This window comes from Nonomuraea sp. NPDC049158, from assembly GCF_040648335.1.
Lineage (GTDB): Bacteria > Actinomycetota > Actinomycetes > Streptosporangiales > Streptosporangiaceae > Nonomuraea.
Map to the genome: position 1 here is coordinate 112,458 of NZ_JBEZDM010000015.1, position 57,106 is coordinate 169,563.

The 57,106-nt window shown below is 69.7% G+C and carries 50 protein-coding genes and 1 tRNA gene (1 of these 51 running past the window's edge); 17 read left to right on the forward strand and 34 right to left on the reverse strand.

Translation table 11 applies throughout. From position 1 onward, the window contains the following. Positions 1-230: 230 nt before the first annotated feature. Positions 231-2,921 carry a DNA polymerase I gene (polA, locus tag AB0B61_RS30180; RefSeq protein WP_358438754.1) on the reverse strand — a complete coding sequence of 897 codons (2,691 nt, stop codon included), beginning with the start codon at positions 2,919-2,921 and terminating at the stop codon, positions 231-233. Positions 2,922-3,052: 131 nt separating this feature from the next. On the opposite strand from polA, the gene AB0B61_RS30185 reads away from it, so the two are divergent. The 6 genes from AB0B61_RS30185 to AB0B61_RS30210 all read left to right on the forward strand — a co-directional run bounded on the left by AB0B61_RS30185 (position 3,053) and on the right by AB0B61_RS30210 (position 8,372). Further along, complete coding sequence (locus AB0B61_RS30185; protein ID WP_225291836.1) at positions 3,053-3,397, forward strand: hotdog fold thioesterase; 345 nt, start codon at positions 3,053-3,055, stop codon at positions 3,395-3,397. 477 nt (positions 3,398-3,874) lie between these two features. Next, entirely contained in the window at positions 3,875-5,164 is a 1,290-nt protein-coding gene (locus tag AB0B61_RS30190; protein ID WP_358438757.1) for a branched-chain amino acid ABC transporter permease, read from the forward strand. 13 nt (positions 5,165-5,177) lie between these two features. After that, a complete protein-coding gene (locus tag AB0B61_RS30195; RefSeq protein WP_358438760.1) occupies positions 5,178-6,164 on the forward strand; it encodes a branched-chain amino acid ABC transporter permease in 987 nt (328 codons plus the stop codon). After that, positions 6,154-7,104 (forward strand): ABC transporter ATP-binding protein, encoded by a 951-nt coding sequence (locus AB0B61_RS30200; protein ID WP_358438763.1) that lies wholly within the window; start codon positions 6,154-6,156, stop codon positions 7,102-7,104. Before AB0B61_RS30195 ends, AB0B61_RS30200 begins: the two co-directional genes overlap by 11 nt. 50 nt (positions 7,105-7,154) lie before the next feature. Then, positions 7,155-7,910 carry an ABC transporter ATP-binding protein gene (locus AB0B61_RS30205; RefSeq protein ID WP_358438978.1) on the forward strand — a complete coding sequence of 252 codons (756 nt, stop codon included), beginning with the start codon at positions 7,155-7,157 and terminating at the stop codon, positions 7,908-7,910. 60 nt (positions 7,911-7,970) lie between these two features. Beyond that, on the forward strand, positions 7,971-8,372 hold the full coding sequence (locus AB0B61_RS30210) for a hypothetical protein (protein ID WP_358438766.1): 402 nt from the start codon (positions 7,971-7,973) through the stop codon (positions 8,370-8,372). 130 nt (positions 8,373-8,502) lie between these two features. Here AB0B61_RS30210 and AB0B61_RS30215 read toward each other — a convergent pair whose 3' ends face one another. Next, positions 8,503-9,795, reverse strand: a complete 1,293-nt coding sequence (locus tag AB0B61_RS30215) for an ABC transporter substrate-binding protein (protein ID WP_358438769.1) — start codon at positions 9,793-9,795, stop codon at positions 8,503-8,505. 188 nt (positions 9,796-9,983) lie between these two features. Between AB0B61_RS30215 and AB0B61_RS30220 the strand changes: the two genes are divergently transcribed. After that, positions 9,984-10,844, forward strand: a complete 861-nt coding sequence (locus AB0B61_RS30220; protein WP_358438772.1) for a hypothetical protein — start codon at positions 9,984-9,986, stop codon at positions 10,842-10,844. Positions 10,845-10,847: 3 nt separating this feature from the next. Here the strand turns inward: AB0B61_RS30220 and AB0B61_RS30225 are convergent, their stop codons facing one another. The 3 genes from AB0B61_RS30225 to AB0B61_RS30235 all read right to left on the reverse strand — a co-directional run bounded on the left by AB0B61_RS30225 (position 10,848) and on the right by AB0B61_RS30235 (position 14,362). After that, on the reverse strand, positions 10,848-12,131 hold the full coding sequence (locus AB0B61_RS30225; protein ID WP_358438775.1) for an ABC transporter substrate-binding protein: 1,284 nt from the start codon (positions 12,129-12,131) through the stop codon (positions 10,848-10,850). Positions 12,132-12,332: 201 nt separating this feature from the next. Beyond that, positions 12,333-13,628 (reverse strand): ABC transporter substrate-binding protein, encoded by a 1,296-nt coding sequence (locus AB0B61_RS30230; RefSeq protein ID WP_358438777.1) that lies wholly within the window; start codon positions 13,626-13,628, stop codon positions 12,333-12,335. Positions 13,629-13,777: 149 nt separating this feature from the next. Continuing rightward, positions 13,778-14,362, reverse strand: coding sequence for a response regulator (locus AB0B61_RS30235; RefSeq protein ID WP_357945566.1), 585 nt, complete (start codon positions 14,360-14,362; stop codon positions 13,778-13,780). Between the two features lie 116 nt (positions 14,363-14,478). Between AB0B61_RS30235 and AB0B61_RS30240 the strand changes: the two genes are divergently transcribed. After that, positions 14,479-14,552, forward strand: a tRNA-Leu gene (locus AB0B61_RS30240). A gap of 135 nt (positions 14,553-14,687) precedes the next feature. Continuing rightward, positions 14,688-15,518 carry a hypothetical protein gene (locus tag AB0B61_RS30245; RefSeq protein ID WP_358438780.1) on the forward strand — a complete coding sequence of 277 codons (831 nt, stop codon included), beginning with the start codon at positions 14,688-14,690 and terminating at the stop codon, positions 15,516-15,518. Here the strand turns inward: AB0B61_RS30245 and AB0B61_RS30250 are convergent. From AB0B61_RS30250 to AB0B61_RS30260, 3 genes are read right to left on the reverse strand one after another with little or no spacing between them, the layout of a single operon-like run. Continuing rightward, the gene (locus AB0B61_RS30250; protein ID WP_358438783.1) at positions 15,497-15,727 is read right to left on the reverse strand and encodes a hypothetical protein; all 231 of its coding nucleotides are present in this window, start codon (positions 15,725-15,727) and stop codon (positions 15,497-15,499) included. The two genes, AB0B61_RS30245 and AB0B61_RS30250, sit on opposite strands and share 22 nt — an antisense overlap. A 44-nt stretch (positions 15,728-15,771) precedes the next feature. Beyond that, the gene (locus tag AB0B61_RS30255) at positions 15,772-16,368 is read right to left on the reverse strand and encodes a TIGR03086 family metal-binding protein (protein WP_358438786.1); all 597 of its coding nucleotides are present in this window, start codon (positions 16,366-16,368) and stop codon (positions 15,772-15,774) included. Beyond that, positions 16,362-17,345 carry an SDR family NAD(P)-dependent oxidoreductase gene (locus tag AB0B61_RS30260; protein WP_358438789.1) on the reverse strand — a complete coding sequence of 328 codons (984 nt, stop codon included), beginning with the start codon at positions 17,343-17,345 and terminating at the stop codon, positions 16,362-16,364. The genes AB0B61_RS30255 and AB0B61_RS30260 overlap by 7 nt, the downstream gene beginning before the upstream one ends. A gap of 70 nt (positions 17,346-17,415) precedes the next feature. On the opposite strand from AB0B61_RS30260, the gene AB0B61_RS30265 reads away from it, so the two are divergent. Both AB0B61_RS30265 and dapD read left to right on the forward strand, forming a co-directional pair. Continuing rightward, positions 17,416-18,681 carry a LysR family transcriptional regulator gene (locus tag AB0B61_RS30265; RefSeq protein WP_358438792.1) on the forward strand — a complete coding sequence of 422 codons (1,266 nt, stop codon included), beginning with the start codon at positions 17,416-17,418 and terminating at the stop codon, positions 18,679-18,681. A gap of 55 nt (positions 18,682-18,736) precedes the next feature. Next, positions 18,737-19,699 carry a 2,3,4,5-tetrahydropyridine-2,6-dicarboxylate N-succinyltransferase gene (dapD, locus tag AB0B61_RS30270; protein WP_358438795.1) on the forward strand — a complete coding sequence of 321 codons (963 nt, stop codon included), beginning with the start codon at positions 18,737-18,739 and terminating at the stop codon, positions 19,697-19,699. 494 nt (positions 19,700-20,193) lie between these two features. Here the strand turns inward: dapD and pyk are convergent, their stop codons facing one another. From pyk to gltB, 5 genes are all read right to left on the reverse strand, one after another. Continuing rightward, the gene (gene pyk / locus AB0B61_RS30275) at positions 20,194-21,621 is read right to left on the reverse strand and encodes a pyruvate kinase (protein WP_358438798.1); all 1,428 of its coding nucleotides are present in this window, start codon (positions 21,619-21,621) and stop codon (positions 20,194-20,196) included. Between the two features lie 35 nt (positions 21,622-21,656). Beyond that, positions 21,657-22,007: a DUF2784 domain-containing protein gene (locus AB0B61_RS30280; protein ID WP_358438801.1), complete on the reverse strand. Its 351-nt coding sequence runs from the start codon at positions 22,005-22,007 to the stop codon at positions 21,657-21,659. 60 nt (positions 22,008-22,067) lie between these two features. Next, positions 22,068-23,747: a S8 family serine peptidase gene (locus tag AB0B61_RS30285; protein WP_358438804.1), complete on the reverse strand. Its 1,680-nt coding sequence runs from the start codon at positions 23,745-23,747 to the stop codon at positions 22,068-22,070. A 435-nt stretch (positions 23,748-24,182) separates the two neighbouring features. Next, positions 24,183-25,661: a glutamate synthase subunit beta gene (locus AB0B61_RS30290; protein ID WP_358438807.1), complete on the reverse strand. Its 1,479-nt coding sequence runs from the start codon at positions 25,659-25,661 to the stop codon at positions 24,183-24,185. A gap of 14 nt (positions 25,662-25,675) precedes the next feature. After that, positions 25,676-30,184 carry a glutamate synthase large subunit gene (gltB, locus tag AB0B61_RS30295; RefSeq protein ID WP_358438810.1) on the reverse strand — a complete coding sequence of 1,503 codons (4,509 nt, stop codon included), beginning with the start codon at positions 30,182-30,184 and terminating at the stop codon, positions 25,676-25,678. Between the two features lie 211 nt (positions 30,185-30,395). Here gltB and AB0B61_RS30300 point away from each other — a divergent pair, with 211 nt between their 5' ends. After that, positions 30,396-31,931 carry a bis-aminopropyl spermidine synthase family protein gene (locus AB0B61_RS30300; protein WP_358438812.1) on the forward strand — a complete coding sequence of 512 codons (1,536 nt, stop codon included), beginning with the start codon at positions 30,396-30,398 and terminating at the stop codon, positions 31,929-31,931. Positions 31,932-32,095: 164 nt separating this feature from the next. On the opposite strand, the gene AB0B61_RS30305 is transcribed toward AB0B61_RS30300, so the two are convergent. The 16 genes from AB0B61_RS30305 to AB0B61_RS30380 all read right to left on the reverse strand — a co-directional run bounded on the left by AB0B61_RS30305 (position 32,096) and on the right by AB0B61_RS30380 (position 48,012). Next, entirely contained in the window at positions 32,096-32,692 is a 597-nt protein-coding gene (locus tag AB0B61_RS30305; RefSeq protein ID WP_358438814.1) for a hypothetical protein, read from the reverse strand. After that, positions 32,689-33,507, reverse strand: a complete 819-nt coding sequence (locus AB0B61_RS30310; protein WP_358438816.1) for a hypothetical protein — start codon at positions 33,505-33,507, stop codon at positions 32,689-32,691. Before AB0B61_RS30310 ends, AB0B61_RS30305 begins: the two co-directional genes overlap by 4 nt. Continuing rightward, positions 33,504-34,208: a VIT1/CCC1 transporter family protein gene (locus tag AB0B61_RS30315; protein WP_358438818.1), complete on the reverse strand. Its 705-nt coding sequence runs from the start codon at positions 34,206-34,208 to the stop codon at positions 33,504-33,506. The genes AB0B61_RS30310 and AB0B61_RS30315 overlap by 4 nt, the downstream gene beginning before the upstream one ends. Beyond that, positions 34,205-35,398: a prolipoprotein diacylglyceryl transferase gene (gene lgt, locus AB0B61_RS30320; RefSeq protein ID WP_358438820.1), complete on the reverse strand. Its 1,194-nt coding sequence runs from the start codon at positions 35,396-35,398 to the stop codon at positions 34,205-34,207. Before lgt ends, AB0B61_RS30315 begins: the two co-directional genes overlap by 4 nt. Before the next feature lie 26 nt (positions 35,399-35,424). After that, positions 35,425-36,177 carry a thioredoxin domain-containing protein gene (locus AB0B61_RS30325; protein WP_358438821.1) on the reverse strand — a complete coding sequence of 251 codons (753 nt, stop codon included), beginning with the start codon at positions 36,175-36,177 and terminating at the stop codon, positions 35,425-35,427. Continuing rightward, on the reverse strand, positions 36,177-36,659 hold the full coding sequence (locus AB0B61_RS30330) for a MauE/DoxX family redox-associated membrane protein (protein ID WP_358438823.1): 483 nt from the start codon (positions 36,657-36,659) through the stop codon (positions 36,177-36,179). Before AB0B61_RS30330 ends, AB0B61_RS30325 begins: the two co-directional genes overlap by 1 nt. Before the next feature lie 230 nt (positions 36,660-36,889). Then, positions 36,890-40,675: an endo-alpha-N-acetylgalactosaminidase family protein gene (locus AB0B61_RS30335; protein ID WP_358438825.1), complete on the reverse strand. Its 3,786-nt coding sequence runs from the start codon at positions 40,673-40,675 to the stop codon at positions 36,890-36,892. A gap of 240 nt (positions 40,676-40,915) precedes the next feature. Continuing rightward, a complete protein-coding gene (trpA, locus tag AB0B61_RS30340; protein WP_358438827.1) occupies positions 40,916-41,716 on the reverse strand; it encodes a tryptophan synthase subunit alpha in 801 nt (266 codons plus the stop codon). Positions 41,717-41,828: 112 nt separating this feature from the next. Next, on the reverse strand, positions 41,829-43,034 hold the full coding sequence (gene trpB / locus AB0B61_RS30345; protein WP_358438981.1) for a tryptophan synthase subunit beta: 1,206 nt from the start codon (positions 43,032-43,034) through the stop codon (positions 41,829-41,831). Between the two features lie 38 nt (positions 43,035-43,072). Further along, positions 43,073-43,912 (reverse strand): indole-3-glycerol phosphate synthase TrpC, encoded by an 840-nt coding sequence (trpC, locus tag AB0B61_RS30350; RefSeq protein ID WP_225291735.1) that lies wholly within the window; start codon positions 43,910-43,912, stop codon positions 43,073-43,075. A 119-nt stretch (positions 43,913-44,031) separates the two neighbouring features. Beyond that, the gene (locus AB0B61_RS30355; RefSeq protein ID WP_357945515.1) at positions 44,032-44,463 is read right to left on the reverse strand and encodes a DUF2752 domain-containing protein; all 432 of its coding nucleotides are present in this window, start codon (positions 44,461-44,463) and stop codon (positions 44,032-44,034) included. Beyond that, complete coding sequence (locus AB0B61_RS30360; protein WP_358438829.1) at positions 44,463-45,056, reverse strand: CD225/dispanin family protein; 594 nt, start codon at positions 45,054-45,056, stop codon at positions 44,463-44,465. The genes AB0B61_RS30355 and AB0B61_RS30360 overlap by 1 nt, the downstream gene beginning before the upstream one ends. A 117-nt stretch (positions 45,057-45,173) precedes the next feature. Further along, on the reverse strand, positions 45,174-45,728 hold the full coding sequence (locus tag AB0B61_RS30365) for a DUF4190 domain-containing protein (protein WP_358438831.1): 555 nt from the start codon (positions 45,726-45,728) through the stop codon (positions 45,174-45,176). 130 nt (positions 45,729-45,858) lie between these two features. Further along, entirely contained in the window at positions 45,859-46,482 is a 624-nt protein-coding gene (locus AB0B61_RS30370) for a Trp biosynthesis-associated membrane protein (RefSeq protein WP_358438833.1), read from the reverse strand. A 344-nt stretch (positions 46,483-46,826) separates the two neighbouring features. Further along, a complete protein-coding gene (gene hisI, locus AB0B61_RS30375) occupies positions 46,827-47,177 on the reverse strand; it encodes a phosphoribosyl-AMP cyclohydrolase (protein WP_358438836.1) in 351 nt (116 codons plus the stop codon). Between the two features lie 499 nt (positions 47,178-47,676). Then, a complete protein-coding gene (locus AB0B61_RS30380) occupies positions 47,677-48,012 on the reverse strand; it encodes an STAS domain-containing protein (protein WP_225291741.1) in 336 nt (111 codons plus the stop codon). 163 nt (positions 48,013-48,175) lie between these two features. Here AB0B61_RS30380 and AB0B61_RS30385 point away from each other — a divergent pair, with 163 nt between their 5' ends. Both AB0B61_RS30385 and AB0B61_RS30390 read left to right on the forward strand, forming a co-directional pair. Continuing rightward, positions 48,176-48,985: an MEDS domain-containing protein gene (locus AB0B61_RS30385; protein WP_358438839.1), complete on the forward strand. Its 810-nt coding sequence runs from the start codon at positions 48,176-48,178 to the stop codon at positions 48,983-48,985. After that, positions 48,978-49,367 carry an ATP-binding protein gene (locus tag AB0B61_RS30390; protein WP_358438842.1) on the forward strand — a complete coding sequence of 130 codons (390 nt, stop codon included), beginning with the start codon at positions 48,978-48,980 and terminating at the stop codon, positions 49,365-49,367. Before AB0B61_RS30385 ends, AB0B61_RS30390 begins: the two co-directional genes overlap by 8 nt. An 11-nt stretch (positions 49,368-49,378) precedes the next feature. On the opposite strand, the gene AB0B61_RS30395 is transcribed toward AB0B61_RS30390, so the two are convergent. Next, positions 49,379-51,163: an ABC transporter ATP-binding protein gene (locus tag AB0B61_RS30395; protein WP_358438845.1), complete on the reverse strand. Its 1,785-nt coding sequence runs from the start codon at positions 51,161-51,163 to the stop codon at positions 49,379-49,381. Positions 51,164-51,209: 46 nt separating this feature from the next. After that, positions 51,210-53,006: an ABC transporter ATP-binding protein gene (locus AB0B61_RS30400; RefSeq protein ID WP_358438984.1), complete on the reverse strand. Its 1,797-nt coding sequence runs from the start codon at positions 53,004-53,006 to the stop codon at positions 51,210-51,212. A gap of 114 nt (positions 53,007-53,120) precedes the next feature. On the opposite strand from AB0B61_RS30400, the gene AB0B61_RS30405 reads away from it, so the two are divergent. From AB0B61_RS30405 to AB0B61_RS30415, 3 genes are all read left to right on the forward strand, one after another. Continuing rightward, positions 53,121-53,750, forward strand: a complete 630-nt coding sequence (locus AB0B61_RS30405; RefSeq protein WP_358438848.1) for a TIGR03085 family metal-binding protein — start codon at positions 53,121-53,123, stop codon at positions 53,748-53,750. A gap of 170 nt (positions 53,751-53,920) precedes the next feature. Then, positions 53,921-54,082, forward strand: coding sequence for a hypothetical protein (locus AB0B61_RS30410; protein ID WP_358438850.1), 162 nt, complete (start codon positions 53,921-53,923; stop codon positions 54,080-54,082). Between the two features lie 61 nt (positions 54,083-54,143). Then, positions 54,144-55,505 carry a glutamine synthetase family protein gene (locus AB0B61_RS30415; RefSeq protein WP_358438853.1) on the forward strand — a complete coding sequence of 454 codons (1,362 nt, stop codon included), beginning with the start codon at positions 54,144-54,146 and terminating at the stop codon, positions 55,503-55,505. Positions 55,506-55,535: 30 nt separating this feature from the next. On the opposite strand, the gene hisF is transcribed toward AB0B61_RS30415, so the two are convergent. The 3 genes in view from hisF to priA are tightly spaced (at most 28 nt apart) and all read right to left on the reverse strand, a layout consistent with a single transcriptional unit that may run on beyond the window. Beyond that, entirely contained in the window at positions 55,536-56,297 is a 762-nt protein-coding gene (gene hisF, locus AB0B61_RS30420) for an imidazole glycerol phosphate synthase subunit HisF (protein ID WP_358438856.1), read from the reverse strand. Then, positions 56,294-56,689 carry a Rid family hydrolase gene (locus AB0B61_RS30425; RefSeq protein WP_358438859.1) on the reverse strand — a complete coding sequence of 132 codons (396 nt, stop codon included), beginning with the start codon at positions 56,687-56,689 and terminating at the stop codon, positions 56,294-56,296. Before AB0B61_RS30425 ends, hisF begins: the two co-directional genes overlap by 4 nt. Positions 56,690-56,717: 28 nt before the next feature. Next, positions 56,718-57,106, reverse strand: partial view of a bifunctional 1-(5-phosphoribosyl)-5-((5-phosphoribosylamino)methylideneamino)imidazole-4-carboxamide isomerase/phosphoribosylanthranilate isomerase PriA gene (gene priA, locus AB0B61_RS30430; protein ID WP_358438862.1) — the 3' portion only. Its footprint extends 334 nt past the window's final position; 389 of the gene's 723 nt are visible here — the last part of the coding sequence; its start codon lies off the right edge, out of view; it ends in the stop codon at positions 56,718-56,720.

Here is a 57,106-nt window from a genome sequence, read left to right on the forward strand (position 1 = left end):
CGCCCTGCTTCACGGTGTGGGAGCGCCGCCGCTCAGCGCCAGGCGGTCCCACCGGACAAAGATCGACTTGCCCCACCGTACGGGGATAAACGTCCGATACGGCGAAGTCGGCCGCGCGACCCTCCGCGAGCGTCAAGGGCCGGTCGGCGGGATCGGTCGCGCGGCCGGTCCCGCCAACGGTCGCGCGGCCGGTCCCGCCGACGCTCGCCGTCGCGAGGGTCGGCGGGCGGTCAGTGGCCCGCGTCCTCCCACGTGCGGCCGACGCCCACGGAGACCTCCAGCGGGACCCGCAGGTGGTAGGCCGCGTTCATCTGGTCGCACACGAGAGTGCGCAGCCGGTCGAGCTCGCCGGGGGCCACCTCGAACACCAGCTCGTCGTGGACCTGCAGCAGCATCCGGGAGCCCAGCCCCTCCGTGCTCATCGCCTGGGAGACGTTGAGCATGGCCACCTTGATGATGTCGGCCGCCGAGCCCTGGATGGGCGCGTTGAGCGCCATGCGCTCGGCCATCTCGCGGCGCTGCCGGTTGTCGCTGGTCAGGTCGGGCAGGTAGCGGCGGCGCCCCATGATGGTCTCGGTGTAGCCGTCGCTGCGCGCCTGCTGGACGATGGCGTGCAGGAAGTCGCGGACGCCGCCGAACTCCTGGAAGTATTCCTCCTTGAGCGCCCGCGCCTCGGCCACCGGGATGTTGAGCTGCCCCGACAGCCCGAAGTCGGACAGGCCGTAGGCGAGGCCGTAGTTCATCGCCTTGATGCGCGCCCGCAGCTCGCCGTCGATCTGCTCGGGCGGCAGGTCGAAGACCCGGGCCGCGGTCGCCTGGTGGAAGTCGTGGCCCGATTCGAAGGAGGCGATCAGCGCCTCGTCGCCCGACAGGTGGGCCATGATGCGCAGCTCGATCTGGCTGTAGTCGGCCGTGAGCAGCGTCTCGTAGCCCTCGCCGACCACGAAGCCCTGCCGGATGCGGCGGCCCTCGGAGGTGCGGATCGGGATGTTCTGGAGATTGGGCTTTTCCGATGACAGGCGGCCCGTGGCCGCGATGATCTGGTTGAACGTGGTGTGGATCCGCCCGTCGTCGGAGACCTCCTTGATCAGGCCCTCGACGGTGGTGCGCAGCTTGGTCTGGTCGCGGTGGCGCAGCATGATGATCGGCAGCTCGTGCTCGGTCTGCGTGGCGAGCCAGGCGAGCTGGTCGGCGTCGGTGCTGTAACCGGTCTTGATCTTCTTCGTCTTGGGCAGGTTGAGCTTGGTGAAGAGGATCTCCTGCAGCTGCTTGGGCGAGCCCAGGTTGAACTGCTCGCCGACGGCCGCGTGCGCCTCCTCGACCGCGTGCTTGACCGCGGCGCCGAACTCGGCCTCCAGACCGGCGAAGTATTCGCTGTCGACGGCGATGCCCGCGCGCTCGATCTCCGCCAGCACGCTCAGCAGCGGGAGCTCCACGTCGGTCAGCAGCTGGGTGCCGCCACGGCCCGTCAGGAAGGCCTCCAGCGCCTCGGCCAGCTGGCGCACGGCATGGGCGCGCAGCGCCAGGTCCTTGGCGGGGGCGTCCTCGTCGTCGCCGAACAGCGCGGCCTGCCCGCTGGACTCCTCCTCGGCGCGCAGGTCGCGGTTGAGGTAACGGCGGGCCAGGTCTTCGAGGGCGAAGGTGCGCTGGCCGGGCATCGCCAGGTAGGCCGCCAGGGCCGTGTCGCAGGTCAGGCCCTTGAGGCTCATGCCCTGCGCCCAGAGCGCGAGGATCGGGCCCTTGGCGTCGTGGACGGCCTTGGGCCGGTCGGCGTCGGCCAGCCAGGCCCGCAGCGCGACCTCGTCGGACTCGGTGAGCTTGACCGGGTCGATGAAGGCGGCCGTGCCGTCGGGCGAGGCGATCGCGAGGGCGTCGATGCGCCCGGTGCCGCTGCCGTAGGCGCCCTTGACGGCCAGGCCCGCCCGGCCGGCGGGCAGCGCGGCCAGCCAGCCCGCGACCCGGTCGGGGCCGAGGATGATGGTCTCCACCTCGAAGCCCTGGTCGGGCTCCTGCTCACCGGTGCCGAGCACCTTGAAGACGCGCTCACGCAGCTCGCCGCGGATCTGCAGGGTGTCGAAGAGCTTGTTGACCTCTTCGCGCTCCCAGACGCCCTGCTTGAGCTCGCCCAGGTCGACCTCCATCGGGACGTCGCGGAGCAACTCGGTGAGGCGGCGGTTCATCAGGACCTGGGCGACGTGCTCGCGCAGCTTGTCGCCGACCTTGCCCTTGACCTCGTCGACCCGGTCGACCAGCGCGGTCAGCGAGCCGAACTCGCGAACCCACTTGGCGGCGGTCTTCTCGCCCACGCTGGGGATGCTGAGCAGGTTGTCGCTGGGGTCGCCGCGCAGCGCCGCGAAGTCGGGGTATTGGACCGGGGTCAGGCCGTATTTCTCCTCGACGGCCTCGGGGGTGAACCTGGTCATGTCACTGATGCCGCGGCGCGTCATCAGGACCGTGACGTGCTCGTCGACCAGCTGGAGCGCGTCGCGGTCGCCGGTGACGATCAGCACGTTCATGCCCTCGGCGCTGGCCCGGGTGGCGAGCGTGGCGATGAGGTCGTCGGCCTCGAACCCGGCCTTGGACAGGTGCGGGACGCGCAGCGTGTCGAGGAGCTCGTAGATGAGCTGCATCTGGCCCCGGAAGTCTTCGGGGGTCTCGCTCCTGTTGGCCTTGTAGTCGGCGTACTCCTCGTGCCGGAACGTCGGCTCCGACCGGTCGAACGCGACGGCCACGTGCGACGGCTGCTCGTCGCGCAGGATGTTGGTCAGCATCGAGGTGAACCCGTAGACCGCCTCGGTGTGCTGACCGTCGGTGGTCATGAGGTTGGCGTCCTTGAGCGCGTAGAACGCGCGATAGGCCAGGGAATGCCCGTCGAGCAGCAACAGGCACGGGCGGCTGGGGGTCACTTCACTCTTCGGCACACAAGCAGCCTAGTCTCCATCTCCGACAGAAAACCTGAGCTCGGAAGACTGGAGGACTCCCCTTGACGCGGATCGACCCGGTGGATTTCCAGACGTTGAACGCCGTCCACGAAGGCACGCTCCCCGACCGGATGGGCATCGAGTTCGTCGAGGCCAGCGCGGAGCGGGTCGTGGGCCGGATGCCGGTCGCGGGCAACACCCAGCCGTACGGCCTGCTGCACGGCGGGGCGTCCGTGGTGCTCGCCGAGACGCTGGGCTCGACCGGCGCGGCCATCCACGCGGGCGCGGACCGCATCGCCGTCGGCATCGAGATCAACGCCACCCACCACCGCTCGGCCACCTCCGGCTTCGTCACCGGCGTGGCGACCCGGCTGCACGGCGGGCGTTCGCTGGCCACGTACGAGATCGAGATCACCGACGAGCAGGGGCGGCGCGTGTGCACCTCCCGGCTGACCTGCATGCTGCGCGACCGCTGACGTATGACGTACATGCGGCACGATCGGTGACCCGCGTGCCGCGCGATCCCTGAGGTCGCGACTGGTCACGACTGAACGCCACGCGACTTTCCGGCTCTCTTTGCACACGAGCCCCGTGGGTCGCTACGGTTGTCCAAGCGGAGCCCGCGGGGAGGCCGAGTAGATAACGTGTGAGGCCGGGGAAGCCCTACATGGTCCCAAAGGTCCTCTTCCGCGGGCTCGTTCACGTTCTGCAGTGATGGTTATGCATTAGCGCCCTCGAAGCGCCAGGCGTCTAGCGGGATTTAGCCCCTGACCTGGCGTCTTGGTTCCTCACATGAGCGACACGCACGTGTCACTAATTGGTGACGAACGATACTGAACCGGGCGCGACCAGAATAAGCTCCCGCCACAGCATCCAGTTTTGTTGTGCCTGCGATGCCCACGTGTCGAGATGGAGGGGCACAACCCCGCCTTGACCTATTTGAGGGAGCACCATTGCGCAGAGCCGTGATCGCGTTCACGGCCTTCCTGGGTGGACTCATCTTCCTGCTCGCGGTCCCCGCCCAGGCGGCGGCCCCGGATCAGGGTCTGAGGGGAACACTCAAACTCCAAGGCCAACCAGTGAACGGCGTGAAAATCGTCGTGACCACCGAAGGCGGACAACCCGTCAAGGAGGTTACAAGCAACGCCCAGGGCGCTTGGGAAGTCCCGGTTGATAAACCGGGCAAGTACAAGGTCACGCTGGATGTCAAGACGCTCCCTCCCACCGCGGTGATCCGGGGCGGCAACGCCGTCCGCACCCCGACCGTCTTCTCCGGCAACGTGTCCACCGTCCTGTTCGCCCTGCAGCCCAAGGGCGCCGCGGGCCAACCGGCCGCGGACGAGGGCGCTGAGACCAGCCCCTTCTTGGACCAGGCGGCGCAGCTCACCTTCGAGGGCCTGAACCTCGGCCTGATCATCGCGCTGGCCGCGCTCGGCCTCTCGCTGATCTACGGCACCACGGGCCTGACCAACTTCGCCCACGGTGAGCTCGTCACGATGGGCGCGCTGCTCGCCTATATGTTCAACGTGGGCTTCGGCCTGCATCTGATCCCCGCGGCCGTGATCGCGGTGATCGCCGGGGGCGCGCTCGGCTACCTTCAGGACCGCTTGTTCTGGGGGCAGCTGCGCAGGCGCGGCACCGGCACCATCGCCATGATGATCATCTCGATCGGTGTGGCGCTCTTCCTGCGCTATGTCTTCCTGATCCTGTTCGGCGGGCAGAACGAGTCGTTCGCCCAGTACACCGCGCAGCCGGGCATCGAGATCGGCCCGATCTCCGCGGCTCCGAAGAACTTCGTCGCGATGGGCATCGAGCTGGCGGTCCTCATCATCGTCGGCGTGGCGCTGCTGCGCACCCGCACCGGCAAGGCGGCCCGCGCGGTCGCCGACAACCCGGCGCTGGCCGCTTCCTCCGGCATCAACGTCGACCGGGTCATCCGCATCATCTGGACCACGGGCGGCGCCATCGCCGCGCTGGCCGGCATCATGCTCGGCCTGTCTCAAAACCTGAAATACACCATGGGCCAGGACATCCTGCTGCTCATCTTCGCCGGCGTCACGCTCGGCGGGCTCGGCACCGCGTTCGGCGCCCTGGTGGGCTCGCTCGTGGTCGGCCTGTTCATCCAGGTCTCCACGCTGTGGGTGCCGCCGGAGCTCAAGAGCGTCGGCGCGCTGGCCGTACTCATCATCGTGCTCCTCTTCCGGCCACAGGGCATCCTGGGCCGCCGAGAGCGGATCGGCTGACGGGGGGAGTCACATGGACTGGATCACGATCATCAGCACCACCGTCAAGTCCGCCATCGGCGTCGAGACGGTGCTCTACGCGCTCGCCGCGATCGGCATCAACATCCACTTCGGCTACACGGGCCTGCTCAACTTCGGGCAGGCGGCGTTCATGGGCGTCGCCGGCTACGGCCTGGCCGTCACGGTCACCGTCCTGAACCTGCCCTTCTGGATCGGCATCGCGGTCGGCCTCATCGCCGCGGTGCTCCTGGCGCTGCTCCTGGGCGCGCCGACGCTGCGCCTGCGGGCCGACTATCTGGCCATCGTCACCATCGCGGCCGCCGAGATCGTCAGGCTCGTCTTCCGTTCGGTGAAGTTCAAGGAGGTCTTCGGCGGCTCCGACGGCCAGCGCGGCTTCTCCGACGGCTTCTACGCGCTCAACCCCTTCCCCGAGGGCGAGTACGGCATCGGCTGGTTCACCTTCAACCACCGGATCCTGTGGATCATGCTCGTCGGCTGGGTGCTGGTCGCCCTCTCCTGCGGCATCGTCTACCTGCTCATGCGCAGCCCGTGGGGCCGCGTGCTCAAGGCCATCCGCGAGGACGAGGACGCCGTACGCAGCCTCGGCAAGAACGTCTTCTCCTACAAGATGCAGTCGCTCATCCTCGGCGGCGTCATCGGCAGCCTGGGCGGCTTCGTGTACGGCCTGGCCTACGCCTCGGTGCAGCCCGACGTCTTCGGCACCGAGACCACCTTCTTCGCCTACACGATCGTGATCCTCGGTGGCGCGGCCCGCGTGCTCGGCCCCGTCGTCGGATCCATGATCTTCTGGGTGCTGCTGGTCCTGGTCAACGGCGTGCTCAGTGAAGCGGTTCAGGCGGGGTACATCCCGTTCATGACCTCGATCCAGGTCGGCCCGGTGCGCTACATCCTGGTTGGACTCGGGTTGATCCTGTTGCTCATCTTCCGGCCACAGGGCATCTTCGGTGACAAGAGGGAGATAGCTTTCGATGTCCGCTGAAACAACCGCCGCCACCACGATCTCCGAGCGCAAGGCCGCGGCCCTGGCCGCCTTCAAGGACCTGGCCCGCGATCCCGGTGTGCCCAAGCCCGACCCGATCCTCGTGGTCGACGGCGTCGTGCGCCGCTTCGGCGGTCTGACCGCCGTCGAGGTGGACCACGTCGAGATCCAGCGCGGCTCCATCACCGCCCTGATCGGCCCCAACGGCGCCGGCAAGACGACGTTCTTCAACCAGCTCACCGGCTTCGACACCGCTGACGCCGGCAAGTGGACGTTCAACGGCAACAACATGAGCGGCGTGCCCGCCCACCGGGTGGCCCGCGCCGGCATGGTCCGTACCTTCCAGCTCACCAAGGCCCTGTCCAGGCTGACGGTGATGGAGAACATGCGGCTCGGCGCCCAGAAGCAGCGCGGCGAGAACTTCTGGCGGGCGCTGGTGCCCGGCTCCTGGCGGGCCCAGGAGGAGGCGATCACCGAGCAGGCCGAGGATCTGCTGACCAGGTTCAAGCTCGACGCCAAGCGCGACGACTTCGCCGGATCGCTGTCCGGCGGCCAGCGCAAGCTGCTGGAGATGGCCCGCGCGCTCATGGTCAAGCCCGAGCTGGTCATGCTCGACGAGCCGATGGCGGGCGTCAACCCGGCGCTGACCCAGTCACTGCTCGGCCACGTCAAGGACCTGCGCGATCAGGGCATGAGCGTGCTGTTCGTCGAACACGACATGGACATGGTCCGCGACATCAGCGACTGGGTGATCGTCATGGCCCAGGGCGCCATCATCGCCGAGGGGCCACCGGACACGATCATGTCCGACTCCCGCGTCATCGACGCCTACCTGGGCGCCCACCACGACGCGCCGCTGTCCGACAGCGAGCTCGAGGAGCAACTGCACCAGGCGGAGGCGGCGCTGGAGGCCGAGATCGAAGAGGAGACGCAGAAGTGAACGCCGTCCCCGAGTCCGCACCGGGCTCCGAGCCCGAGTCGAAGGCGGCCATCACCGACCGCGGCGCCCACCTGGAGGGTGCCGCGAACGCCGTACTGCGGTGCGACGAGCTCATCGCCGGCTACCTGCCGGGCGTCAACATCCTCAACGGCTCCGACCTCTACGTCGGCGAGGGTGAGCTGATCGGCATCATCGGCCCCAACGGCGCCGGTAAGTCGACGCTGCTCAAGGCCATGTTCGGGCTCGTCAACATCCGCAGCGGCACGGTGGTGCTGAAGGGTGAGGACATCACGAACATGAAGGCGCACTCGCTGGTCGCCCGCGGGGTCGGCTACGTCCCGCAGACCAACAACGTCTTCCCCAGCCTGACCATCGAGGAGAACCTCGAGATGGGCGCCTTCCAGGTGCCCGGCAAGTTCAAGGAGCGCTTCGAGTTCGTCGCCGAGCTGTTCCCCGCGCTCAAGGAACGGCGCAAGCAGCGGGCCGGCTCGCTGTCGGGCGGCGAGCGGCAGATGGTGGCGATGGCCAGGGCGCTCATGACCGAGCCGTCGGTGCTGCTGCTGGACGAGCCGTCGGCGGGCCTGTCGCCGATGCTGCAGGACCTGGTGTTCATCCAGGCCCAGCAGATCAACAAGGCGGGCGTGACGGTCATCATGGTCGAGCAGAACGCCCGGCGCTGCCTGCAGATCTGCCACCGCGGCTACGTGCTCGACCAGGGCCGTAACGCCTACACCGGCACCGGCCGCCAGCTGGCCAACGACCCCAAGGTGATCGAGCTCTACCTCGGCACCCTGGCCAAGGCCTAGAAGATCTCAAAACGGCGAAGGGGCTCCCCAGGAGCCCCTTCGCCGTTTTTAATGAGCGCTGTGAGACGAATTGCGACAATCGCGCTCCTGCTGCCCATCCTCGTCGCCTGTCAGAACGGCGCCGCCTCGGCCGGCAAGTACAGCACCGGCGGCGATCCCACGGACGACCCCTGCGCGCGCGTGGTCTCCGCGATCGGCTACGTCGGCCTCATGCTGAAGCCGAAGGGCCAGGAGAACACCCAGAACTTCGAGGACGCGCTGCTCGGCCGCCTCGCGGAGGTGCGCGGCATCACGCTGCAGTTCGGTCCGCGCCTGCCCGAGTCGCTGGGTACGGCCGTGCGCACGGTCGAGTCCACGACGGCCGGCCTGTCCAGGGCCGACGTTCCGCGTGAGCGGCAGGTGGCGCTGCTCACGCGGTACCGGATCGCCGCGGACGAGATCGTGGCGGGCTGCGGCCAATAGCCGGGGACATCCCGCGGCCGGGGAACAGCTCGCGGCGGATAGCCGGGAGACAACTTGCGGCGAACAGCCCGGGGACAGCCGAAAGGCCCGGTCCAGTGGACCGAGCCTTTCAGGGTGTGCGGCGTACGGACTAGCCGGCGATGTTGCCGGTGCGGTACTCGAGCGCCTTGGTCGGGTACTTGTTGTCGGCGCCGTACTCGTAGATGCCGATCGTGGCGACCGCCGGGTCACCGGCCTCGTTGAACTCGACCTGACCGCTCACGCCGTCGTAGTCGATGTCCTTGCCGGCCTTGAGCAGGTCGACGCACGACTTGAAGTTGTTGCACTTCTCGCCGCCCTTGCTGACCTCGGCCAGCTTGGCGCCGATGTCGACACCCGCGTCGCTCTTGGCGGCCTCGGCGGCCAGCGCGATCAGGTTCATGGCGTCGTAGGACTCAGGCGCGTAGCTGAAGTCCTCGAGCTTGGGGTTGACCGCCATGAGCTTGCCCTTGAAGTCCTCCGGAGCGGCGGCACCGGGGATGGTGCCCTTGACGCCCTTCAGAGTGCCCTTGGGCATCTTGACGTAGTTGGTGTTGGAGGTGTTGCCGTCCACCATGTACCACTTGTGCTTGCTGGCCGGCAGACCCTGCTTGACCAGCTCCTGGATGACCTTGGCGGTCTCCTCGAAGCCGATCAGCACGATGGCCTTCGGGTTCTTCGCCTTGATCTTCGCGACGTCGGCGGAGAAGTCGGCGGCCTTCGGGTCGTAGTCCACGCGCTCGACGACCTCGGCGCCACCGTCGGTGACGGTCTTGGCCACCTGGTCGGCCAGGCCGGTGCCGTAGGAGTCCTGCATGGCCAGGATGCCGACCGTGTCACTGCCGTCGGCGATGATCAGGTCGCCCAGCACGCGGCCCTGCAGCTTGTCCGGCGGAGCCGTACGGAAGTACAGGCCGTTGTCCTTGATCGTGGTGAACTTGTCAGAGGTGTTGGCGGGCGAGAAGTGCACCACGCCGGCACCCGTGATCTTGTCGACCACGGACTCCGACACCGAGGAGGACGCGGCGCCGATGATGGCGTCGGCCTTCTGCGCGAGCAGCTTGTCCACCGACTGCGACGCGATGTTCGTGGTGGTGTCACCGGAGTCGGTGTCATATTTGGTCACCGGCTTGCCAAGCACGCCACCGGCTTCGTTGATTTCCTTGATCGCGGCGTCCACACCGGCGAACTCGGGCGGGCCGAGGAAGGCAAGCGAACCCGTCTGCGGCAGCAGAGTGCCAACAGTCAAGGTCCCGTCGCCCTTGGCCGCGGCGGCCGCACTGGATGGCGCGGCCGAGGACGAGGCCGGCGCAGCGGTGTTACCGCCACCACCGCAGGCTGTCAGGGCCAGGCTCGTGGCAGCCACGACAGCCAGCGCCCGTCCCGCGGGAGCAATGCGGATCATGAAGTGTCTCCTTCATCTCCAGGCCGGGTGAGGTCAGCACCGCCGACGTTCCCGAATCGAATGACGGAAAGCTATAGAACGTAAGGCCAGTTCAACAGATGAAAGGGAGAACTGTCGGTACTTGGATGCGGAGTCGTAATCACTCCTCAACTTACGGGAGCCCGAGGATCACGCCTAATGTTCGACTGGTGAAGCGCACAGCGGCCTTCCTCGCTATGGCGATCCTGCCCTTTGGCCTTCTGGCGGGCTGTGGTGCCTCTGAGGCGCCCGCCGCGCCTCCTGCCGACCCTCCCAAAGGGGTGTCGGTCTCGCTGGCCCAGTGGCGCTCTGACGAGCCCGTACACGCCATCGAGGTGGCCGTGACCAACGCGACGGACACGCCGGTCTATTTCTCCGACGTTCAGCTTGTCACACCGTCGTTCAAGACACTGCCTCCGGAACGCGCCGACGCGCTCTTGAAGCGGACGCCGCGCACTGATCTCCGCATTCCGTACGGCGCGGCCAACTGCTCGCCCAAGGGCCTGCCGTCGTTGCGGCCGGCCACGGTCGTGGCCCACCTCCGCACCGGGTCCGAGGCGCTGCGCAGGGTGGTCTTCAAGGTGCCGCACCCGGACCCGCTGCTGACCAGGCTGCTGCGCGACGAGTGCTCCGCGTTCCTGATCAAGGAGGCGGCCGACATCGAGTTCGGCGACGACTGGACGCGGGTCGGCAAGGTGATGCGCGGCAGCCTCGTCCTGACCCGCCGCGGCACGGGCGTGGTGGCCGTACAGGATGTCGGCGGCACCACCCACTACATCGCCACCCCCGTCAAGAAGAGCAGGCCGCTGGCGACCCTGGACGCCGGGGCGCAGCGGGCGCAGCTCGCCCTCGAGCTCACGCCCGGCCGCTGCGACCCGCACGCGTTCGCCGAGGGCAAGAAGGCGTTCCTGTTCCCCGTGCGGGCCACCATCGACGGCGGCGAGGAACGCGTGGTCATCGTCGTGCCGCCCAAACCGCTCCAGGAGCGGCTGACCGCTTACGCGCTCAAGACGTGCGGGCTGGGCGGCTGAGTCTCAGCTCTCGATCTTGCCGGTGCGATATTCCAGCGCCTTCGTGGCGTCGTACTCGTTGTTCTCGCCGTACTGGTAGACGCCGATCGTGGCGACCGACGGGTCCCCGGCGGCGTTGAACTCGACCGGCCCGCTCACGCCGTCGTAGTCGATGTCCTTGCCGGTCTTGAGCAGGTCGACGCACGACTTGAAGGTCTTGCACTTCTCGCCGCCCTCGCTCACCTCGGGCAGCTTGGCCGCGATCGACCGGCCGCTGTCGTCCTTGGCCGCCTCGGCGGCCAGCGCGATGAGGATCGTGGCGTCGTACGACTCCGCGGCGTAGGTGTAGCTGGTCAGCTTGGGGTTGATCGCCTGCAGCTTCTTCCGGAACTCGGTCGGCGCCGCGGCGCCGGGGATGGTGCCCTTGACGCCCGCCAGCGTGCCCTTGGGCATCTTCAGGTAGTTGCTGTTGGACATGTTGCCGTCGACCATGTACCACTTGACCTTGTCGGCCGTCAGGCCCTGCTTGACCAGCTCCGCGACGACCTTGGCGCTCTCCTCGAAGCCGATCAGCACGACCGCCTTCGGGTTCGCCGCCTTGATCTTCGCGACGTCGGCGGAGAAGTCGGCCGCCTTCGGGTCGTAGTCCACCCGCTCCACCACCGAGGCCCCGGCCGCCTGCGCGGTCTTCGTGACCTGGTCGGCCAGGCCGGTGCCGTAGGAGTCCTGCATGGCCAGGATGCCGACCGTGTCGTTGCCGTCGGCCACGATGAGGTCGCCCAGCACGCGGCCCTGCAGCTTGTCCGGCGGAGCGGTACGGAAGTACAGGCCGTTGTCGTTGATCGTGGTGAACTTGTCGGAGGTGTTGGCCGGCGAGAACTGGACCACCCCGGCGCCTGTGATCTTGTCGATCACCGACTCCGACACCGAGGAGGACGCGGCGCCGATGATGGCGTCGGCCTTCTGCGCGAGCAGCTTGTCCACCGACTGCGAGGCGATGTTCGTCGTCGTGTCGCCCGAGTCCGTATCGATCTTGGTGACCGGCTTGCCGAGCACCCCGCCCGCGTCGTTGATCTCCTTGATCGCGGCGTCCACACCGGCGAACTCGGGCGGGCCGAGGAAGGCCAGCGACCCCGTCTGCGGCAGCAGGGTGCCGATCGTCAACGTGCCGTCGCCCTTGGCCGCGGCGGCGGAGGTCGGAGCGGCCGACGTCGCCTCCTTGGCCCCCGTGTCCGCGCCGCCGCCGCCACCACAGGCCGTCAATGCCAGGCTCGAGACCGCCGCTGCCGCCAGCAGTTTGCGCATCATGTGACTCCCCTCTATGTCAGCGAAGGGAACGATCTACCTCGCCACGTTTCCCAAGCTCAGCATGCCTGTTTGGGGAGGAGGCGTGGAGTTCTTACTGCCTTTTTATACCCATTTGTAATGTCTCTGTCAGTGGCGGACGGCCCTGATCCTCGGATCGGGGCCGTCGCTTCGCTGCGGGGCCGTCGCTTCGCCGCGGGGACGTCAGCCGGAGATGTCGCCCTTGCGATATTCGAGCGCCTTGGCGGCGTTGTACTTGTTGTCGGCGCCGTACTGGTAGACCCCGATCGTCGCGACGGACGGATCGCCCGCGTCGTTGAAGTCGACCGGCCCGCTCACGCCGTCGTAGTCGATGTCCTTGCCGGCCTTGAGCAGTTCGTCGCAGGACTTGAAGTCCTCACACTTCTCGCCGCCCTTGCTGACGTCCACGAGCTTGGCCGCGATCGCCGGGCCCGCGTCGTCCTTGGCCGCCTCGGCGGCCAGCGCGATGAGGTTCGCCGCGTCGTACGACTCCGCGGCGTAGGTGTAGTTGGTCAGCTTCGGGTTGATGCCCAGGAGCCGCTTCTGGAAAGCCTCGGGTGCCGCCGCGCCGGGGATGGCGCCCTTGACGCCCTTCAGCGTGCCCTTGGGCATCTTCAGGAAGTTGGTGTTCGACATGTTGCCGTCGACCATGTACCACTTGTACTTGTCCGTCGTCAGGCCCTGCTTGACGAGCTCCGCCACGACCTTGGCGGTCTCGTCGAAGCCGATGAGCACGATGCCCTTCGGGTTCGCCGCCTTGATCTTCGCCACGTCGGCGGAGAACTCGGGCGCCTTGGGGTCGTAGTCCACCCGCTCGACCACCTTGGCGCCGCCCGCCTCGGCGGTCTGCGTGACCTGGTCGGCCAGGCCGGTGCCATAGGAGTCCTGCATGGCCAGGATGCCGACGGTGTCGTTGCCGTCGGACACCACCAGGTCGCCCAGGACCCGCCCCTGAAGTTTGTCCGGCGGGGCCGTACGGAAGTAGAGGCCGTCGTCCTTGATCGTGGTGAACTTGTCGGAGGTGTTGGCCGGCGAGAACTCCACGACGCCCGCCCGCGTGATCTTGTCGATGATCGACTCCGATACCGACGAGGACGCGGCGCCGATGATGGCGTCGGCCTTCTGCGCGAGCAGTTTGTCGACCGACTGCGAGGCGATGTTCGTGGTGGTGTCGCCCGAGTCGGTATGGATTTTGGTGACCGGCTTGCCGAGCACCCCGCCGGCGTCGTTGATCTCCTTGATGGCCAGGTCGACGCCGGCGTACTCGGGCGGGCCGAGATAGGCCAGCGACCCCGTCTGCGGCAGCACCGAGCCGATGGTCAGGGTGCCGTCGCCCTTGGCCGCGCTCCCAGTCGCCGTCGCCTGGGCGGTGGCCGTATTCGCGGAGGTCGGCGCGGTGGTGGTGCCTCCCGTGGAACAGGCCGCCAGTGCCATGGCCGCCGCGGTGGCGACGGCCATGGTCCGGGAAATGCGGATCATCGAAGCGTCTCCGTCCAGGTGAGCGGATCTTCTGTCCGCCCATCAGCATGCGACCGGGACGCCTCAGGCGAAGGAAACCGAGGCCGGTTGGATGCCCACTCGTAATCGCGCCACAACCCGAGGGGACAAATCCGGTGATATATGGCCCCTCAGGCACGCTCCGCCGTGTCGTCTATAACGATCTGGGCAACCTCGCGCATGCTCAGTCGGCGATCCATCGACGCCTTCTGGATCCACCGGAACGCCTGCGGCTCGCTCCAGCCGTGCGCGGACATCAGCTGCCCCTTCGCCCGCTCCACCAGCTTCCTGGTCTCCAGCCTGTCGGACAGGCTCGACACCTCGGCGGCCAGCGCCACCATCTCCTCGTGCCTGCTGACCGCCATCTCGATCGCCGGCACCAGGTCGGCCTTGGTGAACGGCTTGACCAGATAGGCCATGGCCCCCGCGTCCCTGGCCCGCTCGACCAGGTCGCGCTGGGAGAAGGCGGTCAGGATGAGGCACGGGGCGATCCGCTCCGCCACGATCCGCTCGGCCGCCGAGATGCCGTCGAGGACGGGCATCTTGACGTCGAGAATCACCAGGTCCGGCCTCAGCTCGGTGGCCAGCTGGATCGCCCGCTCGCCGTCACCGGCCTCGCCTGCGACGATGTAGCCGTCTTCCTCGAGCATCTCCTTGAGATCGAGGCGGATCAGGGCCTCGTCTTCCGCGATCACCACTCGCCGCTGCGTACTCACGAGCAAGAGAGTACCGATGTCCGCTAGATTAGAGCGACGCCGGTGGTGGGTGGCAGCGAATTTCGGCTACCCTTTCGCCGTGCGATAAGGACGGATCCGGATATTTCCGGATCCTTGCCTCGGTATCCCAATTGGCAGAGGAAGCGGATTCAAAACCCGCACAGTGTGGGTTCGAGTCCCACCCGGGGCACCTCGATCAGTCGCCCGGCCACTTCGGCCGGGCGCTGTTCCTTGTCCGGGCGCTGTTTCCGGGACGGGCGCTGGTTCTGGGACGGGCGCTGGTTCTGGGACGGGCGCTGGTTCTGGGACAGGCCGTGGAGGCGTCGTGTTCGATCTGCTCTCAGGGCCGCGAGGACGTTACCGGCAGGGCTGGATCGGCCAGGGAGAGCTGAGCGACGAGCCGTTCCCCATGCCGGAGCCGTCCGCCGAGGTGACCCTCGACGGGGCGCGGTTCAACAGGGTCGACTTCTCCGGGCTCCGCTTCGCCTCGTTCAACTCGGTCGGCAGCCTGTTCGAAGGCTGCGACTTCTCCGGTGCCGCCTTCGACGAGCTTTTCCTGGGCAGCGGGCGATCCAAGACCGCGTGGCCGCAGTCGGTCTTCCGCGACTGCCTGTTCCGGCGGACCCGGCTGGCGAGCCGTACGTTCTTCGGCAACGTCCGGTTCGAGCGGTGCGTGTTCGACCGGGCTCGGACGCACGACCATGTCCACACGTTCCAGGCGGAGTTCGTCGACTGCACGTTCCTCGGCCGGGTCCGGGCGGTCAACTTCTGGGGCAGCCTCAGGGAGGACCAGGACTTACTCGGACGCGACCGCAACGAGTTCGCCGGCAACGACTTCACCGGAGCCGAGGTCTCCTGGGTCGCCTTCAACGGGATCGATCTCCTCGCGCAGCGATTCCCCGGGCCGCCTGATCACGCCCTGCTCGACCGGGTGAGCGTCCGTGCCGCCGCGGCGGCGGCCGTGGTGGACGGCTGGCCGGATCCGGCGCATCGCGACGAAGGCCGGTTCGACCTCGAATTCCTCGCCTCGAACGCCCTGGGGAGCAGCGGCGGCCGGGTGCTGCTCCACCGGTCAGAGCTCGGGACGAGGCTCCCGCCCGAGCTCCGCGACCAGCTCTTCGACGCCCTCGCCGCTCAGACACACAACCAGCAGTAGACGTCCGCCTTGCGCTCGACCGCTTCACGCGCCAGGTCGCGCAGCTTCCGCTGACGGTCGATCTCGTGATCGTCGAGCAGTTCGTCGTCCGCGTAGCCGGTCAGGCGCTCATCGTCCACCGAGGCGAGCGCCGCGACCACCTCGGTGTCCACCTGGTAGAGGCCCGGCCCGTCATACTCCATGCTGTCCTCGAAGAGCGCCTTCGGCATCGCGAACTCGCTCCTGTCCCGGCCGGTCAGCTTAGTGAGGCACTTCAGCCCGCCGTCCATCCCGGTGAGCGGCCGAGTAGCGCCACCACCCGGTCCAGAACCGGGGCGTCGTCCGCTGCCGCCACCCCCGCCACGAACGCCCTGCCCTCCCCGCGCGTCTCAGGTGTGTCAGGCACCTGGGCGGCCACCGGCAGCGCGGCCTCGGCCAGATCCTCGTCCACGTTCGCGGGGACGCCCAGCGCCTTGGCGAAATCCCAGTCGTGGACCACGCAGTCGACGAAATGGAACCCGATCGCGAGCTTCGCGGGGAACGGACCACCGTCGCGGATCTCCGGCAGGTAGAACCTCCGATCAAGCACGCCGTCCACCGCGAAGGCGTCCATCACCGCCCGCGCCGACGCCGCGTACTCCTCCACCGGGTCATCGCCCACCGGACTCGGCTCCCACCTGTCCAGATCGGACCGCGCGCCGGAGGCGGCGAAGGCGAAGCCGTGGTTCTGCACGATCTGGTGGGCGAGCAGGTCGCGCACCGCCCAGCCGGCGCACGGGGTCGGCCGGTCCAGGTCGCCGGGCTTGATGGTCGCCACCAGGTCCACGGTCGCCCGCACGGACCGGCGGTTGAGCTCAATGATGTCTACCAAGGCACTGTCCCGTCATCGTCGAAGAATCCGCCCGTCGGCCCGTCGGGGCCGAGGGTGGCCAATCTGACGATAACGGCCGCTCCGTCGGCCGCTGTGCGGGTGATGGGCAACCCGAGGTCCTTGGTGAAGTCCGTGGCACAGCCTCCGGGCGCTGCGGCGTTGACCAGGATGCCGTCCTCGCGGAGCTCCTTGGCGTACTGGATCGTCAGCGCGTTGAGCGCGGTCTTGGACGGCGGATACACCGCCGACGCCAGCAGTCCCGACAGATAGTGATCCGGGTTGGTGTGATGGGTCAGGGAGCCCACGCCGCTGGAGACGTTCACGATGCGGGCGGCGGGCGAGCGCCTGAGCAGAGGCAGGAACGCGTTCGTCACCATGAGCACGCCGACGACGTTCGTCTCGAACACCTGACGCACCAGCTCGGGCCGGGTGGTGCTCGGCACCTCACCTGCGTGGTGGCCGGAGATGCCGGCGTTGTTCACGAGTACGTCCAGACGGCCGTAGCGGTCTGACAGGTGGGCGGCGGCCGCCTGGATGGTGGCGGGGTCGGTGACATCGAGAACGATCGGATGGACATCGACGCCAGCGGCCTTGTGCCTTCTGCCGGAACCGACCCTGGACGTTCCGCCGAAACCGGGCTCCTCCACTGCGCCGAACCCTGATCTGTCCACCTCGCTGAACCCTGATCTGTCCACCTCGCTGAACCCTGATCTGTCCACCTCGCTGAACCCTGGCCCGTCCGCTCCCCCGAACCCTGGCCCGTCCATGGTGGCCAAGCCAGGCCGGTCCATAGTGGCGGAGTGTGGCGTGGCCGCGTCTGCCGCGGTCGCGCGTAGCCTGGCGGCTGCCGCCTCACCGCGGCGTGCGTCGCGGGCGGCGAGCAGCACCGTCATGCCCCTGGCGGCCAACTGCGCGGCGACCTCGAAACCTATGCCCTTGTTCGCCCCGGTCACCAGGGCGATCGTCGATGCGGTCATTTCCCGAGCACACCACCGTTGATCGTGGCCGGGCCAACACCAGCTGGGTCAGGATCGATACCCTGCGGGTATGGAGACGCGTGAGCTGGCCTACTTCGCCGCCGTCGCCGAGGAGCTGCACTTCGGCCGGGCGGCCGCGCGGCTGGGGATCGCCCAGCCACCGCTGTCGAGGGCGATCCAGAAGCTCGAACGACGGCTCGGGGTGACCCTCTTCGACCGCTCGGGCCGCCGGGTAGCGCTCACACCGGCAGGCGAGGTCCTGGCCAGGGAGGCCGCCAAGGCCCTGGACGCGGTGGCCGCGGCCGAACACCGCACCCGCAGGGCGGGGCGCACCGAGCCGCGGCTCGTGGTCGCTCTGAAGCCGGGCGGCGACGGCGCGCTGCTCCCGGACATCCTGGCCGCCTACCAGTCATGCCCGGACGCCCTGCCTGTGGAGGTGGTGCTGTGCGGGGTGGCGGAACGGGCTCAGCTGTTGCGTGATGGTACGGCGGACGTGGCCTTCCTGCACCACCCCTGGGAGGACATGACGGGATTCGACACCGAGCCGCTGCTGGTGGAGGGCGGTGTGGCCGTCGTACCTGCCCGGCACCCGCTAGCGGCACGACCGTTCGTCCACCTCGCCGACCTGGACGCCGACCCGACCCCACGCTGGCCCGATCCCCGCACGCCCAATCCTGGCGCCTCCAGGCGACATGCCTCCGAACCGCACGCCTCCGGACCGCACGGCTCCGGACCGCACGGCTCCGGACCGCAGGCCGCGTCCACGTCGCGAGGCGGCTCCGAGTCGCATGTCGCGGCCGGGCTGCGGGCGGGTGATGCCGCTCAGATCATGCAGTTGGTCGCGCTCGGCAGGCTGATCGCCGTCGTCCCCGAATCGGCCAAGGAGCAGGTACGGCGCGATCTGGTCTGCGTCCCGGTCGTCGACGCCGCCCCCACCACGGTCGTTCTGGCCTGGCCCGAGCAGACCCGCTCCTCCGCCCTGGCCGCCTTCGTCCGCACCGCCGCAGACATCGCGACCGCGAGCATCGCGGGTGCGGGTGCCGCCGTCGCGGGTACGGACATCGCGGGTACGGACGTCCCGGGCTCGGGTGCCACGGGCGCGGACGTCGTAACTGCCGCCGTCGCCGACGCGGGTGTCGCGGGTGCGGTTGTCATGGATGCAGACGTCGCGACTGCTGCCGTCGCGGCTGAGGTCGTGGCGGTCGGAGACGTGGCACGCAGGACCGTGGTTGAGCCGGGTGACCGGGTGATCGACCATGGACTGAGCCCGGTGAGCGGTGATCGGCCATGGGCGTGCGTGACCCGTGGAATGCCGTCCGGTGGGTCGGCGAGGTGATGACACGGGAGACACCGGGCGCTGGGACCGGACCGGATGACGATAGTTTGTGCCAGTGACAGCTATCGATCCCACCGTGACCGGCGCGTACGCCATCGGGCTCGCGACCATCGCCGCTGACGGCACCGTACTTGACACCTGGTTCCCCGCTCCCCAGTTGGGCGACCCGCCCGTTACGGGCACCGAGCGGCTCTCCGCCGAGGAGGCCGGCGAGTTGGCCTCGCTGGTGGGGCCCGACCCGGCCAGGGGCGTCGAGGTGGTGGCCGTGCGCACCGGCATCGCCAAGCTCTCCGAGCCGCCGGCGGACACGCACGACGCCTACCTCAGGCTGCACCTGCTCTCCAGCCGCCTGGTCCAGCCGCATGGGCTGAGTCTCGACAACCTGTTCTCCTTGCTGGCGAACGTCGTGTGGACCAACTTCGGGCCGTGCCCGGTGGAGGGGTTCGAGCAGACCCGGCTGAGGTTGCGGGCCCGGGGGGCGGTGTCGGTGTATGGGGTGGACAAGTTCCCGCGGATGGTCGACTACGTGCTGCCGGCGGGTGTCCGGATCGCCGATGCTGACCGGGTACGCCTTGGCGCGCACCTCGCCACCGGCACCACGGTGATGCACGAGGGCTTCGTGAACTTCAACGCGGGCACGCTGGGCGCCTCGATGGTCGAGGGCCGCGTCTCGGCGGGCGTGATCGTCGGCGACGGCTCCGACGTGGGCGGTGGCTCCTCGATCATGGGTACGCTCTCCGGCGGCGGCAAGGAGGTCATCTCCATCGGCGAACGCTGCCTGCTGGGCGCGAACGCGGGCATCGGCATCTCGCTGGGCGACGACTGCGTGGTGGAGGCGGGCCTGTACGTCACGGCCGGCACCAAGGTCGCCCTCCCGGACGGCCGCGTCGTCAAGGCCAAGTCCCTGTCCGGCACGAACGGCCTCCTGTTCCGCCGCAACTCCCAAACCGGCGCCGTGGAAGCCGCCCCCCGCGCCGGCGGCCCCGTCGAGCTCAACGCCTCGCTCCACGCCAACTGACCCTCCGAGATCCCACAAGCCCAAGATCTGTTACGGCCGGCCCGGTGGGCGCCACCCGCCACACGGGGCCGGCGCCCGTCCAGGGACACGCTCCTGGGGTGGAGCCGGCTGAGCACCGTGACGTGCGCATGGTGGACAGTGGCTTCCGTGTGGCCGAACCGAGGCCGCGGTCCTGTCCACCGCAGAGCCAGGAGACCCCGTCCAGGCCCTCCGGCAGGCAGACCTAGGCACCATCCATAGCGACGACGCCCACAGTCCTGATCACCATGGCGGGCACACACATCCTTGGCTGCGCCCCACCCGCCAGCCGTGACCCACCACCCACCGGCACCGCACCGCCCACGGAGACGGCCAAGAATGCGCACGTCACGGCGGTGAGCCGGGGAAGCGGAGGAGCGTTCCCCTGGAGGGCCGTCAGCCGGCCGTCCAGGGTGGGTCCTCCCGTGCTTGCCGTAAAAAACCTAAAAAATAGGTCTGGAAGGTTTCGCCGTAAGTTAGCTGTGGGAGACCGCTGAGCCGATGGTGTGGACGCGGAGGGCGTTGGTGGAGCCCGGCGTGCCGGGAGGGGAGCCGGCCACGATGACCACCTTGTCGCCCTTCTCCAGGCGGCCCAGCGTCAGCAATGACGCCTCCACCTGGCGCACCATGTCGTCCGTGTGGTGCACGAACGGCACGTGGAACGTCTCCACGCCCCACGTCAGCGACAGCTGCCCCCGCACGTGCGGTGCCGAGGTGAAGGCCAGCAGCGGGATCGGCGAGCGGTAGCGGGCCAGGCGGCGGGCCGTCTCGCCCGACATCGTGAACGCGATCAGCGCCTTCGCGCCCACGATCGCGCCGACCTCGGCGGCGGCGCGGGCGATGGCGCCGCCCGTCGTCTCCGGCAGGCGCTCCAGGGAGTGGGTGGCGTGCAGCGAGTGCTCCTCCGCCGCGCGCGCGATGCGGTCCATGGTGGAGACCGACTCGATGGGATAGGTGCCCACCGAGGTCTCGCCCGAGAGCATGACCGCGTCGGCGCCGTCCATGACCGCGTAGGCGACGTCGGACGCCTCGGCGCGGGTGGGGCGGGGCGCGCTCATCATCGAGTCGAGCATCTGGGTGGCGACGATGACCGGGCGGGCCTTCTCGCGGCAGAGCTCGATGATGCGCCGCTGGACGATCGGCACCTGCTCCAGGGGCAGCTCGACGCCCAGGTCGCCGCGGGCGACCATGATGCCGTCGAACGCCTCGACGATCTCGGGCAGACGGTCGACCGCCTGCGGCTTCTCGATCTTGGCGAGCAGCGGGAGCCGGACGGCCTCCTGCTCCATGATGTTGCGCACCACGTCGGCGTCGGACGGGCGGCGGACGAAGGACAGGGCGATCATGTCGAAGCCGGTGCGCAGCGCCCAGCGCAGGTCGGCCTCGTCCTTGTCGGTGAGCGCGGGCGCGCTGACGTTGATGCCCGGCAGGTTGAGGCCCTTGTTGTCGGAGATCATGCCGCCGATGACGACGCGGGTGATGACGCGGTCGCCCTCGACGCTGGTGGCCTCCAGGACGAGGCGGCCGTCGTCGACCAGGATGGTGTCACCGGGGCGTACGTCGCCCGGCAGGCCCTTGTAGGTCGTGGAGACCTGCTCGCGGTCTCCCGGCACGTCTTCGGTGGTGATCGTGAAGACGTCGCCGAAGCCGAGCCGGACCGGTCCTTCCTCGAACCTGCCGACGCGGATCTTGGGGCCCTGCAGGTCGGCGAGCACGCCTACACCGCGGCCGAGGTCGGCCGCCACCTCTCTGACCCGGTCGTATACCTCACGGTGCATGTCATGGTCGCCATGACTGAGGTTGAACCGGGCCACGTCCATGCCGGCGGCGATCAGCTCGCGCAGGCGTTCAGGAGAGGACGTGGCGGGACCTAGAGTGCAGACTATTTTCGCGCGACGAGTCACGAGTCCTACCTTAATTGGTACAGACCACTTGGCTGTCATTGACGACGCAGAACGTACCCGGCGTAGGAGAACAACACGAGAATGGCGACCCCCAGACGGGCCAAGTTCGCGTATTCCTCGGGGTAGATCACGCCTTCGATGTAGTGGTCGATGAAGCCGGTGGGCGGGAGGCCCTGGAGGCCGGCGTTGCGGCGCCCCCAATCCTCCACCACCGTGAGCGGGCATTCGACGCCGGTGGCCAGCGAGATCAGGCCCCACGTCGCGACCGCGAGATGGACCCAGATCGTGCGCCGCCAGCGCCATGCGACGTACCCGCCCACGGCCATGTAGGCCAGGAAGGCGAAGTGCACCACCATCGCGGTGTCCGCGATGATGCGATACATCATGGTCTGACGGTAGCGCGCTTCCAGGACATCATGGACTGGCGGTCGCCGCACCCCGAGATGTCATCGCGTGATGGTCGCGGCCTTCCAGGCGTCGACGATGCCGTGGCCGTAGAAACCGTTCTTGGACTTGCCGCCCTCGCAGGTCTGCTTGTCGCTCTCGTAGGTGTACGTACGGGGCGACGGGCACGCCTTGTGATCGGCGGTCTTGTACAAAAGCTTCTCCACGGTGGCGGGAGAGAGCGCCGCTCCGCCCTTGCCGGGCTTGCCGAAGCGGCTGATCAGGATCGCGGCGACGCCGGTCGCGTGCGGGGCCGCCATCGAGGTGCCGTCCAGATACTGGTAGTAGGAGCAAGGACTGCTGCTGCAGTCACGGACGACCGCGGCGGTCTTCGGCTTGCCCGACTTGTCCAGCAGGCCGGTACGACGGAGCACGGCCTCGGGGGCGGCCGCCAGGATCGACCTGGTGGTCGAGGCGCCCTTGCCCTCGGTCACGTCGCCACCGGGCGCGGCCAGGTCGGCCTGCTCGAGCCCATAGTCGCTGTAGCTGGCCTTGCGGCCAGAGGGGCCCACCGCGGCGATCGAGATGACTCCCTTGGACTCGGCGGGCACGTTGACGCAGGAGTTGTCGACCTTGCGGGTCTTCTCGCTGCCGCGCGGGTAGCCGGGACTGCTCGTGTCGACCTTGGGCCTGTCGAGGTCGGAGGAGCCGTTGCCGAGCGCGGAGATGAGCGTGACGCCCTTCTTGCGCGCGTAGTCGAGCGCCCGCTGCATGCCGGTGATGATCGCGCGCTGCTGCAGCTGCTGCTTCTTGCTGTCGGCCTTGTTGTGCGCGCAGTTGAACAGCCACGGGTCGACGTAGTAGCTCATGTTCACCACGTCCACGCCGATGTCGGCGGCGTAGGTGAGCGCGTCGAGGCTGGGCTTGAGGAAGAAGAACCCGGAGTCCTGCCCCGCCCTGATGTTGACGAGCTGCACGCCCGGCGCCACGCCCGCGATGCCGATGTGGTTCAGCGGCGAGCCGATCGTGCTGGCCACGTGGGTGCCGTGGCCTTCGTCGTCCTGGTCGACCGGGTCCTTGCAGCTCGGCACCTCGCAGGGGCCGTCGAGCGTGTCGCCGTTCTCGTCGTTCGGCTTGTCGGTGACGAAGTTGCGGCTGAGGGCGCGGTTGAAGTTCGGGGCGATGTCGGGGTGTTTGCCGTCGATACCGGTGTCGATGACGCCGACGAGCACCTTCTTGCTGCCGGGCACCTTCTTGTTGGCGCGGTCGGCGCCGATCATCCTCATGTCCCACTGGCGGGGCGCCAGCGGCTCTCCCGTCCTGGTGGTGAGGGCCGACGCGTCGGGGAACGCCCGCGGCTCCCGTGCGCCCGTACTCTGAGCGCCCGTACTCTGAGCGCCGGACGCGAGCGCGGTGGTCGTGCCTTGGGCGCGGGGTGTGAGCCCGGGAGCGAAGCCGATTTCGCGGTCGGGCGTGACGCCGACGACGGCCTGGTCCGCGCCGAGGGCCTCGACGAACGCGTCGCCGCCGCCCTTGGCCACGACGTAGCCGAGTTTGGCGTCGGTGCTGACGAGGTGGCCGCCCGCGCGCTCGACGGCGGAGAGCGCCGCCCCCGCCCGGCCGTCGGCGTAGAAGACGAGGTAGTCCTTGTCCGGCCCCGCCTTGGGCGCCGCGGGGGGCGCGCAGGCCGCGAGCGAACCGGCCACAGCCAGGGCCATCAGGCCGGCGGCGAATCGCCTCATTCTTCCCCCATCCACGGCGTCACACCAGAAACTGCATCTTCCCGACCCCAGTCCCTCGATGCAACTTTGTCGCAAAATTTCGGACTTTAGAGGGCAAAGCGGGATCAGATTGCCGGTCCTGGTCAGGCAAAAGGGCAGCTCTGGTCAAGAGTACGCACGTCACGGCGGCCGGCCCGGGAACCGGAGGAGCGTTCCCCTGGATGGAGCCCAGCCCCGCGCAGAGGGTGGGGCCGGCCACTGCCGGCCGTAAAGAAAAACGAGACGCCCGCCCGGGGGACCGGGCGGGCATCTCGAAACAGCGAGGCCGTCAGACGAGCAGACGGCCAGCGCGTCAGACGAACAGACGCGCCGCGGGCGTCAGACCAGCGAACACGTCACGGGCATCAAGCCGGCAACGACATCGCGGCCGTCGGACCAGCGGACACCTCACGGGCATCAAACCAGCGGACGCGCTGTGGGAAGGATCGGGTACGGCAGGGAGGTGTCGCCGGACAGGAACCGGTCCACACCCGAGGCGGCCGCGCGGCCCTCGGCGATCGCCCACACGATGAGCGACTGCCCGCGACCCATGTCGCCCGCCACGAACACCCCGTCGACCTTGGACATGTACGACTTGTCGCGGGAGACGTTCCCACGCGCGTCGTAGAACCCGTCCCCACCGACGTCGGCCAGGTCCTGCAGCAGGGCACCCTTCTCCGGGCCGAGGAAGCCCATCGACAGCGTGACCAGCTCGGCCGGGATCTCCCGCTCGGTGCCGGGGATCGCCTTGAACCCGTTCTGCGGCCCCTCGACCTCGACCAGCCGCAACGCGCGGATGTTTCCGGCGTCGTCGCCGACGAACTCCGTCGTCGAAACCGCGTACACCCGCGCGCCCCCGCCCTCAGCCAGCTCCTCGTGCGCGCTCTCCATCTTGAACAGGATGGGGAACGTCGGCCACGGCTGGCTGCCGGGCCGGGCGGCGGGTGGCTGCGGCATGATCTCCAGCTGGGTGACCGACTTGGCCCCCTGCCTGATCGCCGTGCCGATGCAGTCGGCCCCAGTGTCGCCGCCGCCGATGACCACGACGTGCTTGTCCTTGGCCGAGATGGGAGGCTCGCTGAGGTCGCCCTCCTGCACCTTGTTGGACAGGGGCAGGTATTCCATCGCCTGGTGGACGCCGCCGAGCTCGCGCCCGGTCACCGGCAGGTCGCGCCACAGGGTGGCACCGCCCGCCAGCACCACCGCGTCGAACTCCGCGCGCAGCTCGGCCGCCGTGACGTCGACGCCGACGTTCACGCCGGTGCGGAACTCGGTGCCCTCGGCCCGCATCTGGTCCAGACGCCGCTCGATGTGGCGCTTTTCCATCTTGAACTCGGGGATGCCGTAACGCAGCAGGCCGCCGATACGGTCCGCGCGCTCGAACACCACCACGTCGTGGCCCGCCCGGGTGAGCTGCTGGGCCGCGGCCAGCCCGGCGGGACCCGAGCCGACGACCGCGACCTTCTTGCCCGTCTTCACCGGCGGGGGCTGCGGGGTCACCCAGCCCTCGGCGAACGCGCGGTCGATGATCTCGACCTCGACCCGCTTGATCGCCACCGGGTCGGAGTTGATGCCGAGCACGCACGCCGCCTCGCACGGAGCCGGGCAGAGCCTGCCGGTGAACTCCGGGAAGTTGTTCGTGGCGTGCAGCCGCTCGATCGCCTCCTGCCAGTCGGCGCGGTGGACCAGGTCGTTCCACTCGGGGATGAGGTTGCCGAGCGGGCAGCCGTTGTGGCAGAACGGGATGCCGCAGTCCATGCAGCGGGCCGCCTGCTTGGTCAGCTTGTCCTGGGAGAAGTCCTGGTAGACCTCCCGCCAGTCGCCGATGCGGACGTCGATGGGGCGGCGCTCGGGCAGCTCCCGGTCGTGCGTGAGAAAACCCTTGGGGTCAGCCATCGGTTACGCCTCCCTTAACCCTGAACCGCGGCGGCCATGACCGCCTCGTCGATGTCCCTGCCTTCGATGCGAGCCGCCTCGGCCGCCTCCATGACCCGCTTGTAGTCGGTCGGCATGATCTTGCCGAACCGGGCGAGCGCCGCGTGCCAGTCGGCCAGCAGCTCCTTGGCGACCGGGGAACCCGTCTCCGCGAAGTGCTTCTCGACCGTCTCGCGCAGGAACTCGCCGTCCTCCTCGGTGAGCTCCTCGATGGCGACCATCTCGCGGTTGACCCGCCCGATGTTGAGGTCGAGCAGGTAGGCGACGCCGCCGGACATGCCGGCCGCGAAGTTGCGCCCGGTCGGGCCGAGGACGACCGCCTTGCCGCCGGTCATGTACTCGCAGCCGTGGTCGCCGACGCCTTCGACGACCGCGGTGGCGCCGGAGTTACGGACGCAGAAGCGCTCGCCGACGACGCCGCGGATGAACGCCTCCCCGGACGTGGCGCCGTAGAAGGCGACGTTGCCGGAGATGATGTGGCCGTCGAGCGGTGCCTCCTCGTGCGGCCGCAGCGTGATGCGCCCGCCCGACAGGCCCTTGCCCAGGTAGTCGTTGGCGTCACCGGTCAGCCGCAGCGTGATGCCGCGGGGCAGGAACGCCCCGAAGGAGTTGCCCGCCGAGCCGGTGAAGCCGATGTCGATCGTGTTCTCCGGCAGGCCGGCGCCACCGTAACGCTTGGTGACCTGGTAGCCGAGCATGGTGCCGACTGTCCTGTTCACGTTGCGGATCGGCAGCTCCAGCGTGACCGGGGTGCCGTTGTTCAGGGCGCCTTCGGCCAGCTGGATCAGCGTGTTGTCGAGCGCGTGCTGCAGCCCGTGGTCCTGCTCGACCGTGCGGCGCAGCGGGGTTCCTGCGGGCAGCTCCGGCTGGTGCAGGATCGGCGACAGGTCGAGGCCGCTGGCCTTCCAGTGGTCCTCGGCGGCCGTCATGTCGAGCAGCTCGACGTGCCCGATCGCCTCTTCGAGCGAGCGGAAGCCCAGCTCGGCGAGGTATTCGCGGATCTCCTCGGCGATGAACTCGAAGAAGTTCACCACGAACTCGGGCTTGCCGGTGAAGCGCCTGCGCAGCTCGGGGTTCTGCGTGGCGACGCCCACCGGGCAGGTGTCGAGGTGGCAGACCCGCATCATCACGCAGCCGGACACCACCAGCGGAGCGGTGGCGAAGCCGTACTCCTCCGCGCCGAGCAGCGCGGCGATGACCACGTCGCGGCCGGTCTTGAGCTGGCCGTCCACCTGCACCACGATGCGGTCGCGCAGCCCGTTGAGCAGCAGCGTCTGCTGCGTCTCGGCCAGGCCGAGCTCCCACGGCGCGCCCGCGTGCTTCAGCGATGTGAGCGGCGAGGCGCCAGTGCCGCCGTCGTGCCCGGAGATGAGCACCACGTCGGCGTGCGCCTTGGACACGCCTGCCGCGACCGTTCCGACCCCGACCTCGGCCACGAGCTTGACGTGCACGCGCGACTCGGGGTTGGAGTTCTTCAGGTCGTGGATGAGCTGGGCCAGGTCCTCGATCGAGTAGATGTCGTGGTGCGGCGGCGGCGAGATGAGGCCGACGCCCGGCGTGGAGTGCCGGGTCTTGGCGATCCACGGGTAGACCTTGTGGCCGGGCAGCTGGCCGCCCTCACCGGGCTTGGCGCCCTGGGCCATCTTGATCTGCAGGTCCGCCGCGTTGACCAGGTATTCGCTCGTCACGCCGAACCGGCCCGACGCCACCTGCTTGATGGCGCTGCGCCGCGTCGCGTCGTACAGGCGCTCCGGGTCCTCGCCGCCCTCGCCGGTGTTGGACTTGCCGCCCAGCTGGTTCATCGCGATGGCGAGCGTCTCGTGCGCCTCCATCGAGATCGAGCCGTACGACATCGCGCCGGTGGAGAACCGCTTGACGATCTCGGAGACCGGCTCGACCTCGTCGATCGAGATCGGGGTCCGGCCCTCCTTCAGCTTGAACAGCCCGCGCAGCGTCATGAGCCGCTCGGCCTGGGAGTCCACCATGCCGGTGTACTCCTTGAAGATCTCGTAGCGGCGCGTGCGGGTGGCATGCTGCAGCTTGAAGACCGTCTCGGGGTTGAACAGGTGCGGCTCGCCCTCGCGCCGCCACTGGTACTCGCCGCCGATCTGGAGCCCGCGGTGCGCGTTCGCCACCCTCGGGTAGGCGTGCGCGTGCCTGCGGGCGGCCTCTTCGGCCAGCACGTCGAAGCCGACGCCGCCGAGCCGCGAGGTGGTGCCGGTGAAGCAGGCGTCGACGACCTCCTGGCTCAGGCCGAGCGCCTCGAAGATCTGCGCACCGGTGTAGGAGGCGACGGTGGAGACGCCCATCTTCGACATCACCTTGATGACGCCCTTGCCGTAGGCCTTGATCAGGTTCCGTACGGCCTTGTGCTTGTCGATCTGGAGCACACCGGTGTCGACCAGGTCCTCGACGGTCTCGATGGCCAGGTACGGGTTGACCGCGCCCGCGCCGTAGCCGATGAGCAGCGCCATGTGGTGGCACTCCCGCGCCTCACCGGTCTCGACGACGAGGCCGATCTTGGTGCGGGTCTTCTCCTGGATCAGGTGGTGGTGAACCGCCCCGGTCAGCAGGAGCGCCGGGATCGGCGCCAGCGTGTCGGACGAGCCGCGGTCCGACAGCACGATGATGCGCGCGCCGTTGGCGATCGCCTCCGAAGCCTCGGCGCGGATCTCCTCCAGGCGGTGCAGCAGCGCCGCGCCACCGCCCGACACCTCGTAGAGGCCGGAGATCACGTGCGGGTGGAAGCCGGGCAGGTCGTGCTCGTCGTTGATGTGGATGATCTTGGCGATCTCGTCGTTGTCGATCACCGGGTACGGCAGGACCAGCTGGCGGCACGACGAGGGCCCGGGGTCGAGCAGGTTGCCCTCCGGCCCGAGCACGCTGGCCAGCGAGGTCACCAGCTCCTCGCGGATGGCGTCCAGCGGCGGGTTCGTGACCTGCGCGAACAGCTGGGTGAAGTAGTCGAACAGCAGCCTGGGCTTCTCGCTGAGCACCGCGACAGGCGTGTCGGTGCCCATGGAGCCGATCGGCTCGGCGCCGTTCCTGGCCATCGGCGACAGGATGATCCGCAGCTCTTCCCCGGTGTAGCCGAAGGTCTGCTGCCGCTTGACGAGCGCCTCGTGCGTGGGGATCTCCCGCTGCCGGGCCGGCAACTCCTCGAAGCGGACCAGGCCGGCGTGCAGCCAGTCCTCGTACGGCAGCGCGGCCGCGAGCTCGGCCTTGATCTCGTCGTCCTCGATGATCTTGCCGCGAGCGGTGTCGATGAGGAACATCCGGCCGGGCTGCAGACGACCCTTGCGCACCACGTCTTCGGGCTTGAAGTCGAGCACGCCCGCCTCGGAGGCCAGCACGACCAGCCCGTCGGCGGTCACCCAGAAGCGGCCCGGGCGCAGTCCGTTGCGGTCGAGCACGGCTCCGGCCAGCGTGCCGTCGGTGAAGGTGATCGACGCGGGGCCGTCCCAGGCCTCCATCATCGAGGAGTGGAACTCGTAGAAGGCCCGCCGCGCGGGGTCCATCTCGGTGTGGTTCTCCCACGCCTCGGGGATCATCATCAGGACGGCGTGGGGCAGGCTCCGGCCGCCGATGTGCAGCAGCTCCAGGGCCTCGTCGAAGGATGCGGTGTCGCTGCCGTCTGGATCGCAGATCGGGAAAAGTCGCGACATGTCGCCCGGGATCTGGGCGGATTCGAGCATCGCCTCGCGGGCCCGCATCCAGTTGCGGTTGCCCTTGACCGTGTTGATCTCGCCGTTGTGGGCGATGTAACGGTAGGGGTGGGCCAGCGGCCAGCTCGGGAAGGTGTTGGTGGAGAAGCGCGAGTGCACCAGCGCGATCGCGCTCTCGTAACGCTCGTCCGACAGGTCGGGGAAGAACGGCTCGACCTGGTCGGGGGTGAGCATGCCCTTGTACACGATCGTACGGGCGCTCAGCGAGGGGAAGTAGACGTCCACCTCGTGCTCGGCCCGCTTGCGCAGGCAGAACGCCAGCCGGTCCAGCTCCAGCCCCGACTCTCCGTTGGGGCCCGCCACGAACAGCTGCGTGAAGTGCGGCATGACGGCTCTGGCGCTCGGCCCGGGCAGCGCCCGGTCGACCGGCACCTCACGCCAGCCCAGGACGTTCAGGCCTTCCTCGGCGGCGATCTCCTCGATCATGCGGAAGGCGATGTCGCGCGCCTCGCCGTCGAACGGCAGGAAGGCCATGCCGACGGCGTAGTGGCCGGGCTCGGGCAGCGCGAAGCTCACGTTCGTACGGAAGAAAGTGTCCGGGATCTGGGTGAGGATCCCGGCTCCGTCGCCTGTGTCAGGCTCGCTACCCTTGGCCCCCCGGTGATCGAGATTGCACAGCGCCGTCAGCGCCTTCACCACGATCCCGTGCCCGCGGCGCCCGGCGACGTCGGCCACCATGGCGACTCCGCAGGCGTCATGCTCGTTGGCGGGGTGGTAGAGGCCCTGGGGCTCGGGGAACCCGAGGTGGGCAGCAGGCATTGAATCCCTCCCGTCGTCATCGTCTGTCAAGAACTGCTCTACAGGCGGGGACGACGTTGGCCCTGCTGCGTGTGCGTAGAGGTTACAACACCCTGCCGGAATAGTTCCCGCCTGGTCCACATCGCGAACATTGGCGACAATCCCGACATACGAGCTGCTATGTCCCAAACACCGGACTGGAGGCCCGGAATTCCCTCGATAGGGTTGGACCATGGACCGTGACGGGGTGGAACGCCTGCTCGACGAGGCCGGAGTCGACGGCAGACGGCTCAGGCACGCCCTGACGCTCCTCTGCGACGGGCAGTGGTGGACCCTGTCCGACCTGGTCAGGGAGGCGGCGACCGCCCGGCGAACGATCGAGGCGCTGCTGCGCGAGGTCCCGCTGGAGCGATCTGGCGACAGGTTCCGGGTGCCGCTCACGCATTCTCCCGATTTCCAGGACCTGCTGGCCGTGGCCCCGCCCCCGGCGGACCCGGTCGCCTATCTGCTCCCCCACTACACGCAGGTGCTCGAGCGGCTGCGCCGCCTCATCGACGAGGCGCCGCGCTCCCGCCACGCGCTGGACCACGTGGCCGCCACCCCCGACACCGTGCTGCGCAGGGCGCTGCTGCTCGGCGCCCGCTTCTGGCTGCGGGGCGCGAAGCTGCTGTTCGTGGGCGACCACGACCTCACCTCGCTGGCCGTCAAACTGGTCCACCCCGAGGCCGAGGTCACCGTGGTCGACGTGGACGAGCGCATCCTGGCCTACCTGGACGCCCAGGATCTCGGCGTACGGACCCGGTGGGCCGATCTGCGGCTGTCGCTGCCGCCGTCGGCTCGCGACCACGACCTGGCCGTCACCGACCCGCCGTACACACCGGAGGGCGTCGGGCTGTTCGTGGCGCGCGCGATCGAGGGGCTCAAGGACGATGGGCGGGTGCTGCTGGCGTACGGGGCGAGCGAGCGTACTCCGATGCTCGCCCTGAAGGTGCAGAACTCCCTCTCCGCCCTCAACCTCGCATATGACGCGATTTACCCAGATTTCAACAGATATTTCGGGGCGGAAGCCATCGGCTCCGCCGCCGACCTCTACGTCCTGCGCCCCACCACCAAGACCCGTCCCGCCGTCACCGCCCGCCTCGACCGCCTGACCACCGCCATCTACACCCAGGGCCCCCAGTCGATCGAGTCCACCGGCTCCTCGGCGGCCGACAGCTCCTCGGCGTCCGACGCCGACCTGCTGGTGGGCGACTGGCCGAAGGAGCTACCGCAGCCCCGGGTGAAGCTGTCCACGTGGCTGGCCAAGCCCTACGCCGCCGCCGTGGAACGGGTCGCGATCGCGCTGCCCGCCGGCCTGGAGGCCGCGCTCCCGCGCCTCCTGCTGGCCACGCGCGCCGCCCACGTGCGGGTCCTGCTGCCCACGCCGACCCCTCTCCCGGACATCCTGGGGTCCGTCTACGAGCTGACGTCCGGCGACGGTGTCCTGGACGCCGTACGACTCCCGCAGCCGATCGGCGACGAGGCCGGGGTGCTGCGGCGCATCCTCGACAACGGGCACGGCAAACTGGCCAACACCTGGCGCGAGGGGCTCATCGCGGTGGCCCGCGCACAGGGCACCACCCTCACCAAGAACGACGCCCGCTCCCTCATCCGGCAGGCGGCGCCCTGGGCCGAGGCCGTCACCCCGCTGGAGACGCCCCTCCACCGCCTCGCCGACCTGCCCACCACGGTCTCCGCCACGGTGATGGCCCTGTCCAAGACCACCTGACCACGGCCTCGGACGCCAGGGCCTGCGGACGCCGGCCCCGCCGACGCTGGGGCCTGCCCCGCCGACGCTGGGGCCCGTGAACGCCGGGCTCACGTGTGCTGGGCCCGCGAGCGCGTCAGGCCACCGGCCATCGGCCCCGCCGATGCCAGGCCTATGGGCCCGTGTCAGGTCGCGTCGACCACGCGCTTCTGGATGATGTGCCCGAGCCCGTCGAGGGCGACCAGCTGCGACACCAGGTCCCCCGTTTCCCCTGGCCGCACCGGCCCCACCCACGCGACGGTGACGTAGTGGCCGAGCGCCCGGGCCTGCGCGCGACTGCGTACCGCGTCGAAGGGGACCGCCTGCCGGACGAACCCGTCCTTGGACAGCGCCTTGACCAGCGCGTCGGCGGCCCGCCCGTCGGTGAGGTTGAAGATGACGAACTGCCCCGCCCCCGACTCGCCCGTGTACGTGGCCCGCAGCGCCTGCGTGCAGCCCGCCGCCGAGGCGCCCCAGAGGGCGTCGCCGCAGTCGGCGAGCTGCTCGGCCGAGGCCCGGCGCAACCCGCCGAGCGTCTCCGTGGCGGGGGTGAACACCTCGTCCACGGTCAGCGGAGCCGCGTCACGCTGCCGGGAGTCGATGAGGGAGTAGAGCGCCGAGGTCGGCTCGCCACGGAAGGTGGACGGCCGGGCCTGGGGCCGCAGGAACAACATCCAGCCGCCGACGGCGAGCACCGCCACCAGGGCCACGCCCAGCGGGATCACGACGCGGGCGCGCATCATGACGCCGGCCCGGTGACCGAGACGACCCGGCGGTAGAGGGCCTTCTCGGCCCCCCGGAGCGTCAGCGAGAGTGAGACGAAGTCGTCCTTGGGCGTGGGGGCGGCGCCGTCGGCCCGGCCGATCCAGACGAGCCCGACATAGTGCCCCAAGGCGTAGCCCCCTCCCTCAGTGTGAGCTCCCGGCGGGAAGGCGGTCTTGCCGGAGCCGACCGGGCGCGCCCAGCCGCCCCGGTAGAGCGTCTTGAGCGACTCGACCAGCTCACTGGCGGCCTTGCCGTCGCCCAGGTTGAGCAGAGTGTACTGGCCCACGTAGCGGCCGTCCGGGGAGGTGTAGACACCGCGGGCCGCCTGGCTGCACTCCGCGTCGGCGACCAGGTCGAGGAGCTCCGGGCCCCAGACGGCGGCCGAGCAGTCGGTGTCGAGCTTGCTGCCGGCCAGCTTGAGAGTGAGTTTCTTCTCACCGGTGAGCGTCTTCTGCCCGAACACCTCCTTCTCGGTGAGCGGCGTGCGGTCCTTGGCCCGGTCGGCGATCGGGTCGAACAGCTTGGGCGAGGCCCAGCTGTGGTAGACCTCCGGCAGCGCCGCGTCGGCCGCCACGATGGCGGCGCCGGTGCGTTGTTCGGGGGTGTACTGGCCCAGCGAGTTCACGAAGGCGACCAGGGCGAACGCCGCGGCCAGCACGCCCACCACCGATACGATGATCACCAGGAGCTTCTGCTTCTTGGGGTCCATCCCCAGGTCGGTGAGCAGGGGGAACTGCCAGTCGGAGCGCGGGGGGCGGCGGCGCTTGCGGGTCGCCGTTCTGGAGGCCGTCACAGCCCACCCGCCCCGATCAGATTGCCCAGCCCGAAGGTGAGCCCGGCCGCCACCACGCCGACGATCAGCTGCCGCAGCCCGGAGTACAGCCAGGACCGCGCGGTCACCGTGGAGACCAGCGCCCCCGCCCCGAACAGCGCCAGGCACGAGATGACCGCCGACACCCACAGGCTCGTCACGCCGACCAGGTACGGCACGAGCGGCAGGAGCGCCCCCACACCGAAGGACAGGAACGACGAGCCCGCGGCCACCTTGGGCGAGGGCAGGTCGTGCGGGTCAACGCCGAGCTCGCTCTGGGCGTGGACCTCCAGGGCCTGGGCGGGGTTCTCGGAGATCTGCCTGGCCACCTCGGCGGCCAGCTCCGGCGTCACGCCCCTGTTGACGAAGACCTGGGCGAGCTCTTCCTGCTCGGCCTCGGGGTGGCGTTCGAGCTCGCGGCGCTCGACGGCGATCTCGGCCAGGGCCAGCTCACGCTGGCTGGCCACCGAGACGTATTCGCCACCGGCCATCGAGAAGGCGCCCGCCGCCAGGCCCGCGACGCCCGCCAGGGCGATCACCTTGGTGTCGCCGGTGCCGCCCGCGACACCGGCGATGAGCGCGAAGTTGGACACCAGGCCGTCCATCGCGCCGAACACCGACGGCCGCAACCAGCCGCCGGTGACATCACGATGCCGGTGGTGCTGCTCCGCGCCCCCGCTCATCTCGAGTTCTTCTCCTGCTGAACGGCCTCGGGGGTCTCCTCCTGCTTCGGGGTCGCGTCGTCCTCGCGGGCGTCGTCCTCGCGTACAAGCTCTTCGCGTACGGGCTCCTCGGCGGCGGGCTCCTCGGCGGCGGACTTCTCGCTGGCGGGCTCCTCCTTCGGCGCAACGTCCTCAGCGACCACCGCTGCGGCCGGAGCATCCGCACGAACGACCTCAGGATCCGGGGTGTCGTCCGGCGCCTTGTCCGCTTCCCCGGCTTCCGCAGTGGCCTCTGAAGCGGTATCGGCGTCGCCCACCGAGTCGGCCTGGTCGACCCCGTGGGCCGGATCCGGGCCGCTGGCGGCGGCCGCCCGCACGTCGGCCGGGAGGATGAACTCCTCGCTGTCCTTGTTGCGGGTCAGCCAGAAGTAGACCAGCGCCCCGATGAACACCACGATCGACGTCCACTGGTTCAGCCGCAGCCCCAGGAGCGTCACCGCGTGGTCCACCCCGCCGACGGGGTCGATCCGCAGCCCTTCGATCCAGAACCGCCCCAGCGTGTAGCCGGCGACATAGAGGGCGAACAGCCGCCCATGGTGCAGCGCGAACCGCTTGCCCGCCCAGAGCAGGGCGAAGCCCAGCAGGACATCCCAGATCGACTCGTACAGGAACGTCGGGTGGTAGAGCACCCCCGGCTCGCCCCCGTGCAACTGGTCGATCTCCAGCCCCCACGGCAGCGTGGTCGGCCCGCCGTACAGCTCCTGGTTGAACCAGTTGCCCCAGCGGCCGATCGCCTGCGCGAAGATGATGCCGGGCGCGACCGTGTCGGCCACCGCGCTGAGCGACAGGCCGCGCCGGCGGCAGGCCAGCCAGACGCCGACGCCGCCGAGCGCGACCGCGCCCCAGATGCCCAGCCCGCCTTCCCAGATGAACAGGGCCTGGTAGGGCTTCTTGATCGCGCGGTCGCCGAAGTAGGTCTGCCAGTCGGTGATGACGTGGTAGAGGCGTCCGCCGATGAGACCGAAGATCACCGCGGGCACGGAGATGTCGATGATCGTGCCCGCCTGGCCGCCGCGGGCGCGCCAGCGGCGCTCGCTCAGCCAGACGGCGAAGATGACGCCGAGCACGATGCACAGGGCATAGGCCCGGATCGGCACGAATCCGAGATACCAGACCCCTTGAGAAGGGCTGGGAATCGAGGCAAGGGGCATGTCAGGTGAGGGTAGCGGAAGCGGGACTACTTGGCCGCCTTCGTGACCGCATCGCGAAGATCCTTTGGCGCGAAGACGACCTTGTTGTCCAGGGCCGTGCCGTTGAGCTTGACGGTCGGCGTGCCGCCCAGCTTCTGCTCCTTCATGACCTTGGCGCTGTAGTCGAGCTGGGCCTGCACGTTCTTCTGGCCGGTGATGCAGGTGTCGATGCCCGCCCCCGTGGCACCTGCCTGCTTGGCCCAGGCGACCATCTGGTCGGTCTTGAAGCCCTCGACGGTCTCACTGGGCTGGTTCTTGTAGAGCAGGTCGTGGAAGGCGAGCCACTGCTTGCCGTCGGTCAGGCAGCGGGCGGCGGCGCCGGCCCGCAGGGAGTTGGATTTCGTCGGATCGGTACTGAAGATCGTGATGGGGTGGTAGACGACCTTGGCCTTGCCCTCGGCCGCGAGGTTCCTGAACGTGCTGCCGCTCACCTCCTCCATCTGCTTGCAGGCGGGGCACTGGAAGTCCTCGAAGATGTCGACGACGGGTTTGGTGACACCGCTCTGGGCCATGGTGACCGAGCCGTCGGGGTTCACCGTGGTCGGCGGAAGATTGCCCCCGATCTGCTCCGCCTGCGACGTGCTGGCGGCGTACCAGGCGCCGAACCCGACCGCCGCCACCGCGACCACGCTCACGGTCGCGTAGGTGACGGCTTTTCTGCGCCGGTCCCGCACGCGGTCGGCGGCCTGCTGCGCCTTGATCTTCTCCCGCGCGGACTTCGCACGGTCCCCCTTGCTCATCAGCCGATCCCCTCTTGTTCGTCATGTACGCGCTCGCCGCCCGCCAACCCGAGCGCCGAGTCGAGCGCGAAGTGTCCCGGCGGGAAGCGCACGATCCAGGCGCCGAGCACCACGAGACCGAAGTCGCGCAGGATGTCGAGCAGGTAGGCCGGCTGCTCCCCCGCCCCGAGCTGCCCGCCGCCCCCGAAGCAGCCGCAGTCGATCCGCAGGCCGTGCGCCCACGCCCAGGCGATGCCGAAGACGAAGGCGAACATGAGCAACCCGCCGACCACCCCGGCCACCCTGGTCAACAGGCCGACGACCAGCAGCACCCCGACCACGATCTCCAGGATCGGCAGGCCGTAGCCCACGGTCGTGGCGAGCGAGTCGGGCAGCAGCTGGTAAGCCTTGACCGCCACGACGGAGTCGGACGGGTTGCCGATCTTCAGCCACCCGGCCACGATCAGCACCCCGCCCAGGACCAGCCGGGCGACGGTCGTCACCCAGGGTACCGCTGTCCGAGCGTTAAGTGACTGTTTCGACGCGACCACGGCTATGGCTCCTCTTTCTCTGCGCTGGAAAGCGCACAGTATCGGGAACTCATCTGACCACGCCCGGGATAAGACTCGGTTAAGAGGGTTTTCCCGCGCGCGGGCCGTACGCGCTGCTCACGGCGTCGCGGCGGACGGCCCCGACTTACCGAGCCCTACCCACAGAGACACTCGGCCGAGCACTAAGCGCAGACGAACTTGGCGGCTCCCCAGTCCGCGTGGTCGTTGCCGTTGCCGTCGCCGCCGTCGCCCGCCACAAGGTCCACGTAGCGGGCCCCGGTGAGGTCGGCGGTCAGCTCGTAGGCCGGATCGGCGGCCCGCAGCACCGGGCTGTGTGCCTTGACCACCCCGTCGGCGACCACGCTGTACTCCACGGACCCCCTGGTGGCCTGGACGTCGTCCACGCCGACGGAGGCTGTGAAGGCCGTACACCGGCCGCCGAGGTAGAAACGGACGTCGGCGGGCGCGTGCGTGCCCAGCCCCTTGGCGAACGTCTGGCCGCCGATCACGATCGGCGTGCCGTCGGCCGCGCCGAGGTCGCCGTTGGACCGGTCGCGCTCGACCGGCCCCCAGCCGTTGGCCGCGCTGACCCACTCCAGGTCGCTCGCCCAGGCCGCCGCCGTGGGTGGCGGCGGCAGCGTCCGTACCGTCGTCACCGCGCCGACCGACTTGGCGGCGCCCGCCGCGGTGTAGGCGGCGTTGGCCTTCAGCTCGTAGGTGTCATTGGGCGCGGCCGCGGGCGGCGTCACCTTCCAGGTGGTCACCAGCTTGCCGCCGGGCTGCACGGTGCCGGTCCCGTCCCCGGCGGCGGTCCAGCCCTCGGGTACGGTCAGGGTCACCTTGACGTCCTGGGCCGCCACGTCCTCCAGGTTGACGAACGTGGTGGTGACCTCGGAGGCCGCGCCCTGCTCGAACGCGGGCGTCGCGGGCACCACGTCCAGCGACGCGCACGCCTGGGCCTCGGGGTCGGCCCCCAGATCCTTGACGGCGAAGTCGTCCAGGACGAAATCGGCCCCGGCCTGCTCGGCCAGCAGCGAGCGCAGCCCGACCCAGACGTCGCCGCAGCCCGCCACCACCCGCTCGGCGAACCTGCCCGTGGTCCGCCGCTCCGGCACCGGCGTCCGCCGGGTCTCCACGCTGGAGGTGCCCTTGTCGTAGCCGGTCACCCAGGCGTAGGCGTCGGCCAGGGCGCTCTGGTAGCCGAACGACACCTCGTAGGCGTGTCCCGGCTCGAACCTGACGGTCTGCGGCACGGTCCGGTAGACCAGTCCCTGCCGCTCCTCGTGCGCCTTCAGCGACCAGTCGCCGCTGATCACGTCGTCGACGGTCTTGCCGTTCCAGCCGGCCTGCGTGTACGGCTCGTGCCGCTCCGACAGATGCGTACGCGCGTCGAACGCGCCACCGGCGTCGCCCTTGACGAACGGCCCCCATCCCGGCTCGGCGGACTCGAACGTCTCGGTCCCACCCGCCGGATCGCTCCTGATCAGCCGTACGTCGTCCACCCGCACCTTCGCCGCACCGGCGGCGGCCGTGATCCGCAGCGTGACGGACTCGCCCGGCGCGGTGAAGGCGACCTTGACGCGCTGGAAGTAGGTGTCGTGCTTCTCGTCGGAGGCGATGTAGTTCTTCGCGGTCGAGCGCTGGATCGTCGTCTTCCGGCCTCCGGCCTCCAGCGTGGTCTGCCTGGACTGCCCGGGTTCGACCTCGACGAACGCCGAGGCGGTGTAGGCGCGGCCGGGCTGCAGGCCGGTCAGCCGCTGCTCCAGCCGGGCCTGCGGGCCGCCGCCGAGCAGGGCCACGCGCTGGCCGCGCTCGTTCTTCTGGACGCTCACCGGGCCGGTGACCTGCCAGTCGCGCAGTCCGTCGCCGTTGAAGCCGGGATCGTGGACGCCGCTCGCCTCGCCCCAGCGGGGCTCGGCCTGGGCGGGCGCCTTGCCGGGGTAGAGCACGTACGGCACGCCCGCCTCGGCCCGCAGGGTGATCTTGCCGTCGGCCGGGGTGGCGACGCCCACCCGGACCCGGCCCTGGTCGGTGAGCTTGTAGACGGTCATCGGCCGGGTGGCGTCCCAGGTGGTGGTGCCGCCGGCCGGGTTGTAGTGGTAGTACTTGCCGGCCCACGGCAGCAGGTACGTGGTGCCGTCGAGCACCTTGTGACCGCCCGCGAACAGCTGGCGACGGCCGTCTGCCACCGTGCCGCGTACGCCTCCGGTGAAGACGATCTCGTCGGGGTTCCAGTCGGTGATCTGGTAGTGCTGCAGGAACTTGGCCGGCAGGTTGTACTCCCAGATGTTGCGGTAGAAGGCGGTGAAGTCGTTCTGCGCGGTCCAGCCCTCGAACTCGACGATGCGGGCGTTGCCCAGGATGGGATGGGCGTTCCAGACGTCTTTCTCGCCGTTGCGGATGAACCGGATGATCTGCGAGTTCAGTCCCTTGTTGGTGGCTCCGCCGTAGTTGAGGTCGTTGGCCCAGTGCGACCAGAGCGACGAGCGCTCCAGCTTGTCGGCCCATTCGGTGGCCACCTGCCAGCCCTGCCCGCGCAGCTCGGTGAGCAGGCGGTCGGCCACCCAGCCGTGCGGGCGGTACACGTCCACGTACAGAAGGGCCAGGTTCCGGTCGGTCTCGGCGCGCAGCCGCTGCAGCCGCTTGGCGAGAGTGCCCCTGGTCAGGTCGCCGCGCTGGTCGATCAGGTACGACTGGTCGAGCCAGTTCCAGCCCTTGGTGTCCTTGTTGACGAGCTGCTCGCCGAAGCTCTTCGCCTCGGGGTAGGACTCGGTGGCGTTGACGTGCACGCCGAACGTCGCGTTCCAGTCCTTGCCGGTCTTGAGCAGGGTGTTGAGGTCGGCCAGGCCGCCGGCGCGCTTGTTGTAGTTGCCGCCGTAGTCGGGGTGGGCCGAGTCGTGGCCCTCCGACTGGTACCCCTTGAGCAGGGCCAGCTGGCCCAGGCCGTCGGTGGCCAGCGAGATCCGCTTGACGTCGTCGAGGGTGCGCAGGAACGGGTGGGTGGCCTGGCTGGAGAAGTTGAACGGGATGTGCGCGATCACCCGGTCCTTGGTCTGATCCGCGCCGGGCGCCTTGACGCCGATGCTCCTGAACGCGACCGCGCCGTCCTGCCAGTCCAGGCCGCCGTCGCCGTTGGCGTCGGGGGTGACCACGACCTTGGCCCACGGCAGTTCCTCGGTGAAGGGCGCGCCGGTGCCCCGGTAGGTCCACTGACCGCTCCACACGCCGACCCTGATCCGGCCGCCGTCCTCCTGCCTGGCCTGGTGCCAGAAGCGGGCCGCGTCCTTGTCGGTGACGCCCGAGGGGCGGTCGTAGGTGGAGTTCGACTCGACCGCGGCGGCCAGGGCGCCGGTGTTGACGATGGCGTACGAGGCGCCGACCGGGGCGGCGTCGGGCGCCGTGCCTGGGGTGACGGCGGCGAAGACGTCGGCCGTACGGGTGGAGTTGGGGTCGAGCCTGGTGAACGCGGTCGCGGCGCCCGGCTGGTCGCTGCTCACCGACACCAGGTCGTGTCCTGGCAGGTCGATGGTGTTGACCCGGAACGCCTCCGTGTCGGTGACCGCGTCGATCGCGAACGTCGTCACCCGGTCCTTGACGCGGATGCTGGCGTCCAGCGTGACGCCCGTCTCGAAGGTCAGCCGGTAGCGGGCGGACGCGCCGTCGGTGCCGCGCAGCGCGACCGTGGCCTCGTACGGCGTGCCGTTCAGCACCACGCCGGGCACGGCGGTGCTGCCGTCGAGGACGGCGCCGCTCGCCTTGTCGGTGTAGCGCAGGATCCTCGGAAAGGCCGGGTCGAGGTCGACGGCCAGTTGCCCGGAGGAGATCCTGACGGGCTCGGCCACGGTGGTGGGCTCGGGGGCCAGGTTCTGCTGCGTGGGGGGCGGGGGCGTGGGGCCGGTAGTCGGCTGGTCGGGCGAGGACAGCTCGTAGGTGGGCGTCGGCTCCGGGCTGGGCTCCGCGCCTCGCACGGAAGTCGCTGGTACGCGCGTGGCTTGTGCGGGGGCGGCCAGGGCGACGGCCGATAAGGCGAGGATGGCGGCGGCTACGAAGGCAACGGGACTCCGACGCATATATGTCCTTTCACAGGTATGCGTCGTACTGCGTGGGGCCCGATACCAACAACCCGCCACCGCAACACGCGCCATGGACCGACGCCAGAAATACTGACACTTGTCCAGTTGCGAGTCGCGGTATTTGACAGAAAACGGTTAGGCGCGGGAGCGGACGCCCGCCGCCATCTCCCGGGCCAGCACGCCGATCGACTCGCGGCCGGCCGCCTCGTCGGGCGCGTCGAGCATCCGGCGGATGAACGCCGAGCCCACGATGACGCCGTCGGCGTAACCGGCCACCTCGGCCGCCTGCTTGCCGGTGCCGACGCCCAGCCCCACGCACACCGGCAGCGCGGTGTGCGCGCGAGTGCGCTTGACCAGATCCTCGGCCGCCACGTTGACGGTCTCCCTGGCGCCCGTGACGCCCATCAGCGAGGCCGCGTAGACGAACCCGGTGCAGCAGTCGACGACGGCCTTGATGCGCGCCTCGGTGGAACTGGGCGCCACCAGGAACACGGTGTCGATGCCCGCCGCGGCCGAGGCCGCCCGCCACGGCTCCGACTCCTCCGGCGTCAGGTCGGGCGTGATCGTGCCGACGCCGCCCGCGTCGGCCAGGTCACGGGCGAACCGCTCGGCGCCGTAGCGGTCGATCGGGTTCCAGTACGTCATGACCAGCGTGGCCGCGCCGGTGGCGGCGACTCCCTCGACCGTACGCAGGACGTCGGCGATCCGGGTGCCGTTGACCAGCGACCGGTGCACGGCGTCCTGGATGGTCGGCCCGTCCATGAGCGGGTCGGAGTAGGGCAGCCCGATCTCGATCACGTCGCAGCCGGCCTCGACCAGGGCGGCGGCCGCGGTGATGGCGCCTTCCTTGGACGGGAAGCCCGCGGGCAGGTAGCCGACCAGCGCGGCCCGGTTCTCCGCCTTCGCCGTGGCGAAAACCGTCTGAAGAGTAGTCATGATCGTCCGTTCTCAGTGGTCAGGGGCCGCATCGCCGCCGTCCTTGCCATCGTGCCATCGGCCGCGGTGCTCGGGCATCTTCCAGAGCCGGTGCGGCGCGAACCCCGGGCCGTCAGAGGTTGAAGTACTTCATCGCCGTGCCCATGTCCTTGTCACCGCGCCCCGAGAGGTTGACCAGGATGGTCGCCTCGGGACCCAGCTCACGACCGAGCTCCAGCGCGCCCGCCAGGGCATGTGACGACTCGATGGCCGGGATGATGCCTTCCGTCCTGGCCAGCAGCGAGAACGCGGCCATCGCCGCGTCGTCGGTCACACCGTGGTAGACCGCCCGCCCGGTGTCCTTGAGCCAGGCGTGCTCGGGACCGACACCCGGGTAGTCGAGACCGGCCGAGATCGAGTGCGACTCGATCGTCTGGCCCTCCTCGTCCTGCAGGACGTAGGTGCGCGAGCCGTGCAGCACGCCGACCGAGCCGGCGGTGAGCGTGAGCGCGTGCTCGCCGCTCTCCAGGCCGTGGCCGGCGGCCTCGTAGCCGTGCAGCTGGACGCCCTCGTCGCCGATGAAGGCGTGGAAGATGCCGATCGCGTTGCTGCCGCCGCCGACGCAGGCGGCGACCGCGTCGGGCAGCCGGCCGGTCAGCTCCAGCATCTGGCGGCGGGCCTCGACGCCGATGATGCGCGCGAAGTCGCGGACGATCTCGGGGAACGGGTGCGGGCCGGCGATGGTGCCGAACAGGTAGTGGGTCGTGTCGACGTTGGTGACCCAGTCGCGGAAGGCCTCGTTGATGGCGTCCTTCAGCGTCTGGGAGCCGTTGGTCACCGGCACCACCGTGGCGCCGAGCAGCTTCATCCTGGCCACGTTGAGCGCCTGGCGCTCGCAGTCGACCTGGCCCATGTAGATGACGCACTCCAGGCCGAGCAGGGCCGCCGCGGTGGCGGTGGCCACGCCGTGCTGGCCCGCGCCGGTCTCGGCGATCACTCGCTTCTTGCCGAGCCGCTTGGTCAGCAGCGCCTGGCCGAGCACGTTGTTGATCTTGTGAGCGCCGGTGTGCGTGAGGTCCTCGCGCTTGAGGATGATCCGCGCGCCGCCGGCGTGCTCGGCGAAGCGCGGCACCTCGGTCAGCGTGGTCGGCCGGCCCGCGTAGGTACGCAACAGGTGATCGAACTCGCGCAGGAACTCCGCGTCGTTCTTGGCCTTCTCGTAGACCGCGGCGACCTCGTCGAGGGCCGGGATGAGCGCCTCAGGAACGTAACGCCCGCCGAAGATGCCGAACTTGCCGTGCACGTCGGGGTCGTTGCCGTAGGCGCCGTTACCCGCCAGGTCGGCGGCGGTGAGAATGGTGCCGTCGTTTGCCACTGCTATCCCTCTGCTCCGTGGTCGGGGCGCGTCGCGGGGTGGGCGCCGGCGGTCACCAGCGCCTCCACGGCCTTGCGTGGATCCTTGCCGGTGACCAGGCTCTCGCCCACCAGGACGGCGTCGGCGCCGACCCGTGCGTAGGCGAGCAGGTCATGCGGACCCCGCACGCCCGACTCCGCGATCTTGATCACATTATCGGGGACCTTCGGCGCCAGCTTGGCGAACACGTCGCGGTCGACCTCGAGTGTCTTCAGATTACGGGCGTTGATCCCGATGATCCGGGCGCCCGCCGCGACCGCCCGCTCCAGCTCCTCCTCGGTGTGCACCTCGACCAGCGGGGTGAGCCCGATGGACTCGGCCCGCTCGATCAGCGACACCAGGGCCTCCTGCTCCAGGCAGACCACCATCAGCAGCGCCAGGTCGGCGCCGTGGGCCCTGGCCTCCCACAGCTGGTAGGAGGTGAGGATGAAGTCCTTGCGCAGGATCGGGATGTCGACGCGGGCACGGACCGCGGCCAGGTCCTCGAGGCTGCCGCCGAACTTGCGCCGCTCGGTCAGCACACTGATGACGTGGGCGCCGCCCGCCTCGTAGTCGGCGGCCAGCGCGGCCGGGTCGGCGATGGCGGCCAGCGCGCCCTTGGACGGGCTGGAGCGCTTGACCTCGGCGATCACCGAGATCCGGTCGCCGCCGAGCGCGGCGAGCGCGTCTTTGGGCCCCGAAGCCCGCTCGGCCCGCTGCTTGAGCTCGTCAAGCGACACGGCCTGCTGACGGGTGGCGAGGTCGGCGCGCACCCCGTCGAGGATGTCGTCGAGGACGCTCGGCCCTTCGGTCCGCTCACTCACGCGCTTGGGGTCCCTCCGGTCGGCAGTTGGGGGCGGCAGAGAGTTCGCATCGCGTCCGCTCCCGGCCTGTCTTGCGATGGTATCGGCCCCGACGTGGTCACCTCACCACAGGCCCCCGACTACGGCGCGAGAAACGCCCCGAATGGCAGGTTTCGGACCACCCAGTACACCAGCACTATGCCGAGAAACGCCCAAAGCCACGCCGGATGCGCGAGTGTCGTCCGCCGGGGCTTGCCCTGCCAGGCGCGGACCAGCCAGCGCCCCCACCAGAACAGCAGGAAGGGGATCATCGCCATGGCGAGCGGGTTGAGGCCGAGCGCGGTCACCGGGTCGAGGTGGGCCAGCGCGTGGATGGTGCGCAACGTGCCGCAGCCCGGACAGTACAGGCCGGTGGCCCACAGGAACGGGCAGGTCGGATAGTGGCCCGGCTGATTGGGGTCGATCGTGCCGACGACCGCGAACACCGCCCCCGCCGCGGCGGCGACGCCGAGCGGCGCGAGCACGGACCGGAGCCGGTCGGTGCCGCGCCGCTCGAAGTTCGCGATGTCCATCAGTATCCGGAGGTCGACGTGTTCGCGGCGACGATCACGAAGAGCAGGATGTAGCCGATGACGATGAGGATGTTGATGATCGCGCCGAAGATCAGCGCGCGCTTCCACCACGTCTTGGCCTCTTCCGAGGACTGCACGGCGCCCTGGTAGTCGCCGGCCTGCCACTTCGAGTTCACCTGCGACGACTTGACAATCGACACGATACCGAACGGGAGGCAGCAGAACAGCGTCGTGAGGATGGCCGCGACCAGGTGGTTGTCCGGCGGGTTCTGCGGCGCGCCGTAGCCGCCGGGCTGACCGTAGCCGCCGCCGGGGGGCGGGCCGTAACCGGGAGGCTGGGCACCGTAGCCGCCACCACTCGGGGGCTGCTGGCCATAGCCACCCCCACTGGGCGGCTGCTGACCGTAACCGCCACCGCCACTCGGGGGCTGCTGACCGTAACCACCGCCGCCGCTGGGCGGCTGCTGGCCATAGCCACCGCCACTCGGGGGCTGCTGACCGTAACCGCCACCGCCGCTGGGCGGCTGCTGACCGTAACCGCCGCCGGGCGGCTGGGCGCCGTAACCGCCGTCGCCCTGGTTTCCGTAGCTCATGCTGATGACTCCTCAATCTGTGGCGCGTTGCGCGCGGCAGCCTAGCGACAAACCACTATCGACGTGGAATAACGTCCACGTTGCGGACAATTTGTAACCGACTGGATGCCCTGCGGGTCAGTAGTTTCCGGTCGTGGTGGCGGTCGCGAGCCCCATGAAAGCCAGCCAGATGCCGCCGAACACAAGCCAGAGAATCGCCCAGAGCACGATCGTGATGTACGAGGTGATCAGGCCACCCATGGCCATGCCCTGACCCTCCTCGCCGGTGCGCTTGATGCGGTTGAGGGCGATGTGGCCGACGACGGCGCCGGGGATGCTGGTCAGGCCGCAGAACAGCAGCCCGACGATGCCCAGGACGAGCGAGGCGACGGCCAGGCCGCTGGTGGACTTCTGCGGGGCCCCGTACGCGCCGTAGCCGGGTTGCCCGTAGGCGCCCGGCGGCTGCTGACCGTATGCGTACTCGCCGGACGGCTGCTGGCCATAGCCGTAGTCGCCGGACGGCTGCTGACCGTAATAACCGCTCGGGGGTTGCTGCCCGTACCCCGGAGACTGGCCATAGCCGGGAGATTGGCCGTAGGCCGGAGGCTGGCCGTGGCCCGGAGGCCGGCCGTAGCCTCCGCCGGGTGGCTGCGCGCCGTACCCCCCGCTGTTGCCCTGATCCCCGTAACTCATGCCGCTGGCACCTCATCCCCTCTTGGCCCGTTGCAGAGGCAGCTTATTGACGAAACGTGCGCCGGTCTGGCAACGGTTCAGACCGTGGACTTTTTGTGATGAGCCCGCGACGGAGAGGGGTCGCCCGCGGCTAGGTCGGGTCGTCGCCGCGGTCCAGGGCGTCCCACATGGAGCGGTCGCCGGTGGTCTCAGGACGCTCGCGGGTGTACCTGGCGGACATGCCGGCCCATCCGCCACCTCGTACGACGGCGATGACGCCACCCGCGACCATCAGCACCGCCCCGAGCCCGCACACCACGGGCCACAGCGCCACCACGTCCCACTGGATCGCACCGGTCGCACGCATGACGTTCCGCTCGCGCAGCCAGCTCAGCACTCCGCTCCCACCGGCCGCCCGCCACGCCCCGAGCCCGGCGCCCACCCCGCACAGGGCCAGCAGCACGCCGATCACCCGCCGACCGATCCCCTTGGTGGCCAGCACGGCCACCAAGCCCGCCAACCCGGCCAGCGCCAGGGGCGTCAGGACCGGACTGAGGTCACCACCGCTCGGCACGGCCACAGCTCCTGTGCCGGTGACACGCACGTTCGTCACCCACGCCCGGCCTGCGGCGACCAGCACCAGCACGCAGCCGAGCGCCGTCACCACCAGCCAAACGACCAGCTCCCGCCGCCCCCGCCGAGCCGCGACCTCAGCTGGAGACCCGCCCTGCTCCCCTGCTTCGGACACGTCCCCCATCTGGGACCCGTCCGCCACCGCCCCACCTGCGACCTCGGAGTGGGACCCGGGATCCCGGCCATCCGACCCGGACTCGGCATCCGACCGCGACGCGGGCTCCCGGCCACTCGACTCCGACATGCTCTCCGACCGCGACGCGGGCTCCTGGCCATCCGGCTGGGGCATGGCGCCCGACCGAGGCCCGGACTCCGGACCACCTGATCGAGGCGCGGTGTCCGACTCGGGTCGGGTGTCCGGCTCAGGCCGAGTGTCCGGCGCGGATCCGGTGTCCGGCTCAGGCCGAGTGTCCGGCCCGGATCCGGTGTCCGGCTCAGGCCGAGTGTCCGGCCCGGATTCGGTGTCCGGCTCAGGTCCGGTGGCCGTCATGGCGTGATCGTCACCTCGAGCGCGTCGGCGTCGAAGCAGGTGTGGTCGCCCGTGTGGCAGGCCGCCCCCACCTGGTTCACCTTGAGCAGCACCGTGTCGCCGTCGCAGTCGAGCGACACCGCCTTGACGTGCTGCACGTGTCCCGACGTATCCCCCTTCACCCAGTAGGCCCCCCTGCTGCGCGACCAGTAGGTGGCCCGGCCCGTGGTGAGGGTGCGATGCAGCGCCTCGTCGTCCATCCAGGCGAGCATCAGCACTTCGCCTGAGTCGTACTGCTGGACGATCGCGGGCACCAGCCCGTCGCCGTTGCGCTTGAGTCGCGCGGCGATCTTGGGGTCAAGGGACATGCCGTCATTCAACCAGCCGGAGCGGCCGCTCCCCGAATCGACGGTGGCATAGCCGCAGTTCCGGCCTGCCATCTCCGGCGCGGCCAGGCGGCCAGTCGCTGGTCACACGACCGTCTCGATCCCTGTGGCGGTCCGTCGTGGCTGGCATCCCTTTGGAGGGACGCCCCCTTCGGGGAGTGGAAGAAACGGCCGGATCCCCAGGGGGAGACACGCCTCCGGGAGAGCGGAACAAGACGGCCCGTCTTAGCAGAGGTCCCCAAAGGACGGACGCCCCTCGAAGGGAGACCAAAAGACCGCCCGTCGGCAGAGGCCCCCAAGAACAGCAGAGGCCCACAAGGACAGACGCCTCGCCCTGAGAGAGCAGAAGAAGACCGCCCGTCGTGACAGCGGCCACGGACGCCCTCCAGGAGAGCAGAAGAAGACCACCCGCCGTAACAGAAGCCGCCACGAACGGACCGGGAGGGCGGATACCCCGGTGAACGGCCGCCGCCCCAAGGATCTAGTCGAGTGCCTGCGACAGCGTCTCGTAGATCGGGAACAGCGGTGCGATGTTGGTCCGGCGCAGGCGCCTCAGGACCTGGCCGTCCGTGGCGATCAGCGCCATGGTGCCGTCGCGATCCCGCAAGGCGGCCAGCTGGCGAACCAGCACCCCCAAGCCCGATGTGTCGATGAAGGTCAGGTTGCTCAAGTCGACGACCAGGCGCGGCCCGTGTGTCGCGACCGCCTCGTCGAAACATTTACGGACCTTTGACACGTTGTCCGCGTCGACCTCGCCCGCGAGGCTGACGACCACGAGCTCGCCATGTCGGCGCCGCGTCATCTCCAGCACATCCACGCCCATGCTCCTCATGACTCCGCCACTAGCGGCCCCCGCGGAAAAGGTACACCGGGACGCGCCACGTTACCGAGGGTTTTGCGAAGAACGCATAACGTAATGATGAGCGGCGGAGTATTTTCTGTGCGACTACGGCAGACCCACGGCAGGGGGAGGGACGATCGTGGTGGACGTCGCGGATCCCGACCTGGGAGATCACGTCTGCCTGCCGTTCCAGGGCGATCGAGAGCGGATGGCCGCGACCAGGGCGTTCACGGCGAACGGGCTGCGCCGCCGGGCCAAAGTGGTGATCATCACCCACACCGACACGCCGGAGCGGACGCGGGAGTGGCTGGCGCCGCTCGTGCCGGGGCTGGCCGCGGCGGAGGCGGCGGGGCGGGTCGAGATCACGGCGTACGCGGACGGGCCCGCGTGGCTGCTGGGTGAGCTGGTCGCGGCCGGCGAGCTTGCCAGGGAGCAGGGGCATCGCGGTGTCTACGCGCTGGTCGACGCGGCGTGGGGGGTGCGGGACGCGGCGGGGCGGGAGAGGTTCGAGGCGGCGGTCAACGCGCTGTTCGGTGAGCGGTGGCTGGCGGCGGTGTGCCAGTACGATCGCGGGCTCTACTCGGCCGCGGCCGTCAACCGGGCGGCGGCCATCCATCCGATCGCGCCGGGGCAGGCGCTGCTGCGGTTCGTCAACATGCGCCCGCAGCCGGGGCTGCGGCTGTCGGGTGACATCGACATCACCAACAGGCTGGCGTTCGCCTCGGTGCTGACCCAGCTGGAGGCGGTGGCGGCCGAGGTGGTCATCGACGCGACGGGGCTCGACTTCATCGACGCCGGGTCGGCCCAGTTGCTCGCGCTGACGGCGCTGGCACGGGCCGCGGCCCACCACCATCGCACGGTGGTGGTGTGTCGCGGGACGGTCGCGCGCGTGCTGCGGCTGATCAGGGCTGATGAGGTACTCGCCGTCCGCCGGGCCGTCGATGGGTAGACAGGTCCTCTGTACGGGGTTCGCGCAGGGGCGGATCACTGCCCTGCGCAGATTGGTCTCCGAGCGCGCGGCCGGTGAGGGGCTGGCGGGCAAGCGGCTGGAGGACTTCGTACTGGCGGTCAACGAGATCACCACGAACGCCGTGCTGCACGGCGGCGGCAGCGGGCGGCTACGGCTGTGGTGGCACGAGGACCGCCTCTGGTGCGAGGTGACCGACGAAGGACCGGGCCTGCCGCCCGGCTGGACGGACGCCGCTCACACTCCGCCGGAGCACGAGCCGCGCGGGCGCGGGTTGTGGCTGACCAGGCTGCTGTGCGATCAGGTCACGGTCGTCTCCGGCCCGGGCGGCACGAGCGTACGATTCGCCGCCGCCCGGGAATGAGCCCCAAGAGGCTACGAGTGAGCGGCCGACACCCAGGAGGCGTGCAGGTCCGCGTAGACGCCCGGCTCCGTCACCAGTTCGGCGTGCGACCCCCGCTGCACCAGCCGCCCCGCGTCGAAGACGAGCACCTCGTTCGCGTTCTCGGCCGTCGACAGCCGGTGCGCGATCGAGATGGCCGTCCGCCCTCTGGTGACGCCTTCGAGCGCCCGTGCCAGCCGTACCTCCGTCGCCGGGTCGACCGCCGAGGTGGCCTCATCGAGCAGCAGCAGGTCGGGGTCGGCCAGGTAGGCGCGGGCGAGCGCGACGAGCTGGCGTTCGCCCGCCGAGAGCGACTCGCCGCGCTGGCCCACCGGTGTGTCGAGGCCGGCGGGCAGGCCTTCCAGCCAGTCGGCCAGGCCGAGCTCGGTCATGGCGAGCAGGATCTCCTCGCGTGTGGCGGCGGGCCGGCCGTAGCGGACGTTCTGCTCCAGGGTGCCGTCGAACAGGAAGCCGTCCTGCGGCACCATCACGATGCGCTCGCGCAGCGAGGAGAAGCGCACGTCGCGCAGGTCGTGGCCGTCGACGGTGACGCGGCCCGCGACCGGGTCCATGAGGCGGGTGAGCAGCTTGGCGAAGGTGGTCTTGCCGGAGCCGGTCTCGCCCACGATCGCGATGCGCGAGCGCGGCGGGATCGACAGCGTGACCTCGCGCAGTACGGGGACGCCGCCGGGGTAGCTGAAGTGGACGTCCTCGAAGGCGACGGAGATGGGGCCGCGCGGCAGGTCCACGCCGGCGTCGCCGGGGTCGGCCACGTCCGGCGGGGTGTCGAGGACGCCGAGGATGCGCCGCCAGCCGGCGACCGCGTTCTGGGCCTCGTTCAGCACCTCGGTGGCGGTTTGCAGGGGCGAGACGAACAACGTGACCAGGAACAGGAACGCCACCAGCCGCCCGGCCGTGATCTCGCCCGACAGCCCGAGCCGGACCCCGAGCAGGACGATCCCGGAGATGGCCACGGCGGCCACGATCTCGGTCAGCGGGAAGACGAACCCGACGATCGTCTGCGCCTTGATCTGCGCGGACCTGTTGGCGTCGACGGCGGTGTCGATGCGGTCGGAGGTGCGCCGCTCGGAGGCGTACGCCCTGATGACGGCGGCGCCGACGACGGACTCGCTGACGGCGGCGAGCATGTCGCCGGTCCGCTCGCGGACGGTGGTGTAGGCGCCGGACAGCCAGCGCTGGAAGCGCGGCAGCGCGATCACCAGCGGGATGAAGCAGGCCCAGACCAGCAGCGTGAGCTGCCAGGAGTAGACGAACATCAGCACGCTGGCCACGAGCACCTGGCCGAACGCCACGATGATCATCAGCCCGCCCCATTGCATGAACGTGCTGATCTGGTCGATGTCGTTGGTGACGCGGGAGACCAGGGCGCCGCGGCGCTCGGTGTTCTGGGTGAGCACGGACAGGTCGTGCACGTGGCGGAAGCCGCGGACCCGCAGGGTGGCCAGTGAGGACTCGGTCGCCTTGTAGAGGCGAACGTTCATGACATATCCGGCCAGGGCGGTCAGGATCACGGCGGCGGCGCACAGGGCGACGGCCCGCCAGATGTACGGCAGGTCGGGGGTGCCGCCCTTGAGGCCGGTGTCGATGGTCTGCTGCACCGCGATCGGCACGATGATCTTGCCGCCGGTGGCGACGACGGCCAGCGCCAGCGTCCCCGCCAGGCCCCTGCGGAACTCCGGCGTGAGCGAGAACCCCTGGCGGATCGTGGCCATCGCCGACCGCTCGGCGTTGGCGCGGATCCCCTGTTCCACGCTCATGCGCTGACTTCCCGCCCGGCGTCGCCGGAGATCGCCTGCCCGACGCTCATGCGCTGACCTCTTCTTCCTCGCTCGACGCTGCTTCGATCGGCTCGATCTCGATGGCGGCCCTCTCGGCCTCCTCCCGCTCGTAGGCGGTCACCAGGTTCCGGTAGCCCTCGCAGCGCTCCAGCAGCTCCTCGTGGCTGCCCCGGTCGACGACCCGTCCCCGGTCCAGGTAGACGATCTCGTCGGCCAGCGCGATCGTGGCCATCCGGTAGGCGACGACCACGACGCTCGACGCCGCGTCGCGCAGGCCGTACAGGATCTTGGCCTCGACCTGCGGGTCGACGCTGGAGGTGGCGTCGTCGAGGATGAGCAGGCGCGGGCGGCGGACGACCGCGCGGGCCAGCGCGAGCCGCTGGCGCTGGCCGCCGGACAGCGAGGTGCCGCGTTCGCCGACGCGCGTGTCGAGTCCCGAGGCGAGCCTGGCGACGAACCCGTCGGCCTGGGCCACGCGCAGCGCCGCCCACACGTCCTCGTCGTCGGTGTCCAGCCCGAGCGCGATGTTGCCGCGCACGGTGTCGTCGAACAGGAACGTCTGCTGCGGCACCAGCGCGACGGACTCGGCCAGGCCGCCGTAGGCGAGCCGGCGCACGTCGACGCCGTCGAGCAGCACCTGTCCAGAAGCCGGGTCGACCAGCCGTACGAGCAGCTGCACCAGCGTCGACTTGCCGGACCCGGTCGGCCCCACCAGCGCGAGGGTGCCGCCGGCCGGCACGTCGAAGGTGACGTCGTGCAGCACCTCGTCGGCGCCGTAGGCGTAGGAGACGTCCGAGACCTCCAGCTTGGCGGGCCGGGCCTCGCTCAGCGCGACCTCGCCGTACTCCATGGACCCCTCGGCGTCCAGTACGGCCTGCACCCGCTGCCAGCCCACGACGCTGCGCGGCAGCTCGGCCAGCACCCAGCCGAGCGCCCGGATGGGGAAGGACAGCAGCGTGAACAGGTAGGCGACCTGGACCAGCTCGCCGGAGTCGATCGAGCTGGTGGACAGCCGCAGCGCGCCGACGCCGAGCACCGCGAGCACGCCGAGCGTGGGCAGGGCCTCCAGCAGGGGGTCGAACAGGCCGCGTACCCGCCCGACCGCGATGTTCGCGTCACGCAGCTCGTGCGCGCGCCGCCGGAAGCGCTCGGTCTCCATCGCCTCCCTGCCGAGCGTCTTGACGACGAGCGCGCCGTCGAAGCTCTCGTGCGCGATCTCGCTGACCTCGGCGCGCAGCTGCTGCGCGCGGGTGGCGAGCGGGCTCAGGCGGCGCTGGTAGACCAGGTTCAGTACGGCGATGGCCGGGAAGATCAGGAAGCCCACCAGGGCGAGCATGGGATCGGTGAGCAGCATGCCGATCGCCGCGGTGAACAGCATGACGATCACGCCGACGGCCATGGGCAGCGGCGCGAGCGGCGCCCAGGCCGCCTCGGCGTCGGCGCTGGCGTTGGACAGCAGCTGCCCGGTCGGGTGCTGGTGGTGCCACGACAGCGGCAGCCGCAGGTACTGCCTGGTGACCGCGCGCCGCGAGCGGGCCTGCATGCGGTACTGCAGCAGCCCGGCCAGGATGCGACGGCCCGCCACGCCGATGGATTTGAGCAGCGCCGCGCCCATGATGAGCAGCACTCCGGTCCAGAGCGCGCCCGCGGCGGTGTCGCCCTGATGGAAGGCGGGGAGTACGACGTTCTGGGTGGCCCAGCCGAGCGCCCAGGCGGAGGCCACGGTCATGCCACCGTAGAGCGCGCTGGCCAGGACGGCCGCGGCGAACACCGCCTTCTCCGCACGGACGGCCACCCCAAGGACGCGTAGCCCTTGACGCATGACAGCCGAGGTGACCTTGGTCGCCACTCGCAAATTTTCCTTTCCCCGCCCATTTCTACATATGTCAGTATCACTGGCGATCAACACGTTATTCCCGCGGGTAGGGTGGGCCGCGTGACTCACGCTCGTAGCGAACGCGCCGCGCTGTGCGACCTGCTCGACCAGCTCGGCCCGGACGCGCCGACGCTCTGCACGGGCTGGAACACCGCTGATCTGGCCGCCCACCTGGTCCTGCGCGAGCGCCGGCCCGACGCCATGGGCGGCATCGCCCTCAAGTCGCTGGCCGGCTACACGGCCTCGGTGCAGAAGGGGCTGAAGGCCAAGCACTCCTACCCCGAGCTGGTCGACCTGGTCCGCAGACCGGGCGGCGTGTACGGCGTGCTCCCCTTCCTCGACGACGCCGTCAACACCCTGGAGTTCTTCGTCCACCACGAGGACGTGCGCCGCGCGCAGCCGGAGTGGGAGCCGCGCGAGCTGCCCGCCGACCTGGAGCAGATCATTTGGAAGCGGGTGGCCGGCGGCGGACGGCTGATGCTGCGCCGATCACCTGTGGGCGTGGTGCTGCACCGCCTGGGCGGCGGCGTGACGCTGGGCGGCGCGCAGCAGGGCCCGAAGGTGGAGGTGACGGGCCGGGCGGGCGAGCTGCTGCTGTTCTGCTTCGGGCGTCAGGAGCACGCCAGGGTCGAACTGGCGGGCGATGCCGACGCCGTCGCCCGGCTCAAGAACGCCAAGCTGGGCATGTGATGGCGCACCAACTTCCGGGGTTCCGCAGGGGGTTCGCCGATACCTCTTGGCCTTACCATGGCGTGAGAAACAAGCCCCCCGGTTAGGATCAAGGAACGTCTTCATAGAAGATGCCAAGGATCGCCCAGATCCGGGTATATACGGCTGGGAATGGACTGCAGGAGGCCCCCATGCAGGTCAAGAAGGTGATCACGTACGTTCTAGTGGCGTTCGTGATCTTCTACCTGTTCACCCGGCCGGCCCAGGCCGCATCCGCGGTCAACGGCGTGTTCGACGGGATCGTTCATGGCGCTAACCAGTTGGCTGTCTTCTTTACCAATGTGCTGACCTGACGTGTGGTTCTGTCTGCGCTAGACGCTTCCCCACGATGCCAGATCGTGTTACGCAGGCAGAATGAGAGATCGCCCGAGCGTCACCAAACTCAATCAGCCTGATCCCCACGCCCGGCGCGTCCTCGAACGCGCCGAGATCGAGGGGATCGAGCTGATTCGCTTCCTGTACGCCGACCACGGAGGCGTCATCCGTGGGAAGGCGGCATCCCGGTCGCGACTCGCCGAGCGGCTCAACACCGGGATCGGGCACACGGTGGCGATGATGGCGATGAACATGCTCGACCAGTTGCAGGAGGTCGAGCACCTGGGTCCGGTGGGCGAGGTGCGCATCGTCCCCGACCCCTCGACCTTCGTCCCGCTCCCCCACGCTCCCGGCGCCGCGGCGATGCTCTCCGATCTCCGCGAGCCGGACGGCTCACCCTGGGCGGCCTGCGCACGCACCTTCCTCAAGGACGCGGTCGGCGCGCTGGCGGACGAGGGTTACACACTGCTGGCCGCCTTCGAGCCGGAGTTCACGCTCGGCCGGCGGCTGCCCGACCCCGCGGGCGGCTTCGACCGGCTGGTGCCGCTCGACGACACGCTGTGCTACGCCGCCACCGGCTTCGACACCGCCCACGACTACACGATCAAGCTGATGCGCGCCCTGGAGACGCAGGGCCTGCACGTCGAGCACTACCACCCCGAGCTCGGGCCGGGCCAGCAGGAGCTGTCCGTACGCCACGCGCCCGCGCTGCGGGCCGCCGACAACCACGTCCTCTACCGCGAGACCGTGCGCGGGGTCGCGATGCGCATGTCGATGTGGGCGTCCCTGGCCCCCAAGCCGCTGGCCGACCAGGCGGGCAACGGGGCCCACCTGCACCTGTCCCTGTGGAACGACACCCAGAACGTCTTCGCCGAGGACGGCGAGCTGCGGGCGGCCTTCATCGGCGGCCTGATCGCCCACCTGCCCGCGCTGACCGCGCTGACCTGCGGCAGCGTCAACGGCTTCCGGCGGCTGGCGCCGCGCACGTGGGCCAGCGCCTACGCCGTCTACGGCCCCGACAACCGGGAGGCGGCGATCCGGGTCTGCTCGCCGCTCGGCGAGAGCGGCGAGCCGAACCTGGAGCTCAAGCCGTCCGACTCCTCGGCCAACCCGTACCTGTCGCTCGGCGCGGTCATCCACGCCGGCCTCGACGGGATCCGCCGCAAACTGGACCCCGGCGAGGCGGTCGACGTCGACCCCGACACGCGGCCCGGCCGCTATCCGCGCCTGCCCGCCTCGCTGGAGGAGGCGCTCGACGCCCTGGAGGCCGACGAGGTGCTCATGGAGGCGCTCGGCCCGCTACGGCGTAGCGCGTACCTGGCCGTGAAGCGGTCCGAGGCCGCCGCGTTCGCGGCCAAGGACGCCTCCTATGAGCTGTTCCACCACATGCGGGTGTTCTAGCCGGACCGGGTGGCCGACCGTCCGCAGGTTCTAGCGGACCGGGTGACCGGCCATCCGCAGCGTGTCCTTGACCTCGGAGATCTTCAGTGTCCCGAAGTGGAACACGCTCGCCGCCAGCACCGCGTCGGCGCCGGCCGAGACCGCCGGAGGGAAGTCCGCCAGCCGCCCGGCGCCGCCGCTGGCGATCACCGGCACCCGGACCGCGGCCCTGACCGCGTGCAGCATCTCGAGGTCGTAACCATCGAGCGTGCCGTCGCCGTCCATCGAGTTGAGCAGGATCTCGCCGACGCCGAGCTCCTCACCGCGCGCGGCCCACTCGACCGCGTCGATGCCGGTGCCGCGGCGCCCGCCGTGCGTGGTCACCTCGAAGCCGCTCGCGGTGCCCGGCGCCCGCCGCGCGTCGACCGACAGCACCACGCACTGCGCGCCGAAGCGCCGCGACGCCTCGGTGAGCAGCTCGGGCCGGGCGATGGCGGCGGTGTTGAGCGACACCTTGTCGGCTCCCGCGCGCAGCAGCGTGTTGACGTCGTCGACCGAGCGGATGCCGCCGCCCACGGTGAGCGGGATGAACACCTGCTCGGCGGTTCTGCGCACCACGTCGAGCATGGTGTCGCGCTCGCCCGACGAGGCGGTGATGTCGAGGAAGGTCAGCTCGTCGGCCCCTTCGGCGTCGTAGCGCCTGGCCAGTTCGACCGGGTCGCCCGCGTCGCGCAGGTTGGCGAAGTTGACGCCCTTGACCACGCGCCCCGCGTCCACGTCCAGGCACGGGATCACCCGTACGGCTACCGTCATGCCCGAAGCGCCTCTATCTCGATCTCGACCAGCATGTTGGGATCCACCAGCCCGGCGACGCGGACGCCGGTGCAGGCCGGGCGCACCCGCCCGAACACCTCGCCGATCGCCCGCCCGACCTGGTCGAAGTGGCCGTGCTCGACCACGTAGTAGCGGACCATGACGACGTCCTCCCTGCTCAGGCCGCCCATCGCGACCGCTTCGAGGGCGATGTCCATGGCCGTCCTGCTCTGCAGGTAGGCGTCACCGTGGTGACGTACCTCACCGTCGACGGTGGCGGTGCACCCGGACACGATCACCCGGTCACCGACGACCACCGCCCTGGCGTAGCCGTATCTCTCTTCCCAGATGCCTCCGGAGAACACCCTTGGTCCGGTGCTTTCCATACTCATGCTGCCCATCACGCCCCCTCCCGAGGAACTAAGCGCGTACCGCGATCAGCGCGCTCTCCAGCGTGAAAGCTTGAGCGTAAAGGGCCTTGCCCACGATGGCACCCTCCACGCCGTCCGGCACCAGCCCGGCCAGCGCGACCAGGTCGTCAAGAGAGGAGACGCCGCCGCTGGCCACCACCGGCTTGTCGGTGCGCTTGCAGACCTCGCGAAGCAGGTCCAGGTTGGGCCCGCGCAGGGTGCCGTCCTTGGTGACGTCGGTGACCACGTAGCGGGGGCAGCCGTCGGCCTCCAGGCGGTCGAGCACCTCCCACAGGTCCCCGGCCTCCTCGGTCCAGCCGCGGGCGGCCAGCGTCGTGCCGCGTACGTCCAGCCCGACGGCGATCTTGTCACCGTGCTCGGCGATGACCCGGCGGCACC

Excerpts from the sequence above, each read along its gene's own strand:
- AB0B61_RS30250 (WP_358438783.1), bottom strand. The coding sequence starts at position 15,727 with ATGCCGAAGGCGCTCTTCGAGGACAGCATGGAGTATGACGGGCCGGGC.
- AB0B61_RS30425 (WP_358438859.1), bottom strand. The coding sequence starts at position 56,689 with ATGAGTATGGAAAGCACCGGACCAAGGGTGTTCTCCGGAGGCATCTGG.
- AB0B61_RS30400 (WP_358438984.1), bottom strand. The coding sequence starts at position 53,006 with ATGCGTCAAGGGCTACGCGTCCTTGGGGTGGCCGTCCGTGCGGAGAAG.
- hisF (WP_358438856.1), bottom strand. The coding sequence starts at position 56,297 with ATGACGGTAGCCGTACGGGTGATCCCGTGCCTGGACGTGGACGCGGGG.
- AB0B61_RS30390 (WP_358438842.1), top strand. The coding sequence starts at position 48,978 with ATGGGTAGACAGGTCCTCTGTACGGGGTTCGCGCAGGGGCGGATCACT.
- AB0B61_RS30225 (WP_358438775.1), bottom strand. The coding sequence starts at position 12,131 with ATGATGCGCAAACTGCTGGCGGCAGCGGCGGTCTCGAGCCTGGCATTG.
- AB0B61_RS30410 (WP_358438850.1), top strand. The coding sequence starts at position 53,921 with ATGCAGGTCAAGAAGGTGATCACGTACGTTCTAGTGGCGTTCGTGATC.
- AB0B61_RS30265 (WP_358438792.1), top strand. The coding sequence starts at position 17,416 with ATGGAGACGCGTGAGCTGGCCTACTTCGCCGCCGTCGCCGAGGAGCTG.
- AB0B61_RS30280 (WP_358438801.1), bottom strand. The coding sequence starts at position 22,007 with ATGATGTATCGCATCATCGCGGACACCGCGATGGTGGTGCACTTCGCC.
- AB0B61_RS30315 (WP_358438818.1), bottom strand. The coding sequence starts at position 34,208 with ATGAGCGGGGGCGCGGAGCAGCACCACCGGCATCGTGATGTCACCGGC.
- AB0B61_RS30285 (WP_358438804.1), bottom strand. The coding sequence starts at position 23,747 with ATGAGGCGATTCGCCGCCGGCCTGATGGCCCTGGCTGTGGCCGGTTCG.
- AB0B61_RS30195 (WP_358438760.1), top strand. The coding sequence starts at position 5,178 with ATGGACTGGATCACGATCATCAGCACCACCGTCAAGTCCGCCATCGGC.
- AB0B61_RS30395 (WP_358438845.1), bottom strand. The coding sequence starts at position 51,163 with ATGAGCGTGGAACAGGGGATCCGCGCCAACGCCGAGCGGTCGGCGATG.
- AB0B61_RS30325 (WP_358438821.1), bottom strand. The coding sequence starts at position 36,177 with ATGAGCAAGGGGGACCGTGCGAAGTCCGCGCGGGAGAAGATCAAGGCG.
- AB0B61_RS30305 (WP_358438814.1), bottom strand. The coding sequence starts at position 32,692 with ATGATGCGCGCCCGCGTCGTGATCCCGCTGGGCGTGGCCCTGGTGGCG.
- trpA (WP_358438827.1), bottom strand. The coding sequence starts at position 41,716 with ATGACTACTCTTCAGACGGTTTTCGCCACGGCGAAGGCGGAGAACCGG.
- lgt (WP_358438820.1), bottom strand. The coding sequence starts at position 35,398 with ATGCCCCTTGCCTCGATTCCCAGCCCTTCTCAAGGGGTCTGGTATCTC.
- AB0B61_RS30355 (WP_357945515.1), bottom strand. The coding sequence starts at position 44,463 with ATGGACATCGCGAACTTCGAGCGGCGCGGCACCGACCGGCTCCGGTCC.
- AB0B61_RS30200 (WP_358438763.1), top strand. The coding sequence starts at position 6,154 with ATGTCCGCTGAAACAACCGCCGCCACCACGATCTCCGAGCGCAAGGCC.
- AB0B61_RS30365 (WP_358438831.1), bottom strand. The coding sequence starts at position 45,728 with ATGAGTTACGGGGATCAGGGCAACAGCGGGGGGTACGGCGCGCAGCCA.
- AB0B61_RS30290 (WP_358438807.1), bottom strand. The coding sequence starts at position 25,661 with ATGGCTGACCCCAAGGGTTTTCTCACGCACGACCGGGAGCTGCCCGAG.
- AB0B61_RS30260 (WP_358438789.1), bottom strand. The coding sequence starts at position 17,345 with ATGACCGCATCGACGATCGCCCTGGTGACCGGGGCGAACAAGGGCATA.
- AB0B61_RS30230 (WP_358438777.1), bottom strand. The coding sequence starts at position 13,628 with ATGATCCGCATTTCCCGGACCATGGCCGTCGCCACCGCGGCGGCCATG.
- AB0B61_RS30185 (WP_225291836.1), top strand. The coding sequence starts at position 3,053 with ATGGGCATCGAGTTCGTCGAGGCCAGCGCGGAGCGGGTCGTGGGCCGG.
- AB0B61_RS30215 (WP_358438769.1), bottom strand. The coding sequence starts at position 9,795 with ATGATCCGCATTGCTCCCGCGGGACGGGCGCTGGCTGTCGTGGCTGCC.
- gltB (WP_358438810.1), bottom strand. The coding sequence starts at position 30,184 with ATGCCTGCTGCCCACCTCGGGTTCCCCGAGCCCCAGGGCCTCTACCAC.
- AB0B61_RS30415 (WP_358438853.1), top strand. The coding sequence starts at position 54,144 with ATGAGAGATCGCCCGAGCGTCACCAAACTCAATCAGCCTGATCCCCAC.
- AB0B61_RS30360 (WP_358438829.1), bottom strand. The coding sequence starts at position 45,056 with ATGAGCTACGGAAACCAGGGCGACGGCGGTTACGGCGCCCAGCCGCCC.
- hisI (WP_358438836.1), bottom strand. The coding sequence starts at position 47,177 with ATGTCCCTTGACCCCAAGATCGCCGCGCGACTCAAGCGCAACGGCGAC.
- AB0B61_RS30300 (WP_358438812.1), top strand. The coding sequence starts at position 30,396 with ATGGACCGTGACGGGGTGGAACGCCTGCTCGACGAGGCCGGAGTCGAC.